Annotated in this window: 50 protein-coding genes and 1 pseudogene (1 of these 51 running past the window's edge); 26 read left to right on the top strand and 25 right to left on the bottom strand. The window is 64.9% G+C overall.

Going from position 1 to position 57,026, the window contains the following annotated elements; genetic code table 11:
• Positions 1-105: 105 nt before the first annotated feature.
• The 6 genes from ACVIGB_RS28140 to ACVIGB_RS28115 all read right to left on the bottom strand — a co-directional run bounded on the left by ACVIGB_RS28140 (position 106) and on the right by ACVIGB_RS28115 (position 4,176).
• The gene (locus ACVIGB_RS28140; protein WP_456720187.1) at positions 106-903 is read right to left on the bottom strand and encodes a helix-turn-helix transcriptional regulator; all 798 of its coding nucleotides are present in this window, start codon (positions 901-903) and stop codon (positions 106-108) included.
• Between the two features lie 164 nt (positions 904-1,067).
• Positions 1,068-1,430 (bottom strand): nuclear transport factor 2 family protein, encoded by a 363-nt coding sequence (locus ACVIGB_RS28135; protein WP_456720188.1) that lies wholly within the window; start codon positions 1,428-1,430, stop codon positions 1,068-1,070.
• A gap of 94 nt (positions 1,431-1,524) precedes the next feature.
• Positions 1,525-1,845 (bottom strand): cupredoxin domain-containing protein, encoded by a 321-nt coding sequence (locus tag ACVIGB_RS28130; protein WP_456720189.1) that lies wholly within the window; start codon positions 1,843-1,845, stop codon positions 1,525-1,527.
• A gap of 11 nt (positions 1,846-1,856) precedes the next feature.
• Positions 1,857-2,378 (bottom strand): DUF4142 domain-containing protein, encoded by a 522-nt coding sequence (locus ACVIGB_RS28125; RefSeq protein WP_456720190.1) that lies wholly within the window; start codon positions 2,376-2,378, stop codon positions 1,857-1,859.
• A gap of 95 nt (positions 2,379-2,473) precedes the next feature.
• Entirely contained in the window at positions 2,474-3,163 is a 690-nt protein-coding gene (locus tag ACVIGB_RS28120; protein WP_456720191.1) for an RNA polymerase sigma factor, read from the bottom strand.
• A gap of 104 nt (positions 3,164-3,267) precedes the next feature.
• Complete coding sequence (locus ACVIGB_RS28115; RefSeq protein ID WP_456720192.1) at positions 3,268-4,176, bottom strand: LysR family transcriptional regulator; 909 nt, start codon at positions 4,174-4,176, stop codon at positions 3,268-3,270.
• A 106-nt stretch (positions 4,177-4,282) separates the two neighbouring features.
• Here ACVIGB_RS28115 and ACVIGB_RS28110 point away from each other — a divergent pair, with 106 nt between their 5' ends.
• Positions 4,283-5,347, top strand: a complete 1,065-nt coding sequence (locus ACVIGB_RS28110; RefSeq protein WP_456720193.1) for an aromatic ring-hydroxylating dioxygenase subunit alpha — start codon at positions 4,283-4,285, stop codon at positions 5,345-5,347.
• Positions 5,348-5,628: 281 nt separating this feature from the next.
• The gene (locus tag ACVIGB_RS28105; RefSeq protein ID WP_456720194.1) at positions 5,629-6,693 is read left to right on the top strand and encodes an alpha/beta fold hydrolase; all 1,065 of its coding nucleotides are present in this window, start codon (positions 5,629-5,631) and stop codon (positions 6,691-6,693) included.
• A 69-nt stretch (positions 6,694-6,762) separates the two neighbouring features.
• Here ACVIGB_RS28105 and ACVIGB_RS28100 read toward each other — a convergent pair whose 3' ends face one another.
• The 3 genes from ACVIGB_RS28100 to ACVIGB_RS28090 all read right to left on the bottom strand — a co-directional run bounded on the left by ACVIGB_RS28100 (position 6,763) and on the right by ACVIGB_RS28090 (position 9,751).
• Positions 6,763-7,113 carry a RidA family protein gene (locus tag ACVIGB_RS28100; RefSeq protein ID WP_028339041.1) on the bottom strand — a complete coding sequence of 117 codons (351 nt, stop codon included), beginning with the start codon at positions 7,111-7,113 and terminating at the stop codon, positions 6,763-6,765.
• 178 nt (positions 7,114-7,291) lie between these two features.
• Positions 7,292-8,215, bottom strand: a complete 924-nt coding sequence (locus ACVIGB_RS28095) for an alpha/beta hydrolase family esterase (RefSeq protein WP_456720195.1) — start codon at positions 8,213-8,215, stop codon at positions 7,292-7,294.
• A 78-nt stretch (positions 8,216-8,293) separates the two neighbouring features.
• Positions 8,294-9,751: a CDGSH iron-sulfur domain-containing protein gene (locus ACVIGB_RS28090; RefSeq protein ID WP_456720196.1), complete on the bottom strand. Its 1,458-nt coding sequence runs from the start codon at positions 9,749-9,751 to the stop codon at positions 8,294-8,296.
• Between the two features lie 107 nt (positions 9,752-9,858).
• Here ACVIGB_RS28090 and ACVIGB_RS28085 point away from each other — a divergent pair, with 107 nt between their 5' ends.
• The gene (locus tag ACVIGB_RS28085) at positions 9,859-10,206 is read left to right on the top strand and encodes a winged helix-turn-helix transcriptional regulator (protein ID WP_456720197.1); all 348 of its coding nucleotides are present in this window, start codon (positions 9,859-9,861) and stop codon (positions 10,204-10,206) included.
• 250 nt (positions 10,207-10,456) lie between these two features.
• On the opposite strand, the gene ACVIGB_RS28080 is transcribed toward ACVIGB_RS28085, so the two are convergent.
• Positions 10,457-12,175 (bottom strand): putative bifunctional diguanylate cyclase/phosphodiesterase, encoded by a 1,719-nt coding sequence (locus ACVIGB_RS28080; RefSeq protein ID WP_456720198.1) that lies wholly within the window; start codon positions 12,173-12,175, stop codon positions 10,457-10,459.
• Positions 12,176-13,209: 1,034 nt separating this feature from the next.
• On the opposite strand from ACVIGB_RS28080, the gene ACVIGB_RS28075 reads away from it, so the two are divergent.
• The 3 genes from ACVIGB_RS28075 to ACVIGB_RS28065 all read left to right on the top strand — a co-directional run bounded on the left by ACVIGB_RS28075 (position 13,210) and on the right by ACVIGB_RS28065 (position 15,928).
• Positions 13,210-14,001: a TetR-like C-terminal domain-containing protein gene (locus ACVIGB_RS28075; RefSeq protein WP_456720199.1), complete on the top strand. Its 792-nt coding sequence runs from the start codon at positions 13,210-13,212 to the stop codon at positions 13,999-14,001.
• Between the two features lie 201 nt (positions 14,002-14,202).
• A complete protein-coding gene (locus ACVIGB_RS28070) occupies positions 14,203-15,021 on the top strand; it encodes an MEDS domain-containing protein (RefSeq protein WP_456720200.1) in 819 nt (272 codons plus the stop codon).
• 553 nt (positions 15,022-15,574) lie between these two features.
• Entirely contained in the window at positions 15,575-15,928 is a 354-nt protein-coding gene (locus ACVIGB_RS28065) for a hypothetical protein (protein WP_338062342.1), read from the top strand.
• 66 nt (positions 15,929-15,994) lie between these two features.
• Here the strand turns inward: ACVIGB_RS28065 and ACVIGB_RS28060 are convergent, their stop codons facing one another.
• Positions 15,995-17,653 carry an FAD-binding dehydrogenase gene (locus tag ACVIGB_RS28060; RefSeq protein ID WP_456720201.1) on the bottom strand — a complete coding sequence of 553 codons (1,659 nt, stop codon included), beginning with the start codon at positions 17,651-17,653 and terminating at the stop codon, positions 15,995-15,997.
• Between the two features lie 278 nt (positions 17,654-17,931).
• Here ACVIGB_RS28060 and ACVIGB_RS28055 point away from each other — a divergent pair, with 278 nt between their 5' ends.
• From ACVIGB_RS28055 to ACVIGB_RS28030, 6 genes are all read left to right on the top strand, one after another.
• Complete coding sequence (locus tag ACVIGB_RS28055; protein ID WP_456720202.1) at positions 17,932-18,408, top strand: hypothetical protein; 477 nt, start codon at positions 17,932-17,934, stop codon at positions 18,406-18,408.
• Between the two features lie 98 nt (positions 18,409-18,506).
• On the top strand, positions 18,507-18,743 hold the full coding sequence (locus ACVIGB_RS28050; protein WP_224924176.1) for a hypothetical protein: 237 nt from the start codon (positions 18,507-18,509) through the stop codon (positions 18,741-18,743).
• Between the two features lie 18 nt (positions 18,744-18,761).
• Entirely contained in the window at positions 18,762-19,352 is a 591-nt protein-coding gene (locus ACVIGB_RS28045) for an SCO family protein (RefSeq protein WP_456720203.1), read from the top strand.
• 91 nt (positions 19,353-19,443) lie between these two features.
• On the top strand, positions 19,444-20,487 hold the full coding sequence (locus ACVIGB_RS28040) for a transporter substrate-binding domain-containing protein (protein WP_456720204.1): 1,044 nt from the start codon (positions 19,444-19,446) through the stop codon (positions 20,485-20,487).
• Positions 20,488-20,736: 249 nt separating this feature from the next.
• Complete coding sequence (locus tag ACVIGB_RS28035; protein WP_456720205.1) at positions 20,737-22,377, top strand: lysine--tRNA ligase; 1,641 nt, start codon at positions 20,737-20,739, stop codon at positions 22,375-22,377.
• A 247-nt stretch (positions 22,378-22,624) separates the two neighbouring features.
• Positions 22,625-23,410, top strand: a complete 786-nt coding sequence (locus tag ACVIGB_RS28030) for a class II aldolase/adducin family protein (RefSeq protein ID WP_456720206.1) — start codon at positions 22,625-22,627, stop codon at positions 23,408-23,410.
• Positions 23,411-23,598: 188 nt separating this feature from the next.
• Here the strand turns inward: ACVIGB_RS28030 and ACVIGB_RS28025 are convergent, their stop codons facing one another.
• Positions 23,599-24,252 carry a S24 family peptidase gene (locus ACVIGB_RS28025; RefSeq protein WP_092119263.1) on the bottom strand — a complete coding sequence of 218 codons (654 nt, stop codon included), beginning with the start codon at positions 24,250-24,252 and terminating at the stop codon, positions 23,599-23,601.
• A gap of 199 nt (positions 24,253-24,451) precedes the next feature.
• Between ACVIGB_RS28025 and ACVIGB_RS28020 the strand changes: the two genes are divergently transcribed.
• Positions 24,452-24,796, top strand: coding sequence for a DUF952 domain-containing protein (locus ACVIGB_RS28020; RefSeq protein WP_456720207.1), 345 nt, complete (start codon positions 24,452-24,454; stop codon positions 24,794-24,796).
• Positions 24,793-25,890: a quinone-dependent dihydroorotate dehydrogenase gene (locus ACVIGB_RS28015; protein WP_456720208.1), complete on the top strand. Its 1,098-nt coding sequence runs from the start codon at positions 24,793-24,795 to the stop codon at positions 25,888-25,890. Before ACVIGB_RS28020 ends, ACVIGB_RS28015 begins: the two co-directional genes overlap by 4 nt.
• Before the next feature lie 95 nt (positions 25,891-25,985).
• On the opposite strand, the gene ACVIGB_RS28010 is transcribed toward ACVIGB_RS28015, so the two are convergent.
• From ACVIGB_RS28010 to ACVIGB_RS27990, 5 genes are all read right to left on the bottom strand, one after another.
• On the bottom strand, positions 25,986-27,308 hold the full coding sequence (locus ACVIGB_RS28010) for an MATE family efflux transporter (RefSeq protein WP_456720209.1): 1,323 nt from the start codon (positions 27,306-27,308) through the stop codon (positions 25,986-25,988).
• A gap of 114 nt (positions 27,309-27,422) precedes the next feature.
• Positions 27,423-28,157 carry an MBL fold metallo-hydrolase gene (locus ACVIGB_RS28005; RefSeq protein ID WP_456720210.1) on the bottom strand — a complete coding sequence of 245 codons (735 nt, stop codon included), beginning with the start codon at positions 28,155-28,157 and terminating at the stop codon, positions 27,423-27,425.
• Between the two features lie 23 nt (positions 28,158-28,180).
• A complete protein-coding gene (locus tag ACVIGB_RS28000; protein ID WP_092119251.1) occupies positions 28,181-28,492 on the bottom strand; it encodes a DUF6460 domain-containing protein in 312 nt (103 codons plus the stop codon).
• Positions 28,493-28,590: 98 nt separating this feature from the next.
• Entirely contained in the window at positions 28,591-30,513 is a 1,923-nt protein-coding gene (locus ACVIGB_RS27995) for an ATP-dependent DNA ligase (RefSeq protein ID WP_456720211.1), read from the bottom strand.
• Positions 30,510-31,568, bottom strand: coding sequence for a ligase-associated DNA damage response exonuclease (locus ACVIGB_RS27990; protein WP_456725059.1), 1,059 nt, complete (start codon positions 31,566-31,568; stop codon positions 30,510-30,512). Before ACVIGB_RS27990 ends, ACVIGB_RS27995 begins: the two co-directional genes overlap by 4 nt.
• Before the next feature lie 132 nt (positions 31,569-31,700).
• On the opposite strand from ACVIGB_RS27990, the gene ACVIGB_RS27985 reads away from it, so the two are divergent.
• The 4 genes from ACVIGB_RS27985 (at position 31,701) to pdeM (ending at position 37,794) form a co-directional block, all read left to right on the top strand.
• Positions 31,701-32,627, top strand: a complete 927-nt coding sequence (locus ACVIGB_RS27985; RefSeq protein WP_456720212.1) for a methyltransferase domain-containing protein — start codon at positions 31,701-31,703, stop codon at positions 32,625-32,627.
• Positions 32,628-32,802: 175 nt separating this feature from the next.
• Positions 32,803-34,029: an ABC transporter substrate-binding protein gene (locus tag ACVIGB_RS27980; RefSeq protein WP_456720213.1), complete on the top strand. Its 1,227-nt coding sequence runs from the start codon at positions 32,803-32,805 to the stop codon at positions 34,027-34,029.
• A gap of 267 nt (positions 34,030-34,296) precedes the next feature.
• Positions 34,297-37,059 (top strand): ligase-associated DNA damage response DEXH box helicase, encoded by a 2,763-nt coding sequence (locus tag ACVIGB_RS27975; RefSeq protein ID WP_456725060.1) that lies wholly within the window; start codon positions 34,297-34,299, stop codon positions 37,057-37,059.
• Positions 37,060-37,122: 63 nt separating this feature from the next.
• Positions 37,123-37,794 carry a ligase-associated DNA damage response endonuclease PdeM gene (pdeM, locus tag ACVIGB_RS27970; protein WP_092119234.1) on the top strand — a complete coding sequence of 224 codons (672 nt, stop codon included), beginning with the start codon at positions 37,123-37,125 and terminating at the stop codon, positions 37,792-37,794.
• 428 nt (positions 37,795-38,222) lie between these two features.
• Here the strand turns inward: pdeM and ACVIGB_RS27965 are convergent, their stop codons facing one another.
• On the bottom strand, positions 38,223-39,086 hold the full coding sequence (locus tag ACVIGB_RS27965; RefSeq protein ID WP_092126252.1) for a LysR family transcriptional regulator: 864 nt from the start codon (positions 39,084-39,086) through the stop codon (positions 38,223-38,225).
• Positions 39,087-39,184: 98 nt separating this feature from the next.
• Between ACVIGB_RS27965 and ACVIGB_RS27960 the strand changes: the two genes are divergently transcribed.
• Genes ACVIGB_RS27960 through ACVIGB_RS27950 form a run of 3 tightly spaced genes read left to right on the top strand, consistent with a single transcriptional unit; the run spans position 39,185 to position 42,276 of the window.
• Positions 39,185-40,126: a DMT family transporter gene (locus ACVIGB_RS27960; protein ID WP_456720214.1), complete on the top strand. Its 942-nt coding sequence runs from the start codon at positions 39,185-39,187 to the stop codon at positions 40,124-40,126.
• On the top strand, positions 40,123-40,887 hold the full coding sequence (locus ACVIGB_RS27955) for an MBL fold metallo-hydrolase (protein WP_456720215.1): 765 nt from the start codon (positions 40,123-40,125) through the stop codon (positions 40,885-40,887). Before ACVIGB_RS27960 ends, ACVIGB_RS27955 begins: the two co-directional genes overlap by 4 nt.
• A 57-nt stretch (positions 40,888-40,944) precedes the next feature.
• Positions 40,945-42,276, top strand: a complete 1,332-nt coding sequence (locus tag ACVIGB_RS27950; RefSeq protein WP_456720216.1) for an NRAMP family divalent metal transporter — start codon at positions 40,945-40,947, stop codon at positions 42,274-42,276.
• A gap of 9 nt (positions 42,277-42,285) precedes the next feature.
• Here the strand turns inward: ACVIGB_RS27950 and ACVIGB_RS27945 are convergent, their stop codons facing one another.
• Positions 42,286-42,495, bottom strand: coding sequence for an Lrp/AsnC ligand binding domain-containing protein (locus ACVIGB_RS27945; protein WP_456720217.1), 210 nt, complete (start codon positions 42,493-42,495; stop codon positions 42,286-42,288).
• A gap of 172 nt (positions 42,496-42,667) precedes the next feature.
• Positions 42,668-42,739: pseudogene (locus tag ACVIGB_RS27940) on the bottom strand (winged helix-turn-helix transcriptional regulator); the annotation flags it as partial.
• A 174-nt stretch (positions 42,740-42,913) separates the two neighbouring features.
• On the opposite strand from ACVIGB_RS27940, the gene ACVIGB_RS27935 reads away from it, so the two are divergent.
• A complete protein-coding gene (locus ACVIGB_RS27935; RefSeq protein ID WP_456720218.1) occupies positions 42,914-44,224 on the top strand; it encodes an aspartate aminotransferase family protein in 1,311 nt (436 codons plus the stop codon).
• Position 44,225: 1 nt separating this feature from the next.
• Here the strand turns inward: ACVIGB_RS27935 and ACVIGB_RS27930 are convergent, their stop codons facing one another.
• The 5 genes from ACVIGB_RS27930 to ACVIGB_RS27910 all read right to left on the bottom strand — a co-directional run bounded on the left by ACVIGB_RS27930 (position 44,226) and on the right by ACVIGB_RS27910 (position 51,777).
• Positions 44,226-45,005: a TIGR02186 family protein gene (locus ACVIGB_RS27930; protein ID WP_456720219.1), complete on the bottom strand. Its 780-nt coding sequence runs from the start codon at positions 45,003-45,005 to the stop codon at positions 44,226-44,228.
• Positions 45,002-45,931 (bottom strand): sulfite exporter TauE/SafE family protein, encoded by a 930-nt coding sequence (locus ACVIGB_RS27925; protein WP_092126250.1) that lies wholly within the window; start codon positions 45,929-45,931, stop codon positions 45,002-45,004. The genes ACVIGB_RS27930 and ACVIGB_RS27925 overlap by 4 nt, the downstream gene beginning before the upstream one ends.
• Positions 45,932-46,252: 321 nt before the next feature.
• Positions 46,253-47,116 carry a hypothetical protein gene (locus ACVIGB_RS27920; RefSeq protein WP_456720220.1) on the bottom strand — a complete coding sequence of 288 codons (864 nt, stop codon included), beginning with the start codon at positions 47,114-47,116 and terminating at the stop codon, positions 46,253-46,255.
• Between the two features lie 124 nt (positions 47,117-47,240).
• Entirely contained in the window at positions 47,241-50,828 is a 3,588-nt protein-coding gene (locus tag ACVIGB_RS27915) for a hypothetical protein (protein WP_456720221.1), read from the bottom strand.
• Positions 50,829-51,189: 361 nt separating this feature from the next.
• Positions 51,190-51,777: a PadR family transcriptional regulator gene (locus tag ACVIGB_RS27910; RefSeq protein WP_092119205.1), complete on the bottom strand. Its 588-nt coding sequence runs from the start codon at positions 51,775-51,777 to the stop codon at positions 51,190-51,192.
• A gap of 163 nt (positions 51,778-51,940) precedes the next feature.
• On the opposite strand from ACVIGB_RS27910, the gene ACVIGB_RS27905 reads away from it, so the two are divergent.
• The 4 genes from ACVIGB_RS27905 to ACVIGB_RS27890 form a co-directional block, all read left to right on the top strand.
• Positions 51,941-52,357 (top strand): nuclear transport factor 2 family protein, encoded by a 417-nt coding sequence (locus ACVIGB_RS27905; RefSeq protein WP_456720222.1) that lies wholly within the window; start codon positions 51,941-51,943, stop codon positions 52,355-52,357.
• A 108-nt stretch (positions 52,358-52,465) separates the two neighbouring features.
• Positions 52,466-54,253, top strand: coding sequence for an acyl-CoA dehydrogenase C-terminal domain-containing protein (locus tag ACVIGB_RS27900; protein WP_456720223.1), 1,788 nt, complete (start codon positions 52,466-52,468; stop codon positions 54,251-54,253).
• A gap of 73 nt (positions 54,254-54,326) precedes the next feature.
• Complete coding sequence (locus ACVIGB_RS27895) at positions 54,327-55,535, top strand: acetyl-CoA C-acetyltransferase (RefSeq protein ID WP_212319888.1); 1,209 nt, start codon at positions 54,327-54,329, stop codon at positions 55,533-55,535.
• A 154-nt stretch (positions 55,536-55,689) separates the two neighbouring features.
• A protein-coding gene (locus ACVIGB_RS27890) for a 3-hydroxyacyl-CoA dehydrogenase NAD-binding domain-containing protein (protein ID WP_456720224.1) crosses the window boundary here: on the top strand, positions 55,690-57,026 show its 5' portion. The gene runs 877 nt beyond the window's last position; only the first 1,337 of its 2,214 coding nucleotides appear in the window; its start codon is at positions 55,690-55,692; its stop codon lies beyond the right edge, outside the window.

Below are 57,026 nucleotides of genomic sequence, written 5' to 3'. Positions count from 1 at the left end.
GACGTGATCTCAGGTTGGCCTCAGGTTTCGAACCAAGCATAGGCCGGCACACGCGACCGGTCTGTCCCCACGGTTGGGGACAGAGGGGGTGGCCGCTCAGGCTCGTCAGTTCAGCTGGCGTGCCGACGCCATCAGGCGCAGCGCGATCGCGAACAGCTCGTTCTGCGAGGAGATGCCGAGCTTGTCATAGGCGCGCTTGCGATAGGTGAGGGCGGAGTGTAGCCCGATGCCGAGCTCGGCCGCGATCGCTTCCGAGCTGAGACCCGAAAGGATGCCCTGGCAGACCTCCTTCTCGCGGCCGGTCAATCTGGCGAGCGGTTCGGCGGTCGCAAACAGGGTCTTCAGCCGCGCGATCGGATCGGCATCCGCTGCCGGGTCGCGCTGGAAGTGCCGCGCCACGGCTGCGGTCAACGCGGGCGCGACCGCGGCCAGGCGCGCGATCTGTTCGCGGCTGAAGCGGCCTTGCGCGGTGATCTGGTAGAAATTGACATAGAAGCAGGTGTCGCCGGTCCAGATCGCAGAGGCGAACTTGTCGACGATGTCGGAATCGTCGAAGAAAATCTTGCGGTAGCCGTCGCTGTACATCCGGCGGGCGAAGGTCGGCAGCACGATCGGCACGGCCTGCGCCTTGCCCTCGAACACCGCATCGCGGTTCGGGTCGGCCTGATGGAAATGTTCGGAATAGGCGATCCCGAGGTCGCGCCCGGTCGGGATGTTGCCGACGTCGAGCAGGCACGCGGCGGAGCGCGGGCCTGTGAACGAGAACACCATGCAGTGACCAACACCGGCGATGCGGCGCAGCGCGCCGATCAGGGCCTGCGGAAAACTGTCGCGCCCGATCGCCAGCAGCGCCGGCGTGATGTCGCTGACGACCGAAGTCTTGAAGGCGAAATCTGCCTTCATGGCGTCCTCCCTGTGTTTCGGGAAGACTAGCAGCGACATTGCCGGCGTGGAAGCGGTGCGCCAGGCGCTAGTCATGGCGTTTCGCGCCAAGGAGGCCCATTCCCTCGTCATTCCGGGGCTCGACGTTGCGCGTCGCCCCGGAATGACGACCGTGGGAAATCGCGTCAGGCGCCCGGCACCTGGTCGAGGAAGCCGGTGATGCTCCTGATCCGTCCGTCCTTCAGCATGGCGAAGTCGGTGCCCTTGATCGGGCTGTCGACGCCGTCGGGCCCGAGGCCCCAGGAGAAGCGGACATGGTCACCGAAGCCGTTCGGCTCGCCGATCAGCCTGAAGGTGAAGTCCGGGAACTTCTGCTGCACGCCCGCGATCAGCGCGTCGACGCCGTCATGGCCGTCGCCGCTCATCATCGGGTCGACATAACGCGCATCGGCGGTCCAGTTCTCGCTCAGCATCTCGCGCCGCCGGCTCGGCATCCGCTCGTTCCAGAGTTCGATATAGCGGCGGGCGATGGTCGTGTGGTCGGTCATGCTGCTCTCCTTCTGATGGGCCGGACTGTGCGGCTGTCCGGACTATCGAAGGTTCGCCTGCGCCGATCGATTACCTCGGAGGTCATCGCGCAAGTTATGGCGCGATGGTCAGCACCGCCTTCATGTTGGGGTGGTAACGGCAGTAATAGTCGACAGTACCGGCTTTGCTCAGAACCGACCTGGCCGTCTTGTTCGGCGCAATCGTCACGTCGAAGTCGCCATTCTTCGCGGTGGCGGTGTGCGCCAACACGTCCTTGTTGACCCATTCGATGGTGTCGCCGACCTTGGCCGATACCTCGGCCGGCGAGATCACCAAATTCTCCATCACGATCTGGATGATGGCCGCATGCGCCGGGACGGCCATCGCGCCAAGCACGAGCAAAGCGAGCGTTGCGAGATAGCGTCCGGGCGTCATCGCGCGTCTCCTTACTTCATGCTCGCCGCAACATGTTCGGCATGCTGCTCGTGGCCCTGGAAGATCTTCAGGCCGGTCTGCAGCAGGCTCTTCAGCTCGGGATTGCTGGCGGAGGGGATCAGCTGCGTCTCCAGTGCGGTGTTGACGGTCTTGTGGTAGGCGACCTCGTTGTCGATATAGGCCTTGTCGTAGGCTGCGCCCTTCAGCTTGCCGAGCTCGGCGAGCTTGTCGGCCGCCTGCTTCGACAGCGCCTTGCTGGTGTCGTTGTCCTCCGGTGTCACTTTGAGCTTCTTGACGAGGTCGAGCGCCTGCTTGTTCACCGCCTCATGGTCGCGCTCCATGTCCTTGGCGAACGCCTTGACCTCCTTGTTGGAAGCTTTGGTCTCCGCCTGCTTGGCGGCGTTGATGTCGATCACACCTGCCGTGTAGGCGATGTGCGCGATCTGCGGATCGGTCAGCTTGGCGCCTTGGGCCAGCGCCGCGCCGGTGAGAACGCTGAGCGCGGCGACCGCGATGCTCAATCGAACGAACATGGTTTGACACTCCTGTTTGAGCCGGGCGTAGCGCACGGCACGTCGTTGCTTGCACAGGAGTTGGATGGCGCGGACGGCCGGAGGTTCCCAAAAATCTATACTGTGACGCCGAGCCGTTTCAGAACCGCCTCGGTCAATCGCTCGCAGCGCCGGCCCGCGAAGGGAAAGGCCTCCATCACGATGGGGCCGATCTTGCGCTCGACATTGTCGCGCAGCATGGTCCGGGCGCGGTGCAGGCGGGTCTTCACGGTCTCCGGCTTGAGGCCGAGGATATCCGCGGTCTCCTCGACATTCATGCCCTCGATCACGCGGGTGATAAAGACGAGCCGGAACGCCTCGGGCAGCTCATCGATCGCGTGCTCGACAACATGCTGGATTTCGCGCTGGGCCATGGATTTTTCCGGATCGTCCGCTGACGATAGCGGGAACGGGATGATTTGGGCTTCAACGGCGCCTTTCGGCAGCTCGGACCACTCCACGCTTGCGTGTTTGCTGCGCAGGCGGCCGAGCGCCTCGTTCATCGCGATCCGCGACAGCCAGGTCGAGAGGCTGGAGTCACCCCGGAACTGGTCCAGATGGGTGAAGGCGCGCACATAGGCGTCCTGAACCACATCCTCGGCCTCATTGTCGTTGCGGAGGATGCCGCGCGCCAGCCGGAACAGCCGGCGATTATTCGCCTGCATGATGGCACGGATCGCGGCCTCGTCGCGGGCAAGCGCGCGCTGCACGAGCTCGGCATCGCCTGAGCGGATCGGCGGCAGGGACGTTACACGGGCCTGGCGCATGGCGGGATCACCCTCACTGTTGGCGGTATATTACCATTGGATGCCAACCGGCCGCACAGGTTCCCGAGAAAATGGTGATCGGCCAAAATTGAGCCGATCAGCGGTCACGGCCTGATGTAAGCCTCCGGATCACCGCGCGCGTGCGCCTCCATCGCATCGAGGAAGCATCGCACCTTGGCCGGGACGAATTGCCGCGCCGGCAACAGCGCGTGCACGTTGAGCGGCTCGCAGGCGTGGTCCGGCAACAGCCGCCGCAACTCGCCGGCCGCGACCGCGGCGCGGGTGTAGCTCGCAGTGACCCGCAGCACGCCATGGCCGGCGAGCGCCGCCTGCAGGCGGACATGCGCATTCGAGCTTGTGAGCCGCGCGCGATCCACCGCGAGATGCTCGACCACACCGCTGGGTGCGGTGATCGCCCATGGCGGATCGCTGGGACCGGTCAGCAGCGGCAGCTTTCTCAATTCGTCCAGCGTGCGCGGCTCGCCGAATTTCTCCAATAGCGCCGGTGCCGCGAACAGGCCGCGCTCGAGGGTGAAGACGCGGCGGATCACGATGCCGGCCGACGGCAGCGGCGCCTCCAGCATCGCGAACACGATGTCGTAATTTTCGGCGATCGGGTTGACGATGTCGTGCTCGACATCGATTCTAATCGCGAGCTCGGGATAGCGGCCCATCACGGCGCAGGCGACCGGCCCTGCGTGATGCGCGCCGAATTCGTACGGCGCCTTGATGCGCAGGGTGCCGGCGACCGCGCTAGACATCGCCAGCGCCTCGCTATGGGTGTCGTGCAGCGCGGCGAACAGCGGGCGCACCTTGCGATAGATGGTCTCGCCGGAATCGGTCAGCCGCAGATGCCGCGTGGTCCGCTCGATCAGCCGCAGCCCGAGATTGGCCTCGAGACGCTGCACCGCAGCACTGAGGCTCGATTTGGGATGTCCGAGCACGCGCGCGGCCGCGGTGAAGCCGCCATGCTCGACAACCTCGCAAAACACCTCCCAGTCGCGCCATTCCATGGCCGATTGTCCATCCAGCGGTACAGTGTGTCCAGCCAAATCGGATTATCCCGATGACCGAGATCACCTAACCTCATTGCAAGCAATAGTGCATTGGGAGGGTGACATGGCCGATGACGGAATTTTCCTGCGCAACGCCTGGTATGTGGCGGCGCTGAACCACGAGCTGATCGACGGCAAGAAGCTGGCGCGCACCATCCTGGAGCGGCCGATCGTGCTCTATCGCGGCGCCAGCGGAAAGGTGGTCGCGCTCGACGACCGTTGCTGCCATCGCGCCGCGCCGCTCTCGATGGGGCGCGTCGAGGGTGACGACATCAGGTGCATGTATCACGGCATGAAGTTCGCGGCCGACGGCAAGTGCATCCAGATCCCGGGTCAGGACGCGATCCCCGCCAAGCTCGGCGTCCGCAGCTATCCGGTGGTCGAGCGCTACAACATGATCTTCATCTGGACCGGCGATCCCGAGAAGGCCGATCCGAAGCTGATCCTCGACTATCCGCCGCTCGAGGATCCCAAATGGCGCGGCCTGCCGGGCTATATGCACTACAAGGCCAATTGGCTCCTGATCGTCGATAACCTCAGTGATTTCGCGCATCTCGCCTTCGTGCACACCAACACGCTCGGCGGTTCCGAGGAATACGCCTACAGGACCAAGCCGGTCGCGATCGAGAAGCTGGACGACGGATTCCGTGTCGAGCGCTGGCACATGGGCGCCGACGCGCCGCCCTACCACAAGAAGGTTATTTCCAACCGCGACGACAAGGTCGATCGTCGCAATATCGGCCGCATGATCGTGCCGGGTATCTTCACGCTCGACACGACATTTGCGCCGGCCGGGCAGGGTGTGGAGAAGGGCGTTCAGGTTCCGGGCACGCGGCAATACCGCAACGCGCAGTTCATGACGCCGGAAACGCGCTCGTCCACGCACTTCTTCTGGAACTACCTGCACGATTTCGACATCGACAATCCGAATATCGCGCTGTCGCTGCGGCATTCCCTCGAGGAGGCCTTCAACGAGGACAAGGACTTCATCGAGGCGCAGCAGAAGGTGCTCGACGTCGATCCGGACTATCAGCTGCTTGCGATCGGCGCCGATGCGCCGCTGACCTATTTCCGCTGGCTGTTCGCGCGCAGGCTCGATGCGGAGAAGACCGCGGCGCGTGCCGCATAGTCGCTAACGCGGCGGTGTCCCCGCCTGGCGGCAAGCCGTGCCGGGATCGCGAGATCGTGACGTCCCGGCCTGGCTGCCGTCCTGGCGGTTTTGGCGTAAAGTGATCAACGTGAATTCGTCGGTTCTTGATCAGGGTCAAGGCTTCGACCCGTGCCGGTCGGACTATCCCGGTGGCGATCAATCGGTGAATGAGCTTGCACGAAAAGGCGGACCCAGCGGAACGAAGTGCGAGCCCCAACTGGGTGCAGCACGCTTGGCTATGGCCGTTTGAAGCCACGCGGTTGGCGCTCGATATCTACTCGCAGTGGTACCCCAGTCGCGCGCCCGAGCCGACAGATGCGGCGGGCGAAGTCGCGGCGCTGCCGTGGACGACAGCCAATTCGGTCGCGCTGCAATTGCCGTCGATGCGCCTGCTGGACTTCTCGAACGCGGTCGAAGGCCAGCCGCTGCTGGTCTGCGCGCCCTACGCGCTGCATCGTGCGAAGATAGCGGATTTTGCCCCTGGCCACAGCCTGATGGAGGCGTTACAGGGCGCGGGTATTACGCGTCTCTATCTCACGGATTGGCTCTCGGCGGCACCGGAGATGCGATATTTCTCGATCGACACCTATCTGTCCGATCTCAACGTGGCCGTCGACACGATCGGGCCGCCCGTCGATCTTGCTGGCCTCTGTCAGGGCGGATGGCTGGCGCTGCTCTATGCAGCACGTTTTCCCGGAAAGGTACGGCGGCTCGTGCTTGCAGGCAGCCCGGTCGACGTCTCGGTGCCATCCGAACTGTCCAAGATGGTCGCCTCGCTTCCGCAGCAAAGCTTCGAGGCAATGGTGCGTCAAGGAGAGGGGATCGTCAGCGGCAAGAACATGCTGCAGATCTGGAGCCTCCCGCTCAGCACGCTTGATGTGGAAGCGGCGCTGCAGCGGCAACTCGACGGCGAGCCGGAGGATGCACGGGCGCTGCTCGAACGCTTCACGCGCTGGAACGACGAGACGCTTGATCTGCCGGGCACCTACTACCTGGAAGTGACCGACTGGATCTTTCGCCAGAACCGGATCGCGGCGGGAGACATCGTCGCGCTTGGTTGCAAAATCGATCTGGCTGCAGTGAAATTGCCAGTATTCGTGCTCGCGGCAGAGAACGACATCGTCGTTCCACCCGATCAGGCCTTTGCGACAATCGGGCTGTTAGGCACGCTGCCGGCGTGGCTGCAACGCGGCATCGAGCCGTGTGGTCACCTCGGCCTGTTCATGGGCTGCAAGGCTCTGGCTGGTTCGTGGCGTCGGATTGCGCGTTGGCTTCAGTCCGATCTCGGTGAGGCTGCGGCCGAGCGATCGCGGATCAGCGCATGAGGTGCCAATGAAATGCCCCGAACTGCAATTTGCAATCCGGGGCATCTGTCGCGATGACCTGCGTCGCGCCTACTTCGCCGCGACAACCATGATCTCGACATTGTACTGCGGAGCCGCGAGCTTGGCCTCGACGGTGGCGCGGGCCGGGGTGTTACCCTCCGAGACCCAGCCGTCCCACACCGCGTTCATCTCCGGGAACGTCTTCATGTCGGTGATGTAGATCGTCGCGCTGAGCAGCTTCGACTTGTCGGTGCCGGCCTTGGCGAGGTGGCCGTCGATGATCGACAGGATGTCCTTGGTCTGGTCGGTGACGCTGCCGCCCGCGGCCTTGCCGGCGACGACGCCGGCGAGATAGACGGTGTTGCCGTGCACGACGGCCTGGCTCATGCGCGGGCCGGTTTCGAAACGCTGAATGCTCATTTGGGTCTCCACTTGACTGGCGGGCACTGTCTCGAGCGTTTTCAAGCGAAGTCGCTACCGGTTCGCGTGAAGAAAACGCGTCAAGACAAGAGATCGAGAGGTTGGTTCTGATTTTGATCAGAACCAACCCTCTAGCCTGTCACGGCGACCACCGCCACTGCACAATTTGCAGCACCGCTCACGGAAATCGCGCGAAGAACGCCCAAATCGTGTCGGCGCCGTCGATGTCGCCGTTTTGGGGCCCGAGCAGCATCGCCGCCAACTTCGTAAAATGCGCGTCCGGGAAGTGGCCGGGCATGCGATGACCGCCGCCATTCACGCGGTAAAGCACGACGTCACGTCCCTGCGGGCAGGCCGAGTCGATTCGCGTGACGGTCGATTGATCGGACGGATTGCGGTCGGGCAGGTCAGTGGTTGCGGCGTCCCTGGTTTCGCAGCCATCGACACGTCGCCAGAATTCCAGTGTGCGCTCGGTCGACCAGAACCCGTCGACTGCAAAATAGCTGGTGCCGCGGCCGCCTTGATAGGGGATCAGCGGGTCGACGGTGCCGTTCATCAGGAGCATCGGGACCGGACGCGCGGGCCGGCAGGCGCGGGCGGATTCATCGGTCAGGTTCATGACGACGCTGGCCGCCGCGGCGAACAGGTCGGCGCGTTCGCAGGCGAGCGTCATGGCCATCGCGCCGCCGTTGGAGATACCGGTGACATAGATGCGCTTCGGATCGGCAATGCCGTCGCCCACCAGCTTCGCGATCAACTGGGTGATGAAGGCGACGTCGTCGGTGCCTTCCGGCGGCGGATTGCCGGCACGCCGCTGGTCCGGCCGGGAGTCGGCCCAGGCATGGTTCAACCCATCGGGATAGACCGCCGCAAAGCCGTCGCGCCGGGCGATCAACGGCCACGACGTCCGCGTGATCATGTCGGCACTGCTTTGGGTCTTGCCGTGCAGCACGATGACGAGCGGCGCCGGCTTCGCGGCCGGAGGTTGCAACGTGAATGTTCGTGTCGTGCCGTTGATGACGAGCGAATCCGCAGCTGCCGGCCCATCGCTCAACGCAAGTGCACCAGCCAGAACCAGCAAACCGATTGGACACTGTCGCATCGCCAAAGAAACCCGCCTTCTGCGGCGATTGCAGCACGCCGGCGAGGCGGGTTCAACCAGTCTGTCCGGAGCGTGGCTTCACGATCCGGTCGGTGCGTCCCGCGCATCGGCCCAGCGAGTGAACAGCGCCACCTGTTCGGCCGGCCAGGCGCCGTCGCACGGCATGGTGCCGGCTTCCAGCCGAGCCAGGATCTGCCGGCAGTGCTTGGTGACATCCGCCTCCTTCCAGAGGTCGAAGGCGAACAGCATCGAGTTGCGGTCCATCGACCGGAACAGCGGCCGGATGTGCTGCTCGAATTGCACCGCTTCATCTGGACCGGGCGGTGTGCTGCTGACTTGGTTTGCGGCCTGCGTATCGCTTGCGATTGCGGGCGGCCGCGCGGCGGGCGTTGCGTTGCAGACCCACCACCAGCGCGGCACCGGCATGTTCGGCGGCGGTTTTGCGCCGGTGCCGGAATTCTCCACCGCGATCCGCGAGCCCCATTCGATATAGGCGACGAAGGCGGCGCGGAATTCCGGATCGGACGGCAGCCCGGCATCGTCGGCGCTCTGCACCATGTAGGTGGCCCACAGCGCGCGCTGCTCCGGCCTGATCTCCTTGCCGATGTGCTGCGACACCATCCGCCGATAGCCGCCATAGCGTTCGGTGTAGAAGCGCGGCCCGCCGAACACCTCGCTGAGCCACGCCGCCACCCGTTCGGGATGATCCGGCGACATCTCGGCGAACAGCGGGGAGAGCAGCGGATCCTCCGGCACATAGCGGCTGTAGAAGATGCGCGTCATGTCGAGCAGCGCGGGATAGCCGCCGGCCCATTCGAACAGCGTCGGCTCGCGCATCGGATCCGGAACGGGATCGTGAAATGCGACATTCCAGTGCATCCCGCTGCAGAACGGCTTGTTCAGCGACGAGCCGCAGCGGCACAGGCTGACATGCTCCAGTGACGCACCCGCGTTCCGCGCGACCGGCGCGCCATCCTCGTCGACCAGTTCGACCTGGCCGGTGACGCGATAGGGACCGTCCTTCGACACTTCGATCTGCGGCGGCCGCTCGACGTCGGACAGGTTGGCATCCCGCGCCGGGCCAATGCCGATGCCGAGCGCGCCCGATGGGCATCTGCGCACCGCATTAATGAGGTCGTCGAGGCGCGCCCCACTCGGCGCGATGAAAGGCTCCTTGCCGAGATGGAACACCGAGTTGAGCCGGTCGGTGCAGAAGCCGGAATGCGCGCAAGTGCCGCGATTGTCGAACACGTAGGCTTGCTGCCCCGCATAGATTTCGAGCTTGTCGGGCACGCGCCGCGGATCCCTGGCGTCGGTGAAGCCGCGCGTGACGTGGCTGTCGTCACAGAACGGCTTGGTTTGCGATTGCCCGCAGCGGCAGAGCCGCACCGGCGCTTCGGCTGCGATCGGCACACCGAGATGATCGACAACGGGAATGCCGGGGTCGGGTTCGTAAGGCCCGTTGCGTCTGACGATGATGCGCTTGCGCTTGTGTTGCTGGTCGCTCGGGCCTCGGGCGGAACTGTCCTCTGTCATGCCTTGCAATGATCTCCCTGAACTCGCCCAACCCGTGCAAAGCGTGCTTAGATGGATCGACGGCGGCTCTCAACGAACCAGATGGAAAGTGCCGCGGGAGGGTTGCGATGATCCGCAAGACCAAGCGCAAATATGGTTGCCCGGTCGAGTTCTCGATTGATCAGCTCAGCGGCAAATGGAAGACCGTGATCCTGAGCCGGTTGAAGCTCCGGCCGATGCGCTATGGCGAATTGCGCCACGACATCCCGCAGCTCAGCGACAAGGTGTTGACGGAGCGCCTGCGCGATCTCTGCAATTCAGGCTTCGTCAAGCAGGAGCGCGGCGGCGGCTCCTCGCACTATTGCCTGACCAAACGCGGCGAGATGCTGAAGCCGATGCTGCAGGCGCTCTACGATTGGGGCGAAGCCAACGCCGACACGTTCGGCGTCCGCTTCGCGAGCGCGGAGGCGGATTAGAGCGTGAACTCGTCAAAGCAACGAGACCCTTTCAGGCTCACCTCTGCTTAGCGCCCAATAGCGGCGCGAGAGGCGACATTCCGGGGCCGCCGCTTTGGGCCAAATCCGGAAGTGGCGAAAACGGCTATTCGCTACTTCCCAATCGGCAATCAGCGCGTTCGGCCTCGGGCGCGCCGCCCGCTGCCGCAGAGTCTCGCTTGGCGACCCAGAACGCAAGCGAACTCGATCGATTCGGCAACTTATTGGCCGCTCACAGAACGAAGCGGCGCGAGCCGACTTCAGGTCCGCAAAATATGGCTGATCGCAGATAGTTTTCAAATGCGTCGGCCGGAAGCGGCTTAGAGAACAGGAACCCTTGCAATTCCGAGCAACCTTCCACCCTTAGAAAATCGGCTTGGGCCGTGGTTTCGACGCCTTCGGCGATAACTTCAAGTCCAAGGTTGCGTCCCATCACGATGATCGAACGCACGATAGCGGTGTCCTCCGCGGCGGAATGCGCACCGATTTTCTGGATAAAGCTCCGGTCTATCTTTATCCGCGTGAGCGGATAACGGGTCAAATAGCTGAGAGAGGCGTAGCCCGTGCCGAAATCGTCGAAAGCGATGCCTACACCTCGCGCTCGCAATGCTCTCAGCGGTGACAGCGTTCCTTCCTCACGACCGAGCGCAATGTTCTCGGTGATTTCAAGCTCGAGGGCATCGGCAGGTAAGCCGCTTTCGGACAAGGCTTGCTCGACATCCTGCAGCAGTGAGCCGTTACGGAATTGGGTGGGGAAGAGATTCACGCCCATGCGAATTGGCGGGAGGCCTTTCGCGCGCCAACTGGCCGCTGTCTTGCACGCGTCGGTGAGGATCCATCGGCCGGTTTCAATCGCGACCGCGCTTTCGCAGAGCGCGTCGATGAAGGCTCCCGGCGCCAAAAGGCCTCGCTCCGGATGGTGCCAGCGAAGCAGGGCTTCAGCACCAATCACGGCGCCATCGCGCGATCTCACCTGAGGTTGGAAATATATGACAAACTCTTGGTTAGCGCATGCACGCCGCAGCTCCGTATCGAGTTCGCGGCGACGGTTAGCTCGCGCGCGCAGGGTCGGGACGTAGAGCCGACACGACTGACTACCAGCCGCTTTCGCGTCATGGAGCGCGAGGTCGGCATTGGCGAGCAAATCATCGACGTTCGAACCATGGGCCGGTGCAATCGCAAGGCCAAAGCTCGCGGTGACGAACAATTGGTGACCATCGATTTCAAATTGCGCGGTAAGGCGTTTCAGGATGGTCTCCACGACGTCGGCCGCAACCGATGGATCGCCGCAATTCTCAAGCAGAAGGACGAATTCGTGTTCGCCCAACCGATAAACGCGGTTCTCATCCAATACGGATGTCAGCCGTCCCGCGACTTCCTGCAGAAGTTTGTCACCAACCGCATGACCAAGTGTATCGTTTACGTCCTTGAATCCGTCGAGATCGACCATCGCGACCGTGATCGGATGGGCGGGATTGCCTGCGCGTTCCCTCAATATCGTGTCGATATCCTTATGCAGGCTGACGCGGTTGGGCAGGCCCGTCAGTTGGTCGAAGTGGGCCAGTTGCTTCAAGGCCTCCATCTTCTCGTGCACGGTCGCATCGGCGTCAGCGCGTTCTTTCGAGGCCAAAGGAAGCCATCGCAACACGAGTAGGCCGAACACCGCACTAGCCGCCACGACGTTCATCACCTTCGGAAGAATGAGGTAGGTAGGATTGCCCAGCACTCCGACAATGGAGGCCGGAAACAGTCCGTACTGACCGCCGAAGTACAAACCGAAATACAGGTTCTCGATGATATTCCGACCGGTGTCGATCACGATAACGGACAGTAACAGGCGCACCGCACCAAAGGTTCGGGGGTTGCGGACAAACGCCACGCACACCGGTGTCAGGACAGAAAGCCAGAGTGCGATGATGACCCAGTAAATCAGTGCGGCAGCGAGGCTCATGAACACGTAGCCTTGAGGGATTCGTCTTCTGTCTATCAGCGGTTGCAATAACGGTTGGTTGATTGGTGGGTGAGGATTTCAGGAGATGAAACTAACGGGACGTTAATGCGCGCAAACGGCCCCGCGTATTCTTGAGCCTAACTTGAGAGGTTCGCAGGACTAGATGCTAACGCTTTCGTCTAAGGATCGGATATTGTCGCCGCGCGCCAGTTTGGGCACTCACGCGTCGCCTGGCGACGTGCTGGGATCCGCTGCGGGTCAAAAGCGCCGTGTTGACCCTCAGCCGGTGACTTCCGGTCTGCCCCAATCAATGGACTTCGCCAGACCGGCCCGACTGGTCCGGTTCGTGCCAAAAGCTGGCTTGCCGATTCGGCAACAAGCGCGCACCTCGCAACTCTACTAGTAGGCAGACCAGCGTTGCCCGCGTATTTGACATGCCAAATCGACTTAACCGGAGAGGCCGCGCTCCGCATTCATCAGGGATCGGGCCGTAATACATCATTAACCCGGCGAGAAGAGCGGGTTCGACGCGGTTAGGCCGCGGAAACACACGGATGCCGCGCGATGGGTATTTCGATGAACACTCGTGTCATTCAATCGACAGCAACGCAGCCGCTGGAGGCGATGGATCTTCCGGCTCAGCTACAGACCGGCGACGCCCCTCTTGCCCAAGCTCGAAAGCGTGGACGGCCTCGGCCGCAAACTGTCGGTTTTTCGGCACTTCGAAAGCAGCTGAAGCGCGTAACATTCGATCCTCCACTTTACGCGAGATGCATGTCCATAGACGGCATGTGGTCGATGGATTGTCTTGTCATGAGCGTCTGGGATAGCGGCGCGCGGCTTCAGGCTAGGTGGCCTCGAGAAATTCGGGAGTTTTTTTTGCTGTTCACGTCGTCAGTGAAGCCGGTCTATCGACGCTGCAGGCGGGTCCGGATGCGCGGGCAACAAATCGAAGTCGAATATCAGCGCATGCGTCCAAGCTTTGCACTAGCGGCGGAGTCGGCACACCTAGAGCTAGCTTCCAGAGCATGACAATGGATCTGCAACGCAGCTCTAATGAGCCGTCGGCAACGCCAACGGAGCCCCACACCGAGGCCGACCGGTACGACAGCTGCCGCGCCGAACCGACGCAGGTACGACCGGCTTCACCAACAGTGGAGCCAGACAAGCGCCAGCCAGGCGATGCGATGCGCGACAGCATTGGAGGGGAGATGCTTGGCGACTCGCTGGCCCCCGCGCTGGCTTCCCACTGTAGTTTGGATAGGACAAAGCCGGCCTCTCAGCACTACTGCTCGGTCCAGGAGATTGTGTCGACTTCGTGGGACAGAAGACTTGCTGACGAGCTGATCACCGAGCTCGAGATGTATACGGGCGAAAGGCGCTCAGTTAGAGAAATGCGGAAGTTTCTTGCGCTGAAAGCCTGCCGAGGGCTCCTTGACCGATTGCAATCCGCGCGCCGCGATAAAACCTCTCGTCAGGCTCTCAGATCCGTAGCTCATGCGATGCGGGAATATGCGCTAGAGCGTCCCATTCTAGCGGCATCGGCTCTTCGCCCTCCCACGACCGATTGTCCGGAATGGAATGAGGCGCACGCGCGCCTCAACGAGTTTATGATCGACCTGCTTGCGGAGTGCGGCGTCTACGACAATGCCGCGAACACGGCCCTGTGTACGCTGAGGAGCCTCGTGCGCGGTTTTGTCCTGCATGAGGTGTTGAATTCGTTCCTGGCGACCTACTCTTATGCGGATGCGTATGACGGTGCGATCGATGTTTTCATCGCCGGAATTTCAGTGCTTTCAAACGTCGATCAACGGGGAGGCTGCTGAGGTTTGTCCAGCAGCAACCCCGACGACTTTTCCTGTGAAGATGCGACAGCCACGCTGAGAATTTCTCCACGAGAACAGGGTGAGCGCGTTCTTTGATCATACGAACGGAGCGATTGTGAACACTAGTGAACACTGGACATTGGCGCGAAAGTCGGATTATGCAGGCGGAGGGGCAAGATGCGCACTGGAGATTACTAGCCGATGGTCAGCGCTAAGCCTCCCAGACCGAAATCCGCTCAATTGCGTCGTACCGGAATTTGCGTCATCGGTGATCGCCCTTGGGGAACTCACTTTTGCCTTTTCTATGAGACACCGCAGGATCTATTGGACGTTCACGTCAGGTATCTGAGCACGGGATTAGCTGACAACGAGCTCTGCATCTGGGCGCTGTCGGACCCGGTGAGCACCGCGGCGGCGGTCAGCCATCTCCGCGCGAGCGTTCCCGGATTCGACGAACTTGTGCGTGAAGGTCGGCTCGAGCTGGTCCCCGGATACGAATGGTATCTCAAGGGAGATAGGTTCGACCCGCGGCGCATCACGAACAGCTGGCACGACAAGCTCGATGAGGCCCTCGCCAGAGGCTTTGCGGGACTGCGCGTGAGCGGGAACGCGTTCTGGTGCGAGAACGGCATGTGGAGCGAATTCAACGACTATGAAGCGGAGCTTCATCATACCCTTGATGGACGAAAGATGATCGTGCTCTGTACCTACCCGCTCGAAGCGAGCAGAGCAGCCGATATACTTGATGTCACCCGGACGCATCATCTTTCGATCAGTATACGTAATGGAAGATGGGACGTTCTCGCGGATATCGGTGCCACTGGAAGAGGAGCCGAAGGCCTGACTGAGCGTGAGCAGATAATCTTGGTACAGTTGGTTAAGGGCTCCTCCAGCAAGGAGACCGCTCGCGCGCTCAAGATAAGCCCGCGAACCGTAGACTTTCATCGCGCCAACATCATGCGTAAGCTTGGTGCGCGGAATATCGCAGAGCTTATGAACGTCGTGCTCTGCAGCCAGTGATCAGCAATGCGTCATGTATGCCGGCGCGCGTTCGCTCGTAATTCTGGGTCAGACGAGGCACCGTATTAGACCGACGATCGGCGATGACCGCTATGGGTCAAAAGCGGTAAGGTTCAGAGCGCGCTGACGCTTTCCGGTCTGCACCTCAAAGCAGCCGCAAGGCGCTTATGAATTCACGCCCTAGAGCAAGATGAGATCAGGCTGTGGCCGCGAATACGGCGCGTTCGCTCTCCCGCCTACGGCGTGGAAGCGTCAGTTGCAGAAGTCCGTAAAAGGCCACATGCGACAGCCTTCGAGTGAGCGGAACTTCGCGCAATTTCGGAATATTAGAAGTATGCTCCTGAGTTGCCCGACGTGTCAAGTTGCTTGGTCGAACGCCGGCCACCACCGGCTACTTTGCATGGGGTTGTTTTCGATATTTTGGCAACGCCTCCTGCGACGGTCCCACAACGTCATACTGCACCAGTCTGGAGAGCGGATTTCCGGCCGGAACCATTAGCGAGGACAATGCGTTCACGCCGGGTGTTGGGGGCAATCAACACAAGGAATGCTCATGCGCATCTCTACGGCATCCGTCATCGCTGCGGCGCTCTCGCTTGGAACACCTGCTTGGGCACAAGTGCAGGGAACGCAACCGAAGACGCCGCCGCAGGCTCAGTCCGACGAGTCCACCGTCATCCGGAGCATACAGGTCGTGGACGTCAAGGAACTTCAGCCTGAGGTCCGGTCAAAGGTCGAGGCTGTCGTCGCAAAGGCAAGCGAGGACGACCTGAAGAACCTGCGGGGTTCCATCGACGCGTCCAAGGAAGCCGTATCCGCGCTCAGGGCGAAGGGCATGAGCTCGGCACAAGTTGTCGCCGTCAATCTCGCCAACGGCGTCCTGACGCTTTTCACCAAGACAGCCTGAAGGCATTCACGCCTTGAAGTCGGGCTCAACAAGAAGGCCCGCCGGTTCACACCCGGCGGGTCCAAACTAGCCCACCGCCTTCGCGGCCGCACGCCCTGCGTTGCGGCCCGAGAACAGGCAGCCGCCGAGGAACGTGCCTTCCAGCGAGCGATAGCCGTGCACGCCGCCGCCGCCGAAGCCGGCGGCTTCGCCGGCTGCATAGAGTCCGCGGATGATCTGGTGATCGTTACCGAACACGCGCGAATCGAGGTCGGTCTCGAAGCCGCCGAGCGTCTTGCGGGTGAGGATGTTGAGCTTCACCGCGATCAGTGGGCCGTGTTCGGGATCGAGGATCCGGTGCGGCTTGGCGGTTCGGATCAACCTGTCGCCGATATAGCGCCGCGCATTGTGCAGGTTCATCACCTGCGCGTCCTTGACGTAAGGGTTGGTGATCTCGCGGTCGCGCGCCTCGATCTGGGTCTTGATGGCATCAAGCTGCAAGAGGTCATTGCCGGCGAGCTTGTTCATGGCGCCGACGAGGTCGGTGAGATTGTCGCGCACGATGAAGTCGGCGCCGTGCTGCTTGAAGGCTTCGACCGGCGCCGGCGCGCCCTTGTTGGTGGCGCGCTTGATGGTCATGCGCCAGCTTTTTCCCGTGAGGTCGGGGTTCTGCTCGGAGCCCGACAGCGCGAACTCCTTCTTGATGATGCTCTGGGTCAGGATGAACCACGAATAATCGTAGCCCGTGCCCATGATGTAGTGCAGTTGCCCGAGCGTGTCGGAGCCCGGGAACAGCGGCGCCGGCAGCCGCTTGCCCGTGGCGTCGAACCACAGCGACGACGGTCCCGGCAGAATCCGGATGCCGTGACGCGGCCAGATCGGGTTCCAGTTCTGGATGCCTTCGACGTAGTGCCACATCCGATCGCGGTTGATCAGCCGGCCGCCTGCCGCCTCAGTGATGCCGATCATGCGGCCGTCGACATGTTCGGGTACGCCGGAGATCATGAACTTTGGCGGCTCACCGAGCCGCTTCGGCCAATTCTGCCGCACCAGATCATGATTGCCGCCGATGCCGCCGGAGGCGACGATCGCCGCCTGCGCGCGCAGCGAAAAATCACCGACGACGTTGCGAGAGGAGCTCTTGCCGCGCTCGACATCAGATGGTTCCAGGATCGCGCCGCTCACGCCATCGACCGTGCCGTTGCTGATACTGAGTGCATCGACGCGGTGGCGGAACTTGAACACCAGTTGGCCGTTCTTCGCGGCCTCGCGCGCGCGGCGCTCGAACGGCTCGACGATGCCGGGGCCGGTGCCCCACGTGACGTGGAAGCGCGGCACCGAATTGCCGGGGCCCATGGCGTCGTAACCGCCGCGCTCGGCCCAGCCGACCACCGGGAAAATGCGGTGGCCCATCGCGCGCAGCCAGTCGCGCTTCTCGCCCGCCGCGAACGCGACATAGGCTTCGGCCCATTTGCGCGGCCAGTGATCCTCCTCGCGATCGAAACCGGCGGTGCCCATCCAGTCCTGCATCGCGAGTTCGGCCGAATCTTTGATGCCAAGCCGGCGCTGTTCCGGCGAATCGACCAGGAACAATCCGCCAAACGACCAGAAGGCCTGACCGCCGATGCTCTGTTCCCCCTCCTGGTCGAGCACGATGACGCGCTTGCCGGCGTCGGCGATCTCGGTTGCGGCGACCAGACCGGCAAGTCCGGCGCCGATCACGATCACATCTGCATCGTCAGCCATCTTGATTTCCCCCGTCCCGCCGGAATTCAAGACCGCGTCGTTGTGCGCGGTCAACGCCAAATGGACCTTGCCTGTGGCGGCGAGGCACCAAATGGTTGCGGCAAGTTGTTCCAGTTTGGGACCTTTTCCACACGCCACTGCAGCGCCCGCGCAACACCCAATTTGAATTTGTTTTGACCGGCCTCGCTCGTCTGGACAAAAATCGGCGGCGGCAACACGCTCACGATTGTCTTGCATCACAGACCAAACAGATTCGGTTTCGACTGGGGCTGGCCAAAATGAAGTTGATGACGGGGTTGCTCGCTGCGGTTCTCCTGCTGGCGGGAATGGGGGCGTCTCAGGCAGTGGTCAGGATCGCCGACGATCGCGGCGGCAAGATCGGCATCTATGTCGACAAGTATCAGGACCTGCGCACATCGGGTGAGACCGTGATCATCGACGGGCTGTGCGCCTCGGCCTGTACCATCGTGCTCGGCAAGGTCCCGCATGACCGGATCTGTGTGACCTCGCACGCCAGTCTCGGCTTCCATGCCGCCTGGGACTACGGCGACAACGGCCGCCCGGTCCCCAATCCCGAAGCCACCCATATGCTGTACCTGATGTACCCTCCGGCGGTGCGCAGATGGATCGCTGACCGCGGTGGCCTGACCCGGCACATGATCTTCCTGCGCGGCAAACAACTGCAGGCGCTGTACAGGCCGTGTTACCTCAACGCCCAGGCCTCGGCGCCCAAATTCGCTGAGCCCGCGCGCTGAGCCCGATCTCGGCGAGCGCCCTCTCTCGTCATGGCCGGCAGTCCGGGCATGGCGAGGTTGGCGCCGGGCAGCGCCTCGCTATCATTTGACGGCCTGCGATGGCCATTGCGCTTGCTGCCTGCCGGAACCCGGCTTATCTCAACCGCATGGTTCAGCCGATCTCCACCCGATCCGAGCTCGTGACGGCTCCGCAGGGCCGGGTGGCATCTGCAATCCTGTGGGGCGCTGCTGGCATCGGCGGATTGGCCTTGCTCGCCGCTGCCGCGCTCTGGTTCCACTACGGGACCGCGGTGTTTTTCGAAATGATCACGGCCGGCATCGCCGCCTGCTTCTGACAAGGACGCTCTAGCATCATGCCCCGGACCACGCGCCCATTGGTGATCTTTGCTGCCTTCGCGGGCAGTCTGGCGGTCGGCCTGTTCCTCATGTTGTGGGCGGTCGGCGGCTTGCGCACCGTCGCCGCGCCAGCCGCGATCGGCGGGCCGTTCCAGCTTACCGACCAGTCCGGCCAGACCGTCACCGACAAGAACCTCCAGGGCAAGCCGACACTGATCTTCTTCGGCTTCACCCATTGCCCGGACATCTGCCCGACCTCGCTGTTCGAGATCTCGGAGGTCCTGAAGGCGATGGGCAAGGACGCCGACCGCGTGAATGCCTATTTCGTCTCGGTCGACCCGGAACGCGACACCGCCACAGCGATGAGGGACTACCTTTCGAGCTTCGATCCGCACCTCAAGGGCCTGACCGGCGATCCCGCCGCGATCGCCAAGGTGCTGTCGAGCTACCGGGTCTACGCCAAGAAGGTGCCGCTGAAGGATGGCGACTACACGATGGATCACACCGCGCTGATCTATCTGATGGACCGCGACGGCCATTTCGTCGCGCCGTTCAATCTGAAACGGACGCCGGACGAGGCGGCGACCGATCTCAAACGGTATCTCTAGCCGCCATTTCCGGTTCAGAATTAACCCATTCGGCGCTCGCATCAGGTGGCGGATGGTCTATAAGCCGTTCAATTCCCTGATATTGCCGGTTATGCCAAATCTGTCTGCCCAACCCTTTGCCGTCCGCTCGCGCCAGCTCCGCCTGGCCGTAGGGATGATGGCGGCCGCCCTGCTGGCCTCGGCGGAGCCTGCGCTCGGGCAGACGCCCTCGGCGCCGCAGACACCGCCGGCCAAGCCGGCGCCTGCGCCGGCCCAGCCCGCCAAGCCTGCCCCCGCACAAGCGGCACCAGCGACGCCCCCCGTAGCAACGCCCCCGGCTGCTGCCGCCCCGTCGCCTCCGAACCAGCCGCCCAAGGCCGCCGAAGCCGCGCCGCAAGCGGTGCCGGGCTTCTGGGACCCGCGACGACGGCCGGATCGGCCCGACCTGTCGCGCCTCACCGTGATCCGCTTCCTGACCGAGACCGACTATCCGCCGTTCAACTTCACCGGTCCAGACGGCAATCCCGCCGGCTTCAATGTCGACCTGGCGCGTGCGCTCTGCGACGAGATCAAGGTCACCTGCACCATCCAGATGCGCCGCTTCGAGACCCTGATCGATGCGCTGGCGACCAACCGGGGCGATGCCATCATCGCGTCGATGGCGGTGACGCCGCAGCTGCGCGCCAAGGTCGATTTCACCGATCCCTATTACCGCGCGCCGGCGCGCTTCGTGTCGCGCCGCGACAACGTGATGCCGGAAATCCGCCCGGAATATCTCGAGGGCAAGAAGGTCGGCGTCATCGCCGGCACCTCGCACGAGGCCTACCTCAAGGCGATGTTCACCGACGCCGAGATCCATTCCTATCCGGATAACGACGCGCTGCGCGCGGCGCTGCGCCGCGGCGAGGTCGACTTCATCTTCGGCGATGCGATCTCGCTCGCGTTCTGGATCAACGGCACCGATTCCGCCGAATGCTGTGCCTTCTCCGGCGGTCCCTTTGTCGAGAGCCGCTATTTCGGCGAGGGCGTCGGCATCGCCGTGCGCAAGGGCAACGATCTGCTCCGGCAGTCGCTGAACTGGGCGCTGTTCCGGATCTGGGAAAAAGGCCGCTTCACCGATCTGTGGCTGCGCTATTTCTCGATCAGCCCGTTCTGACGCGGTGATCTTCACCTCGCCCCGCTTGCGGGGAGAGGTCGGAATTCAAGCGCAGCTTGAATTCCGGGTGAGGGGGGCCCTCCGCGAATTCCTCTCTTGCTGGTTACGCGGATAGAGCCCCTCTCCCCGCATCCGCCTTCGCCGGAAGGCGGGCTTCGGCGGACAAGAGGGCGGGGCGAGGGAGCGTCGTTTTGCATTTTGCCGCGAAAGCGTTAGTTTTCGCGGCCTTTTTGGAGAAAGCCTGAAGAAATGTCCGTGATTGATCTTGCTGCCAGCCCGAGCGACCTGCGGGCGCTCGCCGAACAATCCAATGCCTGGCCGTTCGAGCAGGCGAAAGCGATTGTGGCGCGGCTGAAGAAAAATCCGAAGGACGAGGTGCTGTTCGAGACCGGCTACGGCCCCTCGGGCCTGCCGCATATCGGCACCTTCGGTGAAGTCGCGCGCACCACGATGGTGCGCCACGCCTTTCGTGTGCTCACCGAGGACAAGATCAAGACGCGCCTGCTCGCCTTCTCCGACGACATGGATGGCCTCCGCAAGGTGCCGGACAACGTGCCGAACAAGGAGATGCTGGCGCAGCATCTCGGCAAGCCGCTGACCAAGGTGCCCGATCCGTTCGGCACCCATCCGAGCTTCGGCCAGCACAACAACGCGCGGCTGCGCGCCTTCCTCGATCAGTTCGGCTTCGACTACGAATTCGCGAGCTCGACCGAATACTACACCTCCGGCCGGTTCGATGCCGCCCTGCTCCGCATGCTGGAGCGGATCGACAAGGTGATGGCGATCATGCTGCCGTCGCTGCGCGAGGAGCGCGCGGCGAGCTACTCGCCGTTCCTGCCGATCTGTCCACGCACGGGCCTCGTGCTCTACGTGCCGGTGACGGCGCACGACGCCAAGGCGGGCACGATCTCCTATGAAGATCCCGACACCAAGGAGTCCGTCACCGTTCCGGTCACCGGCGGCCGTTGCAAGCTGCAATGGAAGCCGGACTGGGCGATGCGCTGGTACGCGCTCGGCGTCGACTATGAAATGGCCGGCAAGGACCTGATAGACTCGGTGAAGCTGTCGGCCAAGATCTGCTCGGCGCTCGGCGGCACGCCGCCCGAAGGCTTCAACTACGAACTGTTCCTCGACGAGAAGGGCCAGAAGATCTCGAAGTCGAAGGGCAACGGGCTGACGATCGACGAATGGCTGCGCTACGCCTCGCCGGAATCGTTGTCGCTGTTCATGTATCGCGAGCCCAAGGCGGCGAAGCGGCTCTATTTCGACGTCATCCCGCGCAATGTCGACGACTACCAGCAGTTCCTCGACGGCTTCACGCGGCAGGAGGCGCGGCAGCAGCTGCAAAATCCGGTCTGGCACATCCATTCCGGCAAGCCGCCGCAGGCTGACATGCCCGTCACCTTCCAGCTCTTGCTGACGCTGGTGTCGTCGTCGAATGCGGAGAACGCCGAGACGCTGTGGGGCTTCATCGGCCGCTATCGTCCGGGCGTGACGCCCGAGAGCCATCCGAAGCTCGATGCGATGGTCGGCTATGCCATCAACTACTATCGCGACTTCGTGGCGCCGACCAAGCAGTTCCGCGAGCCCACCGAAGGTGAGCGCGCCGCGCTGCAGGACCTGCGCGATGCGCTTGCCAACATGCCGGCCGCCGCGACCGCGGAAGACATCCAGAACGTGGTCTACGAGATCGGCCGCCGCGAGCCGTTCCTCGACATGGTCAAGAAGGGCAAGGACGGCCGTCCCGGCGTCTCGCTCGACTGGTTCAACATGCTCTACCAGGTGCTGCTCGGCCAGGAGAAGGGCCCGCGGTTCGGCTCCTTCGTCGCGGTGTACGGCGTGCAGAACGCGGTCAACATGATCGACGGCGCGCTGGCGCGGTCGTCGTAGTTTGAGGAACGTGTAGCCCGGATGGAGCGCAGCGCAATCCGGGAAGCGTTCCCGGCGGCCCCAGGTGTCCCGGATTGCGCTGCGCTCCATCCGGGCTACGGCACCACGGCTGCGGCGTAGCGCCGCAAAATCCGGATGGCTGATCCCCGGCAATTTCAGCCGGGGTTGCGGCCGGCTTGCGCTACACTCCGTCCCACAAAATCAGCACGGCCTCCGTCGAGAGGCCGGCACAGATGGGAGCATGCGCATGCAGTTCAGGGTTTCGCCGATATCGCTGCAGGACAGTTCGAGCGCCGAGGAATGGCAGGCGCGGGTCGATCTCGCAGCGGCGCATCGGCTCGCCTACAACCACGGCTTTTCGGAAGGCATCTTCAACCATCTGACCTTCGTGGTGCCCGGCCGGAGCGACCGCTACTACCAGATCCCGTTCGGCATGCACTGGTCGGAGGTCACCGCATCGTCCTTCATGGAAGTCGGCATCGACGATGCCGAGGTGAAGCGAGGCGAGGGTGAGGTCGAGCGCTCCTGCTATTGCATCCATGCGCCGATCCACAAGGCGCTGCCGCAGGCCAAGGCGGTGTTCCACACCCATATGCCGTATGCGAGCGCGCTGACCCGGCTCGAGGATCCGCGCATCAAGGAGATCGGTCAGACCGAGGTCGGGCTGTCGGAAGCGATCGCCTATGACGATCTCTACACCGGCCCTGCGCTGGATCCCGAGGAGGGCGCGCGGCTCGCCAAGGTGATCGGCAACAAGACCATCCTGTTCATGGCCAACCATGGCATCTCGACCGTCGGCGAGACCGTCGCCGACGCCTATGACCGGCTCTATTACATCGAGCGCGCCGCGCAGGTGCAGATCTATGCGATGTGGACCCAGCAGCCGCTCAAGCAATTGCCGCAGCATGTGGTGGAGAAGACCAAGCGCGATTTCCGCGACGACCATCTCTACAACGGCCCGAGCCCGGCGCAGCGGCATTTCGATGCGCTGAAGCGGATGCTGGACCGCAAGGAGCCGGACTACGCGACGTAAGCGCAGGTAGCGAGGCGCAACCGCAATCTCCGCTGTCGTCCCTGCGAAAGCAGGGACCCATAACCACAGGGTTGGGTTGTCAGAGCAGGCTGTGGCCCCAGCCTTCTCCAGCAGGACGTGTGGTGGTTATGGGTCCCGGGTCGCGCTTCGCTTGCCCGGGACGACGGGGGGGCGATGGGTTCGTCGAATTACTGGCTCGCCCACACGACGCGCGCGATCCACGCGACCTCCTCGGCATCGAGCATGCGGTCGGGGTGCTCCGGATTGAGCGATGCGAGTTCCAGCACCTTGCCGGTGCGTCGCTTCAGTTCCTTCACCATCACCTCGCCGCCGGTGGTGCGCACCACGACGCGGTCGCCACGGCGGATCGCGGTCGCGGGTGACACAACGATGATGTCACCTTCGCGATAGGCCGGCTTCATCGAGTCGCCCTCGATCTCCAGCGCATAGGCGTGCTCGTCGGTGGTCGCCGGCAGCGCCACTTCATCCCAGCCCTTGCCGGCGGGAAAGCCGCTGTCGTCGAAATAGCCGCCGGCGCCGGCCTGCGCGAAGCCGAGCAACGGCACCGACTGGCCGGCGCGCGGGCCATCACCGAGCAACTGCACGAAGGTCTCCATGCTGGCATTGCTCGCGGCCAGCGCCTTGGAGAGCGATTCGGTCGACGGCCAGCGCTCGCGCCCGTCGCCAGTCACGCGCTTGGACTTGTTGAAGGTGGTGGGGTCGAGACCGGACTGCTTGGCAAGGCCGGACGGCGACAGGCCGGCGCGTTCGGCGAGCCGGTCGAGCGCGGCCCAGACCTGCGCGTGGGTCAGCGGTCGGGCGGCTTTGGACTGTTTGGCCATCGAGGACACCCCGGATGGTAGGAATTATTACCTGAAACCTGGCGTTTCCGCAAATCTGCCGTCGGATGTGTCCCCCACCGCTTGAGTTGCGCCGCCGCCGCCGATACGGTCCCTCGCTCGCCATATGGCGTCTGGGGCATTTCCCCTCAAATCCGGATAAAACCCCAAGAGACTCAAGGACAAAAGGGAAGGCCGGCCCGTGCCCATGATCTACAAAATCACCCCCGCTTCGGCCTGGCGCGAGGCCGAGCGACAGGGCGTCTACCTGGGCAGTGCGGACGACAATCGCGACGGCTTCATCCATTTTTCCACCGCCTCCCAGGTGGCCGAGACCGCGCGCAAGCACTATCACGGGCAGACCGGCCTGTTCCTGGTCGCGGTCGATGCCGATGCGCTCGGCGACGCCTTGCGCTGGGAGCGCTCGCGCAATGACGAACTGTTCCCGCATCTCTATGGCGAACTCGACCTCGGCGCGGTCACCGAAATCCTCAGCCTGCGTGCGCGCTCCGACGGCGGCCACGACGTTCCGGAGCTCAAACCGTGATCCGTGCCTTCGACGCCTTCTCGCTGCCGCTGCTGCGCTGGTTCGATCCCGAAGACGCCCATCGCATGGCGATCCAGGGCTTGAAGCTGCTGCCGCCGATCCGGCAGCGGCCGGATGATCCCAAGCTCGCGGTGCGCGCCTTCGGGCTGAACTTTCCGAACCCGATCGGTATGGCGGCGGGTTTCGACAAGAGCGCCGAGGTGCCCGACGCGCTGCTGCGGCTTGGTTTCGGCTTTGTCGAGATCGGTTCGGTGACGCCGAAGCCGCAAGCCGGCAACCCGCGGCCGCGGCTGTTTCGCCTCGAGCGCGACGAGGCCGTCATCAACCGCATGGGCTTCAACAATGACGGCGCGGAAGCCGTGCTGCGCCGGCTCGCCGCGCGCGCCAGCGGCGGCGGCATCATCGGGGTCAATGTCGGGGCCAACAAGGATTCGACCGACCGCGTCGCCGACTATGTGAAGCTGATCGAGACGTTTGCCCCGGTCGCGAGCTATTTCACCGTCAATGTTTCTTCGCCGAATACGCCGGGCCTGCGCAATCTGCAGCAATCGGCGGCGCTCGACGATCTGCTGGCACGGGTCATCGATACCCGCGAGCGCGTGCGCAAGAACGCCGGCGATTCGCCGGTGCTGCTGAAGATCGCGCCGGATCTCAGCCTCACCGAACTCGACGATGTCGTTCATATCGCCCGTTCGCGGCACGTCGACGGCATGATCGTCGCCAACACCACGCTGGCGCGGCCCTCGACCTTGCGCGAGGAGAACCGGGCCAGGGAGCAGGGTGGCCTGTCGGGCCGTCCGCTGTTCCGCCTCTCGACCCGGATGGTCGCCGAAACCTATGTCCGCGTCGAAGGTGCATTTCCGTTGATCGGCGTCGGCGGCATCGATAGCGGCGGCGCCGCGCTGACCAAGATCCGCGCCGGCGCCAGCCTGATCCAGCTCTATTCCTCGCTGGTCTACAAGGGCATCGGCCTGGTCGACGACATCAAGCGCGATCTGTCCTCGACCCTGCTGCGGACCGGCCGTGACTCCCTGTCGGAAATCGTCGGCGCCGATGCCGCGACCATCACGGCCGAGGATTGGCCTGTCAGGTAATTGCCCGTAGCCCGGATGGAGCGAAGCGCAATCCGGGACAGTCTCGCTGCGGCATAGGTCCCCGGATTTCGCTTCGCTCCATCCGGGCTACGCAGCTACGATTTGAACGACTTCCTCAGCAGCGCCGGATAGCGCAGGCCCTGCAGGCCGCCGCGCGCGACGTAGAAGCCGAGCAGCGCGATCCACAGCCCGGTGTTGCCGAATCCGCTGAGCGCCCACCAGGCGGCGAGGAAGATCGCGAGCGAGGCCAGCATCAAATTGCGCATCTCGCGCGCCCAGGTCGCGCCGACATAGATGCCGTCGAAGCCGAACGCGAACACGCCGGGCAGAGGTGCCAGGATCACGAACACCAGGAACTCGCGCGCATAGCGGCGCACGTCGTCGCTTGTCGTCATCAGGTTAATCAAGGCCGGTCCGAACAGCGCGAACAGCGCCGAGACGACCAGCGCAAAGCCGACGCCCCACAGCAGCACCAACCGGGTCGAATCGGCAAAGCCGCGTGCATCGCGGGCGCCGAAGGCGCGACCGCAGAGCTGCTGGGCGGCGTTGGCGAGGCCGTCGAGGAAGAAGGCGCTCACCAGCAGGAAATTGTTCAGCACCGAGTTCGCCGCCAGCGTGACGTCGCCTTCGCGCGCGCCCTTGGCGGTGAAGAACAGGAACACGACGATCAGCGCTGCGGTGCGGACCATGATGTCGCGATTGACGGCCAGCATGCGCATCAGCTTGGCGCGGTCGAACAAGGTGGCCGCAGGAACGGCAAAGCCGCCTTGCGAGATCCGCCACGCCACGACGATACCGACGGCGAAGCCGGATGTCTCGGCAAGCACGGCGGCGATCGCGGCACCGGCGATGCCGGCGCCGTAGACCTGCACCAGCAGCACGGTTGCCGCCATGTTGATCAGGTTGATCACGATCTGCAGCGCCAGCGCCAGATTGGCGCGCGCCTGCCCGACCAGCCAGCCCAGGATGACGTAATTGGCGAGCGCCAGCGGCGCCGACCAGATCCGGATCATGAAATAGCTCTTGGCCGCGCGCGTGACGCCCTCGCTGCCGCCCATCAGCTGGAATGTGACTGCGGCCAGCGGCACCTGCAACGCGATCAGCGCAGCGCCGATCAGGCCGGCGACGATGAAGCCGCGCACCAGGATCGCGGCATATTCCTGCGGCTCGCCCGCGCCCTGCGCCTGCGCGGTGAAGGCCAGCGTGCTCATGCGCAGGAAGGCGAACAGCCAGAACAGGCAGTCGAAGATCACCGAGGCCATCGCCACCCCGCCGAGCAGCGCGGCATCGTCGAGCCGGCCGATCGCCGTGGTCGAGACGATGCCGATCAGCGGCGTGGTCAGGTTGGCGACCATCGCGGGACCGGCGATGGCGAACACCTGGCGGGTCGTGATCTTTGGGTGGATGGGTGCGTGCATGGCTACAGTTGCAAGGAATAGGCGTTTCTATCGCGACATCCGTCGCGCGACCATGCCGGAATTGTACTCAGAGCAATGCGGTGGCGGAGGGGCGGCCGACAAGGCATGGCATGGTCAGAACACCACGACCATGCCGTCGCTCGCGGCCGTGTACGGCAGGTTGTCGGCGCGGCCGAGCATATCGTCGCTCAGATGCGTCAGCACCACGCGCCTGGCGTTGATGGCCGGCAAATGCGCCTCCAGCGTTTTCAGACTGAGATGGTTCTTGATCATCTTGTCGTAGGTATAGGCTTCGGCAACGAAGAGGTCGGCGTTCTGCGCGGCCGGGATCAGCGCATCGGTCCACTCGGTGTCGGCGCTGTAGCTGACGACGCGGCCTTCGGCCTCGATGCGATAGGCAAGATGCGGCCCGCCGGATTCGCCATGCACCACCGGATAGGGCGTCACGCTCACCTCGCCGAAGCTGCGCCGCTCCTGCGGTGCGAGCGTGACGACGGACAGATCGAAGCGCTGTGTGGTCTTGGAGGAATGCTCGAACATCACCTCCATCACCTCAGGCAATTTCGTTTCGATTCCTTCGGGTCCGGCGATCACCAGCGGCCGGGTGCGGCGGGGGAATTGCGCGTCGAGCAGGAAGAACGGCAGGCCGGCAAAATGATCGCCGTGGAAATGCGTGATCAGGATCAGGTCGATTGCGTCGCGGTCGATCTCGAGCCGCTTCAGCGCCGGCAGCGAGGACGCACCGCAGTCGATCAGGAAATTGACGCGCTCGCCGCTGACATGGAAACAGGTGTTGAAGCGGCCCCCGGAGCCGAATGCATCGCCGCAGCCGACAAATCGCAATTGCATCGGCTGCGAGCTTTCCCCTGGGATCAGCGGCCGCGCGGCGCGCCGAACAGCCGCGACAACAGCCAGATCGGGATCACGATCACCGCGCCGAGCAGGAAGTAGCGCCAGGCCCAGTTGATCGCGTCGAAGCCGAAATCCCAAATGGTCTGGAACAGCCTGCGGACGCTGTTGAGGATATTCCACGGGTCGAGGCCGATCGCGGCGAGCACGACGCCGACCAGGATCGAGAGCAGGATCAGCCGGAACGCCACCGAGAGCGGCGATCCGCCGAGAAAGCGGTACAGGCCGTCACTCTGGCTCTGGCCGGCCGGCAAGTCCCGGATGTCGTCTGGCATCACATTCTCCTGGCGGAATCGCCTGCGCATTATAGGTCACGGCGCAGCACATGGGAAATCGCGAGCCGCGATCAATGGCTGCCATGCGCGCTTCGGGCTTAACTTCCTGTCATGGAGATTAACATCCGTTCAAGCGTCTCCAGCCGGTCGGCTTCGCGCGGCGGCTTGTCCCAGCGCAGACGGCTGATCCGGGGGAAACGCATCGCGACGCCGGATTTGTGACGCGGCGAGCGCTGCAAGCCCTCGAAGGCGACTTCCAGCACCAGCCCCTGATCCGGCTCATGCACGACATGCCGCACCGGGCCGAACTTCTCGGTGGTGTTGCGGCGGACGAAGCGATCGATCTGCAACAGCTCCTCATCGGTGAAGCCGAAATAGGCTTTGCCGACCGGCACCAGCTCGTCGCCGGCATCGCCACGGGTCCAGACCCCGAACGTGTAGTCGGAGTAATAGGACGAGCGCTTGCCGTGGCCGCGCTGGGCATACATCAGCACGGCGTCGATGATGTGCGGATCGCGCTTCCACTTCCACCACGGGCCCTTCGGGCGTCCGGGCAGATAGGGCGCGTCGCGCCGCTTCAGCATCACGCCTTCGACTGCGTCGGCATCGTCGCCGGCGCCCGCACTCTTCGGATCGGCGCGCGCCGCGGCCAGTTCTTCCCAGCTCGCGAACGGGACCGTCGGCGACAGATCGATGCGCGGATCGTTGAGCCTGGCGACGAAGGCTTCGAGATGTGCGCGGCGTTCGGTGAAGGGCAGCTCGCGCAAATCGTTTTCGCCGTCGCCGAGCAGGTCGTAGGCGCGTAAGTGAATCGGAAACTCCTTGATCAGCTTCGGCGAAACCACCTTGCGGTTCAGCCGCTGCTGCAACACGTTGAAGGTTTGCACGCGACCGTCGCGCAGCACCAGCAATTCGCCGTCGATCGCGAATGAAGCATGATGCCGAAAAGTGTGAAGCGGTTTTCGGGAGTCATCATGCTTCAAATCTAGAGTATCTTGCAGATGCAGCGACGGCACGAGGTCGGGGAAGCTGCCGGTGATATCCTCGCCGGTGCGTGAATAGAGCCGCGCCTGGATGTGGCCGCGCGCATCGCGGCCGGCGACAGCCTGCACGCGGATGCCGTCCCACTTCCATTCCGCGCTGAAATCGGCGGCGTCGAGATTGGCGAAATCGCTATCCTCGATCGCATGCGCCAGCATCACCGGGCGGAACGGCGTCGGATCGCTGTTGACCGGCTTGTCGCCGCGGCCTTCGAGCCAGGCGAACAATTCGAGATAGGGCGGCGACAGGCCCGGCCACATCAGCTCGATCTCGTGCGGGTCCTTGTCGCCGAGCGCGGCCGCCGCGGTCTTCGCCAGCCGCGCCGAGATCCCGATCCGCATCGCACCGGTGACGAGTTTTAGCAGCGCCCAGCGCCCGGTCTCGTCGAGCTCGTCCAGCCAGCGCGCCAGCTGCGCCGGCAGCTCGGCCTTGCCGAGCGTGCGCAGCGTGGTGACGACGTCGGTGAGGGTGGGAGGAGGCGGGTTGTTGTGCGTGCGTAGAATCTCACTGCTATCTCGCCCGCGGTACCCCTCTCCCTGACCCTCCCCCGCAAGGGGGGAGGGAACCCATCCACCGGTGCGTCCCTCACTCACGTCAATTATCTCAATATCGCTGTGCGGTGAGCACGACGGTTGGGCTCCCTCCCCCCTCGCGGGGGAGGGTTGGGGAGAGGGGTGGCCCAGGAAAGACTCGACGTAATTTGCTCCAGCCTTCGGCCACATCAGCGCGACGGTTTCGGAGAGATCGCCGACGTAATCATAGGAGTAGCCGAACAGCACCGGGTCGGTGCGTTCGGTGATCAGGTCGCGGATCAAGCCCGGCTTGGCGTGCTTGAACGACAGCGCGCCGGTCAGCGCCGCCAGCGCGTAGCCGCGGTCAGGATCCTCGGTCTCGCGGAAATAGGCAACCAGCAGCTTGATCTTGTTGTTGCGGCCCGGCTCATAGGCGAGGCGGTCGAGCAGCTCGGCAAAGCGGTTCATGTTTCGGCCTCGCCGGCGGGCTGTGCCTCGCCGGTGGGCTCTGCCGTCTCGCCCTCGTCCTCGTCGCCATAGCCGACCAGATCGAGCGGCCTTGCGGCAAGGCCCTTGCTCTTGCACCAATGCACCAGCGCGTCTTCCTGGCCATGGGTGACCCAGATCTCGCCGGCACCAGTGGCGGCGATCGTCGCCGTCAGTCCGTCCCAGTCGGCATGATCCGAGATCACCAGCGGCAGCTCGATGCCGCCCTGCCGGGCTCGTGCGCGCACGCGCATCCAGCCTGAGGCGAAGGCGGTGACCGGGTCGGGAAAGCGGCGAGTCCAGACGTCGGAGGTCGCGCTCGGCGGCGCCAGTGTAATGGTGCCGGCGAGCTCGGCCTTCTTCATGCCGCGCGCGGGCTTGAGCTCGCCGAGCGGAACGCCGCACTCCTGATAATAGCCGGTGATCTTCTCCATCGCGCCGTGCAGATAGATCGGCGCGTCGTAGCCGGCCTCGCGCAGCAGTGCGATGACGCGCTGCGCCTTGCCGAGCGAATAGGCGCCGACCAGGTGCGCGCGCTCCGGAAACAGCCTGACCGACGCCAGCAGCTTCTTCACCTCATCGGCGGCATCGCCATGGCGAAACACCGGCAGGCCAAAGGTCGCCTCCGTGATGAAGACGTCGCAGGGCACGAGCTCGAACGGCGCGCAGGTCGGGTCGCGCGCGTCCTTGTAGTCGCCGGAGGCGACGATGCGGGTATCCGTGCAGGTGACGGATATCTGGGCGGAGCCCAACACGTGGCCGGCGGGATGAAACGTCACCGTGACGTCGCCGAGCTTGATCTCCTCGCCATAAGCGACCGCCTGCGTCGTGCCGGCAAAGTTCTCGCCGTAGCGCAGCCGCATCATGTCGAGCGTTTCCTGGGTCGCGAGCACTGCGCCATGCCCCGCCCGCGCATGGTCGGAATGGCCATGCGTGATCAGCGCCCGTTCGACCGGCCTGACGGGATCGATGTGGAAGCCGCCGGGCTTGCAGCAAAGCCCGGCCGGGACGGGCATCAGGATGTCTTGCGGGCGCATTGTCCCTATATAGGCGATCGATCCGCGATGTTTAGCCGTCATCCGTGGGCTTGACCCGCGCATTCATCTCCGGAAAAAGTCCGTGTTTTAATGGACGGCCAGACTTGGCCAAGATCGGTTCCCTAAGAGAAAATGGCCCCCCGCCTGTTTCTGTCCTCCGGCGACCTCGTTGCCGACCGCCGCTACGAGTTCGCGCGCGACCTGCAATTGAAGGGCGATCTGCCGGCTGCCGCCGAGCTGCTCGAACAGGCAATCGAGCTGGTGCCGAAATTCCCGTCGGCCTGGTACATGCTGGGCAAGATCCGCCTAGAGCTCGGCCAGCGCGAGGCTGCGATCGGAGCCTTCCGCGCCGCGCGCGACGCCGATCCCGAGGACCGCCATGGCGCCGGCCTGCATCTGATGCAGCTCGGCGTCGAGGCCGTCAGCGCGATGCCGCCGGGCTATGTGCAGACGTTGTTCGATCAATATGCGCCGCGCTTCGAGGCCGCGCTGGTCGGCGATCTCGGCTATCGCGGCCCGGCGCTGTTGTTCAAGGCGGTGCTGTCGGTGCGTGCCTCTGCGAGGAAGCCGGCGTTCTTCAAGCGCGCGATCGATCTCGGCTGCGGCACCGGACTGGCGGCCGCAGCATTCGCGCAGCACGTCGATCGATTCGTCGGCATCGACCTGTCGCCGCGGATGATCGACAAGTCGCGCGCCACCGGGCTCTATGCCGAGCTCGAGGTCGACGACATGCTGAAGGGCATTTCGGGCAAGCCGGACGCCAGCGCTGAATTGATCCTCGCTGCGGATGCGATGGTCTATGTCGCCGATCTCGCGCCCGTGCTCGCCGAGGCCACGCGCGTGCTGGTGGCGGGCGGCGTGCTCGCCTTCACGACCGAGACCCATGGCGGCGAGGGGGTCATCCTCGGGGAAGGGCTGCGTTACGCCCACAGTGCAGCTTACGTGCGCGCCTCGGTCGCCGCCGCGGGGCTGACGCTCGCTCTGCTCGACGATCTCTCGGCGCGCAATGAAGACAACACCCCGGTGCCCGGGCTAGTCGCCGTCGCCGTCAAGCCGTGACCGCTTGACCTTCTCCCACAAGGGGAGAAGGGAAGAGAGCGACGCATCCGGATCCCAACTTGAGTCTACACGCTACGCATTTGCCGTGACGCGGCATTGCGCCGCAAAGCCGCGACTTCGCGCTTGCCCGCCGCAGGGCGGAATGCGAGAGCTTTTCGCCTCAGGGAGAGAACCAATGAAAAAGCAAACCCGGCGCGAGTTCGGCGCCACTGCATTGTCTGTCATCGCAGCGTCCGTGCTGCCCGCGCCGTTCGTCCGGGCCGCCGACAAGAAGTACGATCCGGGTGCTGGTGACACCGAGATCAAGCTCGGCCAGACCGTGCCGCATTCCGGCCCCGGTTCGCTCTATGGCGTGCTGGGCCGCGTCGGCGAAGCCTATTTCCAGATGCTGAACGACAAGGGCGGCATCAACGGCCGCAAGGTGAAATTCCTCACCATGGACGACGCCTACAGCGCGCCGAAATGCGTCGAGGCGACGCGCCGCCTGGTCGAGCAGGAGGAGGTGCTGGCGCTCTATGGCTCGCTCGGTACCGCGCCGCAGACCTCCGTGCATAAGTACCTCAATTCCAAGGGCGTTCCGCAACTGCTGTTGAACACCGGCGCCTCGAAGTGGAACGACCCGAAGAATTTCAAATGGACCATGGCGGGCCTGCCGCTCTATCCGACCGAAGCCCGCATTCTCGCCAAGCACGTCGTCAGCGTGAAGCCGAACGCCAAGGTCGGCATCCTCTACCAGAACGATGATTTCGGCCGCGACTTCCTCGGCCCGTTCAAGAAGGTGCTGGCCGATGCCGGCGGCAAGGCACAGGTGATCATGGAGCAGACCTACGATCTCACCGATCCGACGGTCGATTCCCAGCTCATCAATCTGTCGAAGTCGGGCGCCGACGTGTTCTACAACATCACCACCGGCAAGGCGACGTCGCAGTCGATCCGCAAGGTGGCCGAGCTCGGCTGGAAGCCGTTGCAATTGTTGTCGGCAGGCTCGACCGGCCGCTCGATCCTGAGCGCCGCGGGCCTCGAGAACGCCAAGGACATCGTCGCGATCCGCTACAACAAGGAAGTCGGCGTGCCCCGCTACGAAAAGGATCCGGACGTCGTCGCGTTCGAGGAGCTGCGCAAGAAGTATTTGCCGAACATCGACCCTGATAACACCATCGCCTTCGCCGGCTACGGCCAGGCGGCGACGATGGGCGAAATCCTGCGCCGCTGCGGCGACGATCTGACCCGCGCCAACGTGCTGAAGCACGCCACCACGCTGGCCGGCTTCCACTCGCCCTATTTCCTCGACGGCATCAATTACAGCTATACGCCCGACGACTACACGCCAATGAAGACGCTCTATGTCTCGATCTTCAACGGCAAGGACTGGGATCTCTTGGGCGAGCCGATGACGGAGTAGGGCTTGCGCTGCACTATCGTCTCCCTCGCCCCGCTCTTGCGGGGAGAGGGCGGGGGGAGGGGCTCTCTCCACCAGGCAGTGTGAGCTGAGACACCTGTACCTCCTCACCCGGATCGCGTCTGACGATGCGATCCGACCTCTCCCCGCAGGCGGCGAGGTGACTTCCAGGCGCTTCGCGGCCCACAGAGCGAGCTGGCGGTCCCTGCCACCTGCCGCCATTTCCGTCCTGCCCTCGACGAAACCCGCTGAACCACCTACCTCTTGGGCGTGTCGACGCTCGATCTCCTTTCCGTTCCGCCGTCGGAAACGGCCGACCTCTTGCCGCGCCGGTTTCGCGACTGGTTCGCGTCGCGCGGCTGGTCGCCGCGCGAGCATCAGCTCGCGCTGCTGGCGAAGGCGCACGAGGAACGCTCCGCGCTGCTGATTGCGCCCACCGGCGCGGGCAAGACGCTGGCGGGGTTCTTGCCGACGCTGGTGGAGTTGAGCGGGGAAGGATTTGGCGGCGCTGCTCCTGCTCACCTCCCCCTGAAAGGGGAAGGTCGGCGCGCGCCCGCTCGCGTCAGCGCTGCGGAGCGTGACGGGTGGGGGTCAGCCGCAGGCACGGAGCAAGCGGCTGACCCCCACCCCAACCCTCCCCCTTTCAGGGGGAGGGAGCCCGACGAGCTCGCGAATGGAGAGATCGGAGCGGAAATAGTCCGCCCCAACCTGATCTCCACCGGCCGCGGCGTTCGCCGCAGCGGCGGGCTGCATACGCTCTACATCTCGCCACTGAAAGCGCTCGCGGTCGACATCGCGCGCAATCTGGAGACGCCGGTTGCCGAGATGGGGCTGCCGATCAAGATCGAGACCCGTACCGGCGACACGCCGGTGTCGCGGCGACAGCGGCAGCGGCGCTATCCGCCGGATATTCTGCTCACCACGCCGGAACAGCTGGCGCTGCTGCTCGCCTCCGACGACGCGCCTTTCCTGTTCTCCTCGCTGAAACGCATCGTGCTCGACGAGCTGCATGCGCTGGTCACCTCCAAGCGCGGCGATCTGCTGTCGCTCGGGCTTGCGCGGCTCTGGACCATCGCGCCGCAGGCGCGCGCCATCGGCCTCTCGGCGACGGTGGCCGAGCCGGAACAGCTCGCGCGTTTCCTGGTGCCGCAGCCGGGCGGTGAGAGCGTGTCTGCCGACGTCGTGATCGCTGGTGGCGCCGCGCCGCCGGTGGTCGAGATGCTCGACACCCGCGAGCGGCTGCCGTGGTCCGGCCACAGTGCGCGCCATGCGCTGCCCGAGGTCTATGAGCTGATCAAGCGCAACAAGACCACGCTGGTGTTCGTCAACACACGCAGCCAGGCCGAGATGCTGTTCCAGGATCTGTGGCGCATGAACGACGACGGGCTCGCGATCGCGCTGCATCACGGCTCGCTCGACGTCGCGCAGCGCCGCAAGGTCGAGGACGCGATGGCTGCCGGCCGGCTGCGCGGCGTGGTCTGCACCTCATCGCTCGATCTCGGTGTCGACTGGGGCGATGTCGACCTCGTCATCAATATCGGCGCGCCCAAAGGCTCGTCGCGGCTGATGCAGCGGATCGGCCGCGCCAACCACCGCTTCGACGAGGCCTCGCGCGCCGTGCTGGTGCCGGCCAACCGCTTCGAGGTGCTGGAATGCGCCGTCGCGATCGACGCCATCGCGGAGAATGCGCAGGACACGCCGCCCTTGCGCTTGGGCGCGCTCGACGTGCTGGCCCAGCACGTGCTCGGCTGCGCCTGCGGCAAGCCGTTCCTGTCCGACGAACTCTACGATGAAGTCAGGACCGCAGCACCCTATGCAGCGCTGGCGCGAGCCGATTTCGATGATGCGGTCGACTTCGTCGCGACCGGCGGCTACGCGCTGAAAACCTATGAGCGTTTCGCGCGCATCAAGCAGGACAAGCAGGGCCGCTGGCGCGTCACCAATCCCAAGGTGCGGCAGAGCTACCGCCTCAACGTCGGCACCATCGTCGAGGAGACCATGCTGAAGGTGCGGCTGGTGCGCTCGCGCGCCGGCGGAAGCGGGTCGACCGGCGCGATCGCCCGCGGCGGCCGGATGCTCGGCGAGATCGAGGAGGTCTTCATCGAAGGTCTCGTGCCCGCCGACACCTTCGTGTTCGGCGGCGAGGTGGTGCGCTACGAGGCCTTGGTTGAAGACCAGGTCTATGTCTCCCGCGCCAATGACAAAGATGCAAAAGTGCCGTCCTATATGGGCGGCAAGTTCCCGCTGTCGACCTATCTCGCCGAACGCGTCCGCAAGCTGCTCGACAACAGCCGGGCCTGGAACGGTTTGCCGGACCAGGTGCACGACTGGTTGTCGCTGCAGCGAAAATTCTCACGCGTCCCGGCAGCGCGTGAGCTGCTGGTGGAAACCTTTCCGCGCGGCGGCAGCCATTACCTGGTTTGCTATCCCTTCGAGGGCCGGCTCGCGCATCAGACGCTCGGCATGCTGCTGACGCGCCGGCTGGAGCGCGCCCGCGCCCGTCCACTCGGCTTCGTCGCCAATGAATATGCGCTCGCGGTGTGGGGCGTCGGCGATCTGTCCTTCATGATCCGGCACGGCAAGCTCGATCTCAACGCGCTGTTCGACCCCGACATGCTCGGCGACGATCTCGAGGCATGGCTCGCGGAATCCGCGCTGATGAAGCGCACCTTCCGCAACTGCGCCATCATCTCGGGGCTGATCGCGCGCCGCTTCACCGACGAGGAGAAGTCGCGCCGCCAGGTGCTGTTCTCGACCGATTTGATCTATGACGTGCTGCGCAAGCACCAGGCCGACCATGTGCTGCTGCGTGCCGCGCGCGGCGATGCCGCCACGGGATTGCTCGATCTCCGCCGCCTCAGCGACATGCTTTCACGCATTCACGGCCGAATCACCCACAAGGATCTCGACCACGTTTCTCCGCTTGCCGTGCCCGCGCTGCTGGAAATCGGCCGCGAGTCAGTTTATGGCGAAGCATCCGACGAGCTTCTGGCCGAGGCGGCCGAGGAACTCGTGCGGGAGGCGACGACATAACGCTGGTATTTTGGGGAACAGGACGTGGCGGCAAGCGCGCTAGCTTTACGAGACGGTGACGACATGCGCGTTTCGAGGGTCACGGTGGCGGATGTCGGCTTCGTGGCGGATTTCTCCGGCGCGCTGTTCTGGGAAGAGCGGAGCCTGCTCGTGGTGTCCGACCTGCATCTGGAAAAAGGCTCGAGTTTTGCCAGCCGTGGCGTGCTGCTGCCGCCTTACGACACGGTCGCGACGTTGAGCCGGCTCGCCGCCGTTATCGCGCGGCACGATCCGCGGCAGGTGATCGCGCTCGGCGACAGCTTTCACGATCGCGATGCGCATGCGCGCTTGTCGGAGCCGGATCGCGAGGCACTCGCGGCGCTGCAAATGCGGCGCAACTGGATCTGGATCTCGGGCAACCACGATCCGGCGCTGCCGCCCAGTCTCGGCGGCGTGGTCGCGACCGAGGTCGCGATCGGCCCGATCGTGTTCCGCCATGAACCGACCGGCGCTGCCGGCGAGATCGCCGGCCACCTCCACCCCAAGGCACGGGTGCCGACCCGCGGCCGCTCGATCGAGCGGCGCTGTTTCGCATCCGACGGCGAGCGCGCGGTGATGCCGGCGTTCGGCGCCTACACCGGGGGCCTCAGTATCCGCGACGCGGCGTTCGCGCGGATTTTCGGATCGCCGGGTTTCATGGCCCACGTGCTCGGCGACAACCGCGTCCACGCGTTCGCGGCGTCGCGGTGTTATTGATGGTCGTGACCAGTCCACTCCAGCTTGGCATCATTCTCGGTGTCGTCCCGGGCAAGCCAACGGGTCGGCGCGAAGCGCCGCCCGATGACAGGCTCCGCGCGACCCGGGACCCATAACCACAGGGCTTCGTTGTTGAACAAGGCTGTGGCTCCAGCCTAACCTCTCACTACGCCCTGTGGTTATGGGTCCCTGCTTTCGCAGGGACGACAGCGAAGTAGCGGCGCAACCTCGCCCTGCGCCGCCTTCGCGTGCCGCGCCACACACACTCGGTGTCGTCCCGGGCAAGCGAAGCGCGACCCGGGACCCATAACCACCGATCGTCGTTGTTGCGCGACGCTGGGGCCACAGCCTGCTTCAGCAACACATCCCTGTGGTTATGGGTCCCTGCTTTCGCAGGGACGACAGTGGAGTAGCGGCATGATCTCGCCCTATGCCGCCTTCGCCTGCACGCTCTCGCAATACTCCGCGAGCCGATCCGCCAGCCGCAGCGTCGCGGGGCTGGCCTCAGGGGCGGCGATGAGGGCGACTTCGGTCCGCTCGATCGGCGCAAAGCCGTCTTTTGCCGTCAGCACGCGATGCTCGGCCTGGATCGACATCTCCGACAGGATGCTGAGCCCGAGGCCCGCGGCGACCGCGGCCTGGATGCCGGCGAGGCTGGAGGAGGTGTAGGCCATGTGCCAGTTACGGCCCGCGCGCTCCAGCGCATGGATGGCATGGGCGCGATAGAGGCAGCCCGAGCCGAAGCCAATCAGCGGCACCGAGCCGGTCGCCGTGTCGCGCGGATGGCTCTTGCTGGTGACCCAGTGCACCCGTTCCGGCCACACCGCGATGCCGCCCTTCTCGCTGGCGGCGCGCTTGATCAGCGCGAGATCGAGATCGCCGCGCTCCAGATCGCGGTACAGGAACAGGCTCTGGCCGGAGCGCACGTCGAGCCGCAAATTCGGGTGGCTGCGCGCGAAGGTCGCGAGCAATCTCGTCAGCCGATAGGCGGCAAAATCCTCGGTGATACCGATCCGGATCGCGCCTTCGCTGCCGGGGCGCGAGAGCACGTCGCGGGCTTCTTCCGCGAGTGACAGCAGTCGCCGCGCATAGGTCAGCAGCCGCTCGCCGGCCTCCGTCGGGGTGACGTCCTTGCCGCTGCGGATCAGGAGCGGCTGGCCGACATCCTCCTCCAGGCGCTTGATCTGCTGGCTCACCGTCGATTGCGTGCGGTGGACGCGCTCTCCGGCTCGGGTAAAGCCGCCGGCATCGACCACCGAGACGAAACTGCGCAACAGCTCCAGGTCGAGCATCGCAGCCTCCATTCATAAATCCACTGCATGTCAGTCTATCATTTAATTTCCAAATGACAAGGCGCGGGCCTAGATCATGGGGCGAAGGAGAAGCTGCCATGTCCCCTGCAAGCTCGCCCGCCGCAACCTCAGTGTCCGTCCCCCGCACCCGCTTCAACACCCTGCCGCTGTTGATCGCCCTGTTCTGCCTGCTCTGGAGCTACGCCTTCGTCGCCGGCAAGATCGGCGTCACCGATTGCCCGCCGCTGATCCTGCTCGCCGCGCGATTCTCGCTTGCCGGAGTCCTGATCCTCGGCATCTCCTTGCTGCGCTGGGATCAATGGGATCTCACCTGGCGCGATGCGGCGGTTTTCGCCGTGCTCGGTGTCGCCAACAACGCGCTCTATCTTGGCCTTGGCTATACCGGCCTGAAAACGGTCTCCGCCGGCCTCGGCGCGCTGATCGTCTCCGCCAATCCGGTCTTCACCGCCATGCTGGCGGCGATGTTCCTCGGCGAGACCATGACCTTGCGCAAGGTGGTGGGCCTCGTGCTCGGCATCGCCGGCGTCGCCTTCATCGTCTGGCATCGCATGAAGGTCGGTACCGATAGCCCGCACGGCATACTCTTCACATTGGCCTCGCTCGCCTCGATCGTCGCCGGCACCGTCCTGTTCAAGCTGCTGGCGCCGAAGGGTAGCCTGTGGATCGGCAACGGCATCCAGAACATCGCCGGCGGGCTTGCGGTGATGCCGTTCGCCTTCACGCTCTCGAGCGTTGGCGACATCGTGCCGAGCATGCGGCTCGCCGGCGCCTTCGCCTTCCTCGTGCTCGGCGGTTCGATCCTCGCCTATCTGCTCTGGTTTCATCTCCTGAAAGTGTGTGGCGCGACCGCTGCAAGCGCCTATCACTTCCTGATGCCGCCGCTCGGCATGCTGTTCGCCTATCTCGTGCTCGGCGAGCATGTCGAATTTCGCGACCTGCTCGGGATCATTCCGGTCGCACTCGGCATTTACCTGGTGACCCGCCCAGCCGCGGCTTCGCCCAAGAGGAGTGTGACGTGAGCATCACCATCACCCTGATCGGAGGCCCGACCGCCCTGATCGAGATCGACGGGTTCCGCCTGCTCACCGATCCGACCTTCGATGCGCCCGGCGACTATCAACTGCCGCATGTGAAACTGGAGAAGCTGACGGGCCCCGCGCTCAGCGCGGGCGACGTCGGCGAGATCGATGCGGTGCTGCTGAGCCATGACCAGCATTCCGACAATCTCGACCATTCCGGCCGGGATTTCCTTAAAATGGCGAAGCGCGTGCTGACGACGGAGGCCGGCGCCAAGCGGCTCGGCGGCAACGCCGAGGGTTTTGCGCCCTGGATCTCGACCACCCTGACGAAGGGCGGCCGGACGCTCACCGTCACCGCGACGCCGGCGCGGCACGGGCCCGCGGGCATCGAGCCGCTGTCCGGCGACGTCGTCGGCTTCGTCTTGGAGCCGGCGAAGCCCGGCCGTCCGGTCTATGTCAGCGGCGACACCACCTGGTTCGACGGTGTCGCCGAGGTCGCGCGGCGCTTTGTTTGCGGCGTGGTGCTGCCGTTCGCGGGCGCGGCGCAAACCCGCGGCCCGTTCCATCTCACCATGGATACCAACGACACCATCGAGACCGCGCGCGCCTTTGCGGACGCGGTCATCGTGCCCGTTCATACCGATGGCTGGGCGCATTTCCGGCAGGACGCGAGTGACCTGCGCGCGAGCTTCGATACGCTCGGCTTCGGCCGCCGTCTGCGGATCCTCGCGCCCGGCGTCGCCACCGTCATCGAGGCCTAGGTTTCACCCAGGAACCTTGGCGGTATCCGGCCCGTTGTCAGACGGCTGGAACCGGACATGACGCGGCAAGAGACGATCTCGCGACACGACAAGGATGAAGATGCGCCGGCGGCGAAGCCTCGGCGCGAGCCGTTCAGCTTCAAGCGCGTCGTGAAGTCGCTCGGCCCTGGCCTGATCACCGGCGCCTCCGACGACGATCCGTCGGGCATCGGCACCTACAGCCAGGCCGGCGCGCAACTCGGCTACGGCATCGGCTGGACCATGCTGCTGACGTTCCCGCTGATGACTGCGATCCAGGAGATCTCCGCGCGGGTCGGCCGTGTCACCGGGCACGGCATAGCGGGCAATGTCTGCCGGCATTATCCGGGCTGGCTGCTGATCATCGTGGTGACGCTGCTGTTCATCGCCAACACCGTCAACATCGCCGCCGACCTGTCGGCCATGGCGGACGCGACCAGGCTCCTGATCGGCGGCCCGGCCATCCTCTACGTCGTGCTGTTCGGCGTGACCTCAGTCGCCGCCCAGATATTCATGAACTACCGGCGCTACGTCGCCGTCCTGAAATGGCTGACGCTCAGCCTATTCGCCTATGTCGCGGCGCTCGCCTTTGCCAAGGTGTCGTGGATGCAGGCGCTGGCTGGCGTGCTCGTTCCGCGCCTGACCTGGAGCTCCGATTATTTCACCACCATCGTGGCGATCTTCGGCACGACCATCTCGCCCTATCTGTTCTTCTGGCAGGCCTCGCAGGAGGCGGAGGAGCAGCGGGTCGACGTCACCAAGCATCCGTTGATCGACAAGCATCATGGCGCACGGAACGAGTTCTCCCGCATCCGCGCCGATACGGTCACCGGGATGGCGTTTTCCAACCTGATCGCGCTGTCGATCATCGTCACCGCTGCGGCCACGCTGCACGCCGCCGGCAAGACCGACATCCAGACCTCGGCGCAGGCCGCCGAGGCGTTGCGCCCGATCGCCGGACCGTTCGCCGAGGTGATCTTCGCGCTCGGCATCGTCGGCACCGGCCTGCTGGCAATCCCGGTGCTCGCAGGCGCGACCGCCTATGCGGTCGGCGAGGGCCGGCGATGGCCGGTCGGACTGGCGCGCAAACCGAAGGAGGCGATGGCGTTCTATTCGGTGCTGGCACTGTCGGGTGGCATCGGCATCGCGCTCAACTTCACGCCGATCGATCCGATCTCGGCGCTGTACTGGAGCGCGGTCGTCAACGGCGTGCTCGCGGTGCCGGTGATGGTGCTGCTGATGGTCATGGCCCGCCACAAGGCGGTGATGGGACGCTTCGTGATCGGCGGGTGGCTCTATCGGCTCGGCTGGCTCTCGACCGGCGCGATGGCGCTCAGCGTGATCGCGATGGGGGTCGGGCTGCTTGTTTGATCCTTGGGATCAGAACAGCGAGCTATCGATCTTTGTCGTCGATTTCACCTTCCGCAGGATGATGGTCGTGCGGTAGCTCGCGATATCGGTGTCCGGGTGCATCAGGCGGTCGAGGATGAACGATTGATAGCTTGCGAGATCTGAGGACACGACCCGCAGCGAGTAATCCCAGTCGCCGGCGATCATGCAGCATTCGACGACCTCCGGAAGGCCGATCACCTTCTTCTCGAAGCGCGAAGGATTCCCTGTTCTGTTGCTTGAGGCGGACTTCGACGATCACGTCGAACCCAAGTCCAATTCGCGCAGGGTCGACCAATGCCACATAGGAATTGATGACGCCGGTCTCTTCCAGGGTCCGGACGCGCCTCATGCAGGGGGCGGACGAGAGGCCGATCCGTTCGGCCAGCTCGAGATTGGTGATGCGGCCCTCGACCTGCAGCACGTCGAGGATCTTCCGGTCCATCTCGTCGATCACGATCGTGGTTCCCATTTCTTTCGCATTTGCCGTCTTTTGCGCAATTGATCGCAGAAGAGCGGGCAAAATGCATCTCAAATCGCAATGTCATTGCTGTGTCGGGTGCATAAGATGCGCTGCAAAGGTCGTTCATCGCGGCGACCGAGCAGCAAGGAAACGGGCATGGCTGGAAATAACGACAAATCCTTCTGGGATCGCGCGCGGCGTCACCTCATTCGCTATGGCGGGACGTTCGCTCCTGTCATCATCGAGCGCGCTTCCGGCTCCTTCGTCTATGACGCCGACGGCCGCGCCATCCTGGATTTCACGTCCGGGCAGATGAGCGCGGTGCTTGGCCACGGTCACCCCGAGATCGTCCAGACCATCAGCGAGCATGCCGAGCGGCTCGATCATCTGTTCAGCGGCATGCTGACGCGTCCGGTCGTCGCGCTTGCCGAAAAGCTCGCGGAGCTTTTGCCGCCGGGGCTCGATCGCGTCATGCTGCTGAGCACGGGCGGCGAGTCGAACGAGGCGGCCATCAAGATGGCCAAGCTCGCCACCGGCGGCTTCGAGACCGTTGCGTTCGCGCAATCCTGGCACGGAATGACGTCAGGCGCGGCCGGGGCGACCTATTCGGCCGGCCGCAAGGGCTATGGTCCCGCGCCGGTCGGCTCGCTCGCGATCCCGACGCCGAGCCTCTATCGCCCGCGCTTCGGCAATGCGGCCGATTGGCGGGCCGAGCTGGCCTACGCCTTCGATCTCATCGACCGCCAATCGACCGGCTCGCTTGCCTGCATGATCGCCGAGCCGATCCTCAGTTCCGGCGGGCTGATCGATCTGCCGGAGGGCTATCTCGCCGCGCTGAAGGAATTATGCCGCGCGCGCGGCATGCTGCTGATCGTCGACGAGGCACAGACCGGCCTCGGGCGAACCGGCGCCATGTTCGCCTTCGAGCGCGACGGCGTCGTGCCTGATATCCTGACCCTGTCGAAGACGCTCGGCGCCGGGCTGCCCTTGGCCGCGGTCGTCACATCGGCGGAAATCGAGGAGCGATGTCACGAACGTGGTTTCCTGTTCTACACGACGCATGTGTCGGATCCGATGCCGGCGGCGGTCGGGCTGAAGGTCATCGAGATCATCCTCCGCGACCGACTGGTCGAGCGCGCCGGGATCGCAGGCGCGCGGCTGAGGGATGGGCTGCTGGCGCTCCAGAACCGGTTCGAATGCATCGGTGACGTCCGCGGCCGGGGGCTGATGCAGGGCATCGAGATCGTGCGCGACCGCTTCAGCAAGGAGCCTGACGAAGCGCTCGGAACGCTTGTGTCGCAGCGCTGCTTGGAGCTTGGAATGAGCACCAACATCGTGCAGTTGCCCGGCATGGGCAGCGTCTTCCGCATCGCTCCGCCGCTGACGATCAGCGATGACGAGATCGATCTTGGCCTCTCCATCCTGAGCGATGCGTTCGAAGGCGCGTTGCAGGGGAGGGGTGGCTAAATCAATCCTTGCGGAACACGATCGAGGCCATCCAGCCGGTCATCAGCGCCATGAACGCGGTGACGAGGCCGTAGACCAGGCCGTTCTGCCGCGCGGTGGTGGCGACGAACTGCTCGAAGCCGACCTTGACGATCTCGAAGGCGGTCTCGGTCTTGGTCACCAGCGCCCCGTCGGAAAACAGCTTGATCTCGACATTGTAGGTGCCGATCGGCACCTCCGCCGGCAGCGGAATGCCGGTGCGGAACAAAGTCGGTGTCAGGAACGTCACCGCCGAGGTCGCCTCGCGGTACAGCCCGTGTTCGGAGCGCAGCCGGACGAAGGCGCTGCGGAACGGATCGTTCGGCACCACGTCGGCAAAGTCGGGCCCGACCCGCTGCATTAGCAGCACGTTGTTGAGCCCGAGCTGTTGCCGCCGCTGCACCTCAGGCGAGGCGATCTGCTCGAACGGACGATTGGAGAACAGGGCGAGATAGCCCGGCACCTGCAGGAACTGCCGCGAGTCGGTGTTGATCCAGATCCCGAATTTGCGCTCCTTGCGCCGCGTCACCATGTCGGCGCGCGGACCGGACACCGTGACGACGAGGTCGTAATTGCCGCGATTGGACGGTGTCTTGTCGTCCTTCTCGACCGAGCCGAACAGCACGAGCTCGCCGCCGGAATAGTTCGGCGTCACAGTGACGCGGTGGTTGGAGACCGACACGATCAGCCGCTCGGCGCGCGCGGGTGCGGCCACCAGGCTGGCGGCGAGGCCGATGATCGCAAGCGCCGCGCGCAGCCTCATGGCGGGGCTCCGCCGGTTTCGCGGATGCTGAACAGGTCCTGCGGCCGGATCACCAGCTCGACCGCAAAGCGGATGCCGACCGCGAGCACGAGCAGGCCGAGCAAGAGCCGCAGATGCTCGCCGCGGATCTTCTGGCCGGCGCGGGCGCCGAACTGCGCGCCGGTGACGCCCCCGATCATCAGGATCAGCGCCAGCACGGCGTCGACCAGATGGTTGGTGACCGCGTGCAGCATGGTCGCGAACACCATGGTGACGAGGGTGAGCACCATCGACGTGCCGATCACGGTCGAGGTCGGCACCCGCAGCACATAGATCATCAGCGGCACCAGGATGAAGCCGCCACCGATGCCCATCACCGCGCCGATGAAGCCGATCACGAGCCCGACCACGACGACCGGGATGACCGAGAGGTAGATCTTGGAGCGCTTGAAGCGCAGCTTCAGCGGCAGGCCGTGGATCCAGCCATGGCTGCCGGGCTTGCGCAGCGTGACCGGGCCGCCGCGCCGTGAACGCAGCATCGCGCGCAGGCCTTCCCAGAACATCAGCCCGCCGACCGTGCTCAGCAGGATGACGTAGGACAGCGCGATCATCAGGTCGAGCTGGCCGAGCGAGCGCAGGAAGGTGAAGGTCCACACCCCGAGCGCGGTGCCGAGCGTGCCGCCGACCAGCAGCACCGCCGCCAGCAGCGGGTCGATCGCGCGCCGGCGCCAATAGGAGATCGCGCCGGAAAATGAGGAGGCCGCGATGTGGCTCGCAACCGAAGCAACCGCGACCGCCGGCGCGATGCCGACGAAGATCAGCAGCGGCGTCATCAGGAAGCCGCCGCCGATCCCGAACATGCCGGAGACGAATCCAACCGCCGCGCCCATCGCCAGGATGAGGAAGACATTGACCGGAATGTCGGCGATCGGGAGGTAGAGCTGCACGCGCGTCGCTTCTTGTCGGTTCGCCACATGCTGGGGCGCAAGGCCGCATCACGGCGTGATGTCGTTCTGGTCGGGCATTCTCCGGCTGAACGAATCCGGTCGGCGCGCAAGAAGCAGGCGAACGCGGGTCGATTGCCGCGTTCTTGCATAACCGAAATCTGCGAGGGGAGGGACTAAAGAATCCGCCCCCGATGGCATTTTTCGCCGCACGTGGCAGCTCGGCTCCGGACGTGGTTGATAATTCAGATTAATGACGCCGGTGTCGGCTGGTTTGAGCATGATCTTTTCGGAAAACCGCTCCGCACTTTTCCGGATCATGCTTTAGGGCCGATCGACCGGCTTGGTGATCAGGTTCAGCGCGAGCGCTTCCTTGGGGCTCAGCCAGCGGATATCCGAGGTCTGCGACATCGCTTCCACGATCCCGGAGGAGACGCCCATCTTGGTCATGTAGCCCAGCACCATGCCCTGGATGCGTTGCGCCTCGGCGAGGGGATCGCTGACCGGTGCGCTGGTCGTGAAGCGATGCACGCCGAGCCGCGAGCCCGCGATGCCATAGCGGGTCTGGCCGCCGGCATAGACCAGCACACAGGCGCTGGCACAGGCCGCGGGGCGCAGCTTGCCCGATGCGTCTGATGTAGCGACGGCGGTGACGAGCCCATGTGTGCGGATGACCTCGCCCATGATCGCCGCCTGGTTCAGCGCACCGCCCTGCGACGACAGCAGCACGGCATCGCCTGGTGCAAGACGGGCCTCGCTGAGCCGGTCGCGGAACCAGCTCGCGCTGGCCGAGCCGATCTTGCCGCTGATCGCAAGTGCACGCCGGCTGCGGCCCGACCCATCGATGTCGACATCGGGAATCACCGCCGAATTCATGCTCGCCGCGATGTAGGTCTCGCGCCAGAAGTCCCAGGCGCCCGGCTTCGACAGGTCGCGATAGGCCTGAATGGCGACGCTCGACAACAGCAGCACGAAGATGATGACGGACAAGAGCGAGAACCGGAACGTGCGGGGCGGCGATGCCACGTTCTCTCGTCCTTGCCCTTGCGGGGGCGGAGGCGGAGGGGAAGGCGGAGCCTTGGGAGGCGCGGCAAATGGCGACGGCGTCTGACGCGGCGGCGCGACGCGGGGACCGGTCGGCGACGAACGATGGCCCGTTCCATCATCCTGACGATCGTCGACAGACAAGCCTGACCCTCCGGAACACGTGCGCCACTGGCGCGGGGTTTTGCGCCTGTCTACACGGCGGAAGGGCGGAGGGATAGGACAGCGGCGCCGTCAAGGCGCCGCAGAAGCTTTCAAATGAGCGAGATCAGTGTGCGGCCAGCGCCGCGGTCCGCTTCGACGGTGGCTTGACGGACTTCGCCGCCGCGGGCTGCACGGGCGCGCCGTCCCAGCCGCCGGCTGGGGCCGGCACGTTGACCGCATCGCTCGGCTGCGGCTCGGGGGTAAAGGTCTGGATCGCAAGCTTCGCTGCGGCCAGCGACTGCGGGTCGAGCCGCTTGGCGATATCGTCGCGCTTGTGGCCGGCGTCGGCGTCGCCCTGCGCGGCGGCGAGGCTGAACCATTTGAAGGACTCGGCGAGGTTCTGTTCGACCCCGATGCCGCGGGCATAGAGGATGCCGAGGTTGACCTGGCTGTCGGCGACGCCGCGATCGGCGGCCTTGCGGAACCACTGCGCCGCGCTCTTGTAGTCGGCGCCCTTGCCGCCGCCATCGGCGTCGAGCACGGCGAGGTTATGCATCGCCTTGGCGTTGCCGCGCTCGGCGGCCTGCACGTAGTAGCGCCGCGCGATATCGAAATCGCGCTTCACGCTGAGGGCCTTCTCGTAGAAGGTGCCGAGCCGGAACATCGCGGGCACCACGCCGGCCTGTGCCGCGCGGCCATACCATTTGGCCGCCTCGTCGACATTGGCGGGCACACCCTTGCCCTCGGCAAAGCGGACGCCGACCTCATAGGCCGCGGCCGCATCGCCCTTGATCGCAGCCGTGCGCAGCGCCAGACCGCCGATCGCGTCGGGCAGCTTCTCGCCCGCCGGAATCTGGATCGTCGCGAGCTTGCCACCGAGCGGCGGCGCGGTCGGAATCGTGCCGGTGATATCGCTGGCGGCGGCGACCGGTGCCGCAGCCGGCTCCGGCGCCGCGGCGGGCGCGGGCGCCGATGGGATCGTCACCTGCGCGCTGTCGAGCGTATTCGGCGCCGCCGTGTTGTTGGACTGGCGGCCGAGCGGCGTCGGCGAGGTCATCGACGGTCCGGGCACTGACGGCCCGGGCACGCCGGACGGCGCAGCCGGTGCCGGGACGACAGAGTTCTCGGCGGGTGGCTGCGCGGGCGGTGCGGCCGGCTCGCTGTGCTCGATCGCCGGCGTCTGCGGTGCGGAGCTGGTGTCGAGCAGGTTCATCGCCATCTTGGCGGTCGAGAGCAGGATCACGACCACGCTCGCGCCGACCAGCAGCGAGCGGATCTTGGAGGTGATGGTCGAAGGCTGGGCCTCCGGCGCGCCGGTCGCCGGCGCACCAGTCGCGGGCACGCCGGCCTTGCCGGCAGCGGCCTTCGCGGCCTTGTCGGCCTTCTCCTTGGCCTTGGCTGCGGCCTTGCTCGCGGCGCGCGCGGCCTTGTCGTTGACGGGCTGCACGGCGGCGGCCTGCGCCGCGCGGCGCGCGGCGGCGATGAAGCTCGAGGTCGAGACCGGCTCCTTCTTGCCGGCGGGAAGATCAAAGATCGCGCGCTCGGAATCCGCGATCCGCTCCGACGGTGACGACGCGCGGCCCGAGGGGCGCGTGCCCGGCTCGAGCGGATGATCCGGCGGCAGATCCGGCGCGATCGCGGCGCGCGCGGAGGCGGCATGCGGCTCGAGGATCTCGCTGATCGCGCGCGGCGGCAGCGGCGGCAGCGCGGTCTCGACCGGCTGCGCGGCATGGAATTCGCGCGGCGCGGACATGAAGTGCTCCTGCGCCAGCGCAGGATTGGGCAATTCGGGCCGGTACGATTCAGGCCTGTACGATTCAGGCTTGTATGATTCAGCCTTGTATGATTCAGGCTGCGCGGTCGGCTGCGGCATCGCTGCGCGCGGCATCTCCATCCGCGGTGCCTCCATCCGCGGTTCGGCCGGCGCGAGGGCCGGCGGCGGCGCGGTGCGCACCGTGCGCAGATCGTTCTCGATCATCGCCAGCCGATCGACGACATGGCCGAGCGTGTTGTGAACGGTCTCCAGCGAATCCTGGGTGCGGCGATCGGTCTCCGACTGGCTGAAGCGGATGTCGGAGAGTTCGCGCTTCACCAGGTCGACGATGCCGCTGTCCATCATCGGCTGCGGCGAGGAGCTGCTGACGTTGTTGCGGGTGGCGTCGGCAAGCGAAGCGATATGGGCGTGCTGCGCTTCGAGGTGCCGCATGATGTCATGCAGCCCTTCCTCGACCCGGCCGAGATTGCCGGAGCGCTGGTCCGCGGACTCCAGGCGCTCGAGCAGATAGGAGACGCGCTGCTCGAGATGGGTGAACGCCGACGAGCTGTCGTTGCCGACCTGCAGGCGGTCGATCCGCTCCGACAGCGAGCGCAGGGCGCCCTCGATGGCGTCGGTATTGTCGTAGCCAGCGACCGGCCGCTCGCGGGTCTCCAGGGTCGAGGCCAATGCGGCGATGCGCTGCTCGATCCCGGCGAAGGCATCCATATGGGACTCGGCGCGCGACATCTGCGACAGCTGGTCGACTTTCGCGGCCAGCGCGTGCACGTCCCCGGAGAGCTGCAGCAGCGCGTCGTTGGAGGCGACGTTGGAGACGATGGCGCGCAGCGCGGCAATCGCACTCTCGAGCTGATGCACCGTCGACGGATCGTCGTTGGCGCGCAGGATCATGTCGAGCTTGGCGCCGAGATTGCGGATCGCCTCGTCATAGCCGGTGAGCTGCTCGGCGGGCGTCAGGGTGCGCAGCGCCTCGCGGATTTCCGCCAGCGCGCGTTCGATGCCGGTAATCACCTGGCCTTGGCCGTTGCTGCTGTCCTGGCGGATCTCGTCGATCCGGTGATGCAGCGAACGGATCTCGTTCTCGATCGATTCGATCGCGCGGCGCGGCATCGCCTCGGTGATCGCCTGGCGGATTTCGGCAAGCTCGCCGCGGAAGGCCGCGATCGATTGCTCGATATGGTCGGGCCGCTGCAGCGCCTCGATCTGGCTCGTGATCTTGAGCAGGTGCCGCTCGAGCGAGGAGAAGTCGGGTCCGGCCGGCGCAGCCGGCGGCGGTGCATAGGCGGCCATCGGCGGCGCTGCTTGCGGCATCGGCTGAGCGTTGCGCGGCGGCATCTGCCGTTGCGCTGATCCGTCGAGCTCGTTCTGACGTGCGGCGATCTCCGCGATCGCGGAATCGAACGACGCCGGGCTGAGCGGCGGCGAGGGGCGATAGACCTGGGCTGCAGCGCGCTCGACCGCTTCCGCCTGGCGCAGCCTTTCCTCCAGTTGCCGGTCCTGCATCTGCGGCTCCCGCTGCATCTGCGCTTCACGCATCGGCTGGGGTTGCGGCTCGCGCGCCGGCTGCGGTCGCGAAATCTGCGACAGCCGCGCATCGAGGCGCGAAATCGCGTCGTTCAGCTGCCGTGCGACGGCGGGCTGGCCGCGCGGCACTTCGGCGCGCACGGCTTCGGCGCGCGACATTGGTTTTGCAATCTGTTCGATTTGGCGGGTGATCGCGTCGAGCCGCTGATGGATGTCAGCAACCTCGCGGCTTTCCCGGCTCGGCATCGGCTGCCGTTGCTCGGGCGCCATGCGCCAATCCGGCGGGCTGGGTTCGCCGACGGTGGAGTTGAGCCAGTCGTTCAGTGACATGCCGGCGCGGCGCGCAGCCGCCTCGGCCCTGTCGCGGACGGAAGGATCGATGCCGTCAACACTCCACGATACGCGCGAATTCATGATTCCGTCCGGTCCCGACTCCGGCGCCTACACCCTGCGCCCGCAGCCTCCCCGCGCATTCCCGTTAAGAGACAATCGAATTCTGCGCTGGTCGTCTGCTTCAGCTGCTGACTTTTTCCCGTCACGGTAAATAACGGGTTAAGGAATGCAGCCGGCGGGCCTTAAAGTTAGGGAATCCGGGAACCTGTTGCGCCGGATCAGGACAGCAACTTGTGTTGCCGCCAAACTTCTCCTTTCCCCTGAAAGGGGGAAGGTCGGGATGGGGTCTGCCGCACACACCGCTGCGTGTGGAGAGAGATGATCCCCACCCGCTTTGCTCTTCGAGCAGAGCGACCTCCCCTTTTCAAGGGGAGGTGGGTGCCTAGCTGCCGCTCTCGCGCTTGCCGTCGTCGAGCGATAGCACATTGCCGCGACCGGAAATCGCCGAGAGCGCGTCGAGCGCCTCCTCGCACCATTCCACCACGACGCGCTCATGGCGCATCCCGATGCGAAGCCCGAGCATCTTGCCGACATCGGCCGGCGGCGCGGTGCCGTCGGGGAAGCGCTTGTTGAGCAGGCGCTCGTAGCGCTCGTAGCGGTCGCGGTGATGCTCCAGCCGCGCCATCAGGTCGGTGCGCAGCGGCTCGATGTCGACGCAGTCGAGCGCATAGAGCCGGACCAGCAGGTCGTCCTTGATCGAGGGCGGAACGCTCGGCCGCGCCGCCCAGTGCTTCAGCGCCGCGCGGCCCTCGGCCGTCAGGGTGTAGACCAGCTTGTTGGGCTTGCCGGATTGCACCACCTCGCGGCCCTGGACATGGCCCTTGTCGCGCAGGCGGGAGAGCTCGCGGTAGATCTGCTGATGGTCGGCCTTCCAGAAGAAGCCGATCGAGGCGTCGAACGTCTTGGCGAGCTCATAGCCCGTCATCGGACGTTCCGTGAGGCATGCGAGGATTGCGTCACCGAGTGCCAACGCCCACCTCCATCTCAGTTCCCAAGAAGGCCATTCTGAAGTTTGCTTGACTTTATGCGCAACTGTGCATATGCGTCAATATGCATATGGTGATCGGCGTGCCGCCTTGTCGCGCGCGGCCGATGTTCAGGCTTCTTAAACCCCCGCCGCAGGAGACGTCCGAATGAGCAAGCCGGGCCTCGACAAGTGGTACGCCTACATGAAGTCCCACGACACCGCCGCATTGTGGGATCTGCTGCATCCCGACGCGGTGTTCGAAAGTCCGGTCGTGCACACGCCGCAGCGTGGCCGCGACATCACCTTCAAATATCTGACCAGCGCCGCCAAGGTGCTCGGCGGCCCGACCTTCAAGTATCTCGGCGAGTGGCGCAACGACACCGGCGCGGTGCTCGAATTCGAGAACGAGATCGAAGGCATCAAGCTCAACGGCGTCGACATCATCACGTTCGACAGTGACGGCCGGATCACGCATTTCAAGGTGATGGTGCGCCCGCTCAAGGCGATCAACCTGCTGCATCGGATGATGGGCGAGGAGTTGATGAAGCAGAGCGGCGCAACGTCGCAATCACAGTCTCGCTAGGACCTGCCGCGGACCTCCCGAACCGGATAAGGTCCGTTCCAACAAACCCAAGGACAAGCTGCGCAGCATCGGTCGCGCGTGCGACCGCGAGCCAGCCGGGAGATCAGCATGCCGACCTACAAAGCCCCCGTCGAAGACGTCAGCTTCCTGTTGAACGACGTCTTCCAGATCGACCGCTACGGCAATCTTCCCGGCTTCACCGATGCGTCGGCCGATGTGCGCGAAGCGATCCTCGGCGAGGCCGCCAAGCTCAGCGAAGAAGTGCTGCAGCCGCTCAATCGCACAGGCGATCTCGAAGGCTGCAAGCGCAATGACGACGGCAGCGTCACTACGCCGAAAGGCTTCAAGGACGCCTTCAAGCAGGTCGCCGAAGGCGGTTGGCTCGGCCTGTCGGCGCCGACTGAATTTGGCGGCCAGGGCCTGCCGGTGACGCTCTCGCAGGCGGTCAACGAATTCCAGATCTCCGCCAACATGGCGTTCTCGATGTATGGCGGGCTGACCATGGGCGCGACCGCCGCGCTGCTGGTGCACGGCACCCCCGAGCAGAAGAAGACCTATGTGCCGAAGATGGTTGCCGGAGAGTGGACCGGCACCATGAACCTGACCGAGCCGCAGTGCGGCACCGATCTCGGTCTGCTCCGCACCAAGGCGGTGCGCCAGGCCGACGGCAGCTTCAAGATCACGGGCACCAAGATCTTCATCTCCGCCGGCGAGCACGACCTCGCCGACAACATCATCCACCTCGTGCTGGCCCGCATCGAAGGCGCGCCGGCGGGCATCAAGGGCGTCTCGCTGTTCGTCGTTCCCAAGGTGCTGGTCAATGCCGACGGCTCGCTCGGCCAGCGCAACGGCGTCACCTGCGGCTCGATCGAGCACAAGATGGGCATCCACGGCAATTCCACCTGTGTGATGAACTACGACAATGCCACCGGCTGGCTGATCGGTGAAGAAAACAAAGGCATGCAGGGCATGTTCGTGATGATGAACGAGGCTCGCCTCGGCGTCGCCGTGCAGGGCCTCGCGCAGTCCGAGGTCGCCTATCAGAACGCGGTCGCCTATGCGCGCGAGCGCTTGCAGGGCCGCGCACTGACCGGCGTCAAGGCGGCCGACAAGCCGGCCGATCCGATCATCGTGCATCCCGACGTGCGTCGCACGCTGCTCACCATCCGCGCCTTCAACGAGGCGGCACGCGCCATGGTGGTGTGGACCGCGCTGAAGAGCGACGTTGCGCACCGCTCCAACGACCCGAAGGATCGCCAGGCCGCCGACGACCACATGGGCCTGATGACGCCGGTGCTGAAGGGCGTTCTGACCGACACCGGCTTCGCCAACACGGTCTCGGCGCAGCAGATGTTCGGCGGCCACGGCTATATCGCCGAGCACGGCATGGAGCAGTTCGTGCGCGATGCCCGCATCGCGATGATCTATGAGGGCGCCAACGGCATCCAGGCGCTCGATCTGGTCGGCCGCAAATTGCCGCGCGACGGCGGCCGTGCCGCGATGGCGTTCTTCGGCGAGGTCACGGCCTTCGCCAAGGAGCATGGCGGCGACGAGGCGATGAAGCCGTTCATCACCCCGCTCTCGACAGCTCTCGGCCATCTGCAGCAGGCCACCGGCTGGCTGATGCAGAACGCGCTGACCAAGCCCGACAATGCCGGCGCCGCGGCGACCGATTTCATGAAATTGTTCGGCCTCGTCGCGCTCGGCTACATGTGGGCGAAGATGGCCAAGGTGGCGCAGGACAAGGCCGCCGCCGGCGCCACGCCCTACCTCAACACCAAGCTCGTGACCGGCCGCTTCTTCATGGAGCGGCTGCTGCCGGAGACCGCCGTGCATCTGGCCCGGATCCAGAGCGGCAGCGCCACCACGATGGAATTGGCCGCGGAAGCGTTCTGAAAAATTGCCGCCGCACCCGTGCGGCGGCGCTTCCTTCCGTATATATTATGATCCTCATATCAAGGAGGGCGTCATGCCTGAGGCATACATCTACGATCACGTTCGTACCCCGCGCGGCCGCGGCAAGGCCGATGGCGCGCTCCACGAGGTCACCGCGCTGGCGCTCGCCACGGTGCCGCTGACGTCGCTCAAGGAGCGCAACAATCTGCCCGAGGACTCCGTCGACGACGTCATCCTCGGCGTGGTCGATCCGGTCGGCGAGGCCGGAAGCGACATCGCACGCTTTGCCGCGCTGAAGGCCGGCCTCGGCGAGAAGGTGCCGGGCGTGCAGATCAGCCGCTTCTGTGCTTCCGGCCTCGATGCCGTGAACTTCGCCGCGGCCCAGATCATGAGCGGCCAGCATGAGCTCGTGATCGGCGGCGGCGCGGAATCGATGAGCCGCGTCGGCATCGGCGCCTCCGGCGGCGCATGGCCGATGGATCCCTCGATGGCGGTGCCGGCCTATTTCATGCCGCAGGGCATCTCGGCCGATCTGATCGCGACCAAATACGGTTTTTCGCGCGACGACGTCGACGCTTACGCCGTGCAGAGCCAGCAGCGTGCGGCCAAGGCCTGGGATGAGGGCCGCTTCAACAAGTCGGTGGTGCCGGTCAAGGACATCAACGGCCTGACCATCCTCGCCAAGGATGAGCACATGCGCCCGACCACGACGATGCAGTCGCTGGCGCAGCTGCAGCCGTCCTTCGCGGCGATGGCGGCGATGGCCGGCTTCGACGCGGTGGCGATCCAGTCGCATCCCGAGGTCGAGAAGGTCAACTACGTGCATCACGCCGGCAATTCCTCCGGCATCGTCGACGGCGCCGGCGCGGTGCTGCTCGGCAGCAAGGAGGCGGGGGCCAAGCACGGCCTCAAGCCGCGTGCCAGGATCCGCGCCTTCGCCAATATCGGATCGGAGCCCGCGATGATGCTGACCGGCCCGGTCGACGTCACCGAGAAGCTGTTCGAGCGTTCCGGCATGAAGAAGTCGGATATCGACCTGTTCGAGCTCAACGAGGCCTTCGCTTCGGTGGTGCTGCGCTACATCCAGGCGTTCGACATCGACAACGCCAAGATCAACGTCAATGGCGGCGCGATCGCGCTCGGCCATCCGCTCGGCGCGACCGGCGCGATGATCCTCGGCACCGTGCTCGACGAACTCGAGCGCACCAACAAGGAGACGGCGCTGGTGACGCTGTGCATCGGCGGCGGCATGGGCACCGCCACCATCATCGAGCGCGTGTAGCCGAGCAGGCAGCGCGTAGGGTGGGTTAGCCGAAGGCGTAACCCACCATGTCACCGCGAGAGAGCTGGTGGGTTACGCTTCGCTAACCCACCCTACGAGATCGAGACGCAACCGCCGCGCCTGAGATCGGCCGCTGGCACCGAGGGAGCAAAAGATGGCTTACAAGAATTTCAAGTTCGACGTTGACGCCGACGGCATTGCGCTCGTCACCTGGGACATTCCGGGCCGCTCGATGAACGTGTTCGACGAGGTCTCGACCCAGGAGATCGGCGAGATCATCAAGCAGACGACCAGCGATGCCGCGATCAAGGGCGTCGTGATCACCTCGGCCAAGGAGGCGTTCTGCGCCGGTGCCGACCTCTCGATGCTCGAGGGCATGAACCGCAGCTACGCGCAGCTCTTCAAGGAGAAGGGCGAGGAAGCCGCGAACCAGATGCTGTTCGAGCAGAGCCGCCAGATGTCGCAGTCGTTCCGCGCGATCGAGACCTCGGGCAAGCCGTGGGTCGCCGCGATCAACGGCCTCGCGCTCGGCGGCGGCTTCGAGATCACGCTGGCCTGCCACTACCGCGTCGCGGCCGAGAACCCCAAGACTCGCCTCGGCCTGCCCGAGATCAAGGTCGGCCTGTTCCCCGGCGCGGGCGGCACCCAGCGCGTGCCGCGCCTGGTGTCGCCGCAGGACGCGATGCAATTGCTGCTCAAGGGCGAGGCGGTCAATCTGACCCGCGCCAAGGCGCTCAACCTGATCCATGCCGTCGTGCCAGCGGCTGATCTGATCAAGGCCGCGAAGGACTGGATCAAGGGCGGCGGCAAGGCGGTCGCGCCGTGGGACGAGAAGGCCTTCAAACTGCCCGGCGGCCCCGTCTTCTCCAGGATGGGCATGCAGATGTTCCCGGCCGGCAACGCGATCTATCGCCGCGAGACCTACGACAATTATCCGGCCGCGCGCGCCATCATGAGCTGCGTCTATGAGGGGCTGCAGTTGCCGATCGACGCCGCGCTGCGGGTCGAGTCGCGCTACTTCACGCAAATCCTGCGCTCGAAGGAAGCGGCTGCGATGATCCGCTCGCTGTTCCTGTCGATGCAGGAACTGAACAAAGGTGCGCGCCGCCCGGCGGGCGTGCCGCCGACCAAGGTGAAGAAGCTCGCCGTGATCGGCGCCGGCTTCATGGGCGCCAGCGTCGGCTATGTCTCGGCGCAGGCCGGCATCGACGTCGTGCTGGTCGATCGCGACCAGGACAGCGCCGACAAGGGCAAGGGCCACGCCAAGACCGTGGTCGATGGCCTGGTCGCGAAGGGCCGGATGAAGCAGGAGGCGGGCGACACCATCCTCGCGCGCATCTCGGCCACTGCGGACTACAACGTGATCTCGGACTGCGACCTCGTCATCGAGGCCGTGTTCGAGGACCGCAAGGTCAAGGCCGATACCTATGCCAAGGCCCAGCCGCTATTGAAGTCGGGCGCGATCTTCGCCTCCAACACCTCGACCCTGCC

The sequence above is a fragment of the Bradyrhizobium sp. USDA 4341 genome (assembly GCF_054063755.1).
The sequence above is the reverse complement of the archived record's forward strand: the minus strand, read 5'-3'. Positions and strand labels throughout refer to the sequence as shown.

Bases quoted from the DNA above. Each gene is read 5' to 3' on its own strand.
- ACVIGB_RS28060 (WP_456720201.1), bottom strand. From the start codon at position 17,653: ATGGCTGACGATGCAGATGTGATCGTGATCGGCGCCGGACTTGCCGGT.
- ACVIGB_RS28045 (WP_456720203.1), top strand. From the start codon at position 18,762: ATGCCCCGGACCACGCGCCCATTGGTGATCTTTGCTGCCTTCGCGGGC.
- ACVIGB_RS28075 (WP_456720199.1), top strand. From the start codon at position 13,210: ATGGATCTGCAACGCAGCTCTAATGAGCCGTCGGCAACGCCAACGGAG.
- ACVIGB_RS27935 (WP_456720218.1), top strand. From the start codon at position 42,914: ATGGCTGGAAATAACGACAAATCCTTCTGGGATCGCGCGCGGCGTCAC.
- ACVIGB_RS28050 (WP_224924176.1), top strand. From the start codon at position 18,507: ATGGCCATTGCGCTTGCTGCCTGCCGGAACCCGGCTTATCTCAACCGC.
- pdeM (WP_092119234.1), top strand. From the start codon at position 37,123: ATGCGCGTTTCGAGGGTCACGGTGGCGGATGTCGGCTTCGTGGCGGAT.
- ACVIGB_RS28125 (WP_456720190.1), bottom strand. From the start codon at position 2,378: ATGTTCGTTCGATTGAGCATCGCGGTCGCCGCGCTCAGCGTTCTCACC.
- ACVIGB_RS28085 (WP_456720197.1), top strand. From the start codon at position 9,859: ATGATCCGCAAGACCAAGCGCAAATATGGTTGCCCGGTCGAGTTCTCG.
- ACVIGB_RS27960 (WP_456720214.1), top strand. From the start codon at position 39,185: ATGTCCCCTGCAAGCTCGCCCGCCGCAACCTCAGTGTCCGTCCCCCGC.
- ACVIGB_RS27980 (WP_456720213.1), top strand. From the start codon at position 32,803: ATGAAAAAGCAAACCCGGCGCGAGTTCGGCGCCACTGCATTGTCTGTC.
- ACVIGB_RS27950 (WP_456720216.1), top strand. From the start codon at position 40,945: ATGACGCGGCAAGAGACGATCTCGCGACACGACAAGGATGAAGATGCG.
- ACVIGB_RS28000 (WP_092119251.1), bottom strand. From the start codon at position 28,492: ATGCCAGACGACATCCGGGACTTGCCGGCCGGCCAGAGCCAGAGTGAC.
- ACVIGB_RS28040 (WP_456720204.1), top strand. From the start codon at position 19,444: ATGCCAAATCTGTCTGCCCAACCCTTTGCCGTCCGCTCGCGCCAGCTC.
- ACVIGB_RS28080 (WP_456720198.1), bottom strand. From the start codon at position 12,175: ATGAGCCTCGCTGCCGCACTGATTTACTGGGTCATCATCGCACTCTGG.
- ACVIGB_RS28030 (WP_456720206.1), top strand. From the start codon at position 22,625: ATGCAGTTCAGGGTTTCGCCGATATCGCTGCAGGACAGTTCGAGCGCC.
- ACVIGB_RS28005 (WP_456720210.1), bottom strand. From the start codon at position 28,157: ATGCAATTGCGATTTGTCGGCTGCGGCGATGCATTCGGCTCCGGGGGC.
- ACVIGB_RS27900 (WP_456720223.1), top strand. From the start codon at position 52,466: ATGCCGACCTACAAAGCCCCCGTCGAAGACGTCAGCTTCCTGTTGAAC.
- ACVIGB_RS28070 (WP_456720200.1), top strand. From the start codon at position 14,203: ATGGTCAGCGCTAAGCCTCCCAGACCGAAATCCGCTCAATTGCGTCGT.
- ACVIGB_RS27905 (WP_456720222.1), top strand. From the start codon at position 51,941: ATGAGCAAGCCGGGCCTCGACAAGTGGTACGCCTACATGAAGTCCCAC.
- ACVIGB_RS27965 (WP_092126252.1), bottom strand. From the start codon at position 39,086: ATGCTCGACCTGGAGCTGTTGCGCAGTTTCGTCTCGGTGGTCGATGCC.
- ACVIGB_RS28065 (WP_338062342.1), top strand. From the start codon at position 15,575: ATGCGCATCTCTACGGCATCCGTCATCGCTGCGGCGCTCTCGCTTGGA.
- ACVIGB_RS28090 (WP_456720196.1), bottom strand. From the start codon at position 9,751: ATGACAGAGGACAGTTCCGCCCGAGGCCCGAGCGACCAGCAACACAAG.
- ACVIGB_RS28115 (WP_456720192.1), bottom strand. From the start codon at position 4,176: ATGGAATGGCGCGACTGGGAGGTGTTTTGCGAGGTTGTCGAGCATGGC.
- ACVIGB_RS27990 (WP_456725059.1), bottom strand. From the start codon at position 31,568: ATGCGCCCGCAAGACATCCTGATGCCCGTCCCGGCCGGGCTTTGCTGC.
- ACVIGB_RS28100 (WP_028339041.1), bottom strand. From the start codon at position 7,113: ATGAGCATTCAGCGTTTCGAAACCGGCCCGCGCATGAGCCAGGCCGTC.
- ACVIGB_RS28010 (WP_456720209.1), bottom strand. From the start codon at position 27,308: ATGCACGCACCCATCCACCCAAAGATCACGACCCGCCAGGTGTTCGCC.
- ACVIGB_RS28140 (WP_456720187.1), bottom strand. From the start codon at position 903: ATGAAGGCAGATTTCGCCTTCAAGACTTCGGTCGTCAGCGACATCACG.
- ACVIGB_RS28135 (WP_456720188.1), bottom strand. From the start codon at position 1,430: ATGACCGACCACACGACCATCGCCCGCCGCTATATCGAACTCTGGAAC.
- ACVIGB_RS28130 (WP_456720189.1), bottom strand. From the start codon at position 1,845: ATGACGCCCGGACGCTATCTCGCAACGCTCGCTTTGCTCGTGCTTGGC.
- ACVIGB_RS27930 (WP_456720219.1), bottom strand. From the start codon at position 45,005: ATGAGGCTGCGCGCGGCGCTTGCGATCATCGGCCTCGCCGCCAGCCTG.
- ACVIGB_RS28110 (WP_456720193.1), top strand. From the start codon at position 4,283: ATGGCCGATGACGGAATTTTCCTGCGCAACGCCTGGTATGTGGCGGCG.
- ACVIGB_RS27985 (WP_456720212.1), top strand. From the start codon at position 31,701: ATGGCCCCCCGCCTGTTTCTGTCCTCCGGCGACCTCGTTGCCGACCGC.
- ACVIGB_RS28035 (WP_456720205.1), top strand. From the start codon at position 20,737: ATGTCCGTGATTGATCTTGCTGCCAGCCCGAGCGACCTGCGGGCGCTC.
- ACVIGB_RS28120 (WP_456720191.1), bottom strand. From the start codon at position 3,163: ATGCGCCAGGCCCGTGTAACGTCCCTGCCGCCGATCCGCTCAGGCGAT.
- ACVIGB_RS28095 (WP_456720195.1), bottom strand. From the start codon at position 8,215: ATGCGACAGTGTCCAATCGGTTTGCTGGTTCTGGCTGGTGCACTTGCG.
- ACVIGB_RS27915 (WP_456720221.1), bottom strand. From the start codon at position 50,828: ATGAATTCGCGCGTATCGTGGAGTGTTGACGGCATCGATCCTTCCGTC.
- ACVIGB_RS28025 (WP_092119263.1), bottom strand. From the start codon at position 24,252: ATGGCCAAACAGTCCAAAGCCGCCCGACCGCTGACCCACGCGCAGGTC.
- ACVIGB_RS27995 (WP_456720211.1), bottom strand. From the start codon at position 30,513: ATGAACCGCTTTGCCGAGCTGCTCGACCGCCTCGCCTATGAGCCGGGC.
- ACVIGB_RS27895 (WP_212319888.1), top strand. From the start codon at position 54,327: ATGCCTGAGGCATACATCTACGATCACGTTCGTACCCCGCGCGGCCGC.
- ACVIGB_RS28055 (WP_456720202.1), top strand. From the start codon at position 17,932: ATGAAGTTGATGACGGGGTTGCTCGCTGCGGTTCTCCTGCTGGCGGGA.